At 55.8% G+C, this 57,299-nt stretch carries 54 protein-coding genes (2 of these 54 only partly in view); 23 read left to right on the top strand and 31 right to left on the bottom strand.

Annotated elements, in window-relative coordinates:
- A protein-coding gene (locus PL263_RS07020) for a rhodanese-like domain-containing protein (protein WP_140913278.1) crosses the window boundary here: on the top strand, window positions 1–104 show its 3' end. It extends 205 nt beyond the left edge of the window; the window shows 104 of its 309 coding nt (coding positions 206–309); its start codon lies off the left edge, out of view; its stop codon occupies window positions 102–104.
- A 10-nt stretch (window positions 105–114) separates the two neighbouring features.
- Entirely contained in the window at window positions 115–822 is a 708-nt protein-coding gene (locus PL263_RS07015; RefSeq protein ID WP_140913279.1) for a dinitrogenase iron-molybdenum cofactor biosynthesis protein, read from the top strand.
- 25 nt (window positions 823–847) lie between these two features.
- Here the strand turns inward: PL263_RS07015 and PL263_RS07010 are convergent, their stop codons facing one another.
- The 3 genes from PL263_RS07010 to PL263_RS07000 form a co-directional block, all read right to left on the bottom strand.
- Window positions 848–2,173 carry an ATP-binding protein gene (locus PL263_RS07010; protein ID WP_278212329.1) on the bottom strand — a complete coding sequence of 442 codons (1,326 nt, stop codon included), beginning with the start codon at window positions 2,171–2,173 and terminating at the stop codon, window positions 848–850.
- A 66-nt stretch (window positions 2,174–2,239) separates the two neighbouring features.
- Entirely contained in the window at window positions 2,240–3,463 is a 1,224-nt protein-coding gene (locus PL263_RS07005; RefSeq protein ID WP_278212328.1) for a SpoIIE family protein phosphatase, read from the bottom strand.
- Window positions 3,464–3,472: 9 nt separating this feature from the next.
- Window positions 3,473–4,699, bottom strand: a complete 1,227-nt coding sequence (locus PL263_RS07000) for a response regulator (protein ID WP_278212327.1) — start codon at window positions 4,697–4,699, stop codon at window positions 3,473–3,475.
- Between the two features lie 324 nt (window positions 4,700–5,023).
- On the opposite strand from PL263_RS07000, the gene hrcA reads away from it, so the two are divergent.
- The 5 genes from hrcA to dapB all read left to right on the top strand — a co-directional run bounded on the left by hrcA (window position 5,024) and on the right by dapB (window position 10,836).
- The gene (hrcA, locus tag PL263_RS06995; protein WP_278212859.1) at window positions 5,024–6,064 is read left to right on the top strand and encodes a heat-inducible transcriptional repressor HrcA; all 1,041 of its coding nucleotides are present in this window, start codon (window positions 5,024–5,026) and stop codon (window positions 6,062–6,064) included.
- 49 nt (window positions 6,065–6,113) lie between these two features.
- On the top strand, window positions 6,114–6,752 hold the full coding sequence (gene grpE / locus PL263_RS06990; protein WP_140913283.1) for a nucleotide exchange factor GrpE: 639 nt from the start codon (window positions 6,114–6,116) through the stop codon (window positions 6,750–6,752).
- 71 nt (window positions 6,753–6,823) lie between these two features.
- Window positions 6,824–8,761, top strand: coding sequence for a molecular chaperone DnaK (gene dnaK, locus PL263_RS06985; protein WP_278212326.1), 1,938 nt, complete (start codon window positions 6,824–6,826; stop codon window positions 8,759–8,761).
- 128 nt (window positions 8,762–8,889) lie between these two features.
- Window positions 8,890–10,026: a molecular chaperone DnaJ gene (gene dnaJ / locus PL263_RS06980; RefSeq protein ID WP_140913285.1), complete on the top strand. Its 1,137-nt coding sequence runs from the start codon at window positions 8,890–8,892 to the stop codon at window positions 10,024–10,026.
- Between the two features lie 3 nt (window positions 10,027–10,029).
- A complete protein-coding gene (gene dapB / locus PL263_RS06975) occupies window positions 10,030–10,836 on the top strand; it encodes a 4-hydroxy-tetrahydrodipicolinate reductase (RefSeq protein ID WP_278212325.1) in 807 nt (268 codons plus the stop codon).
- A 60-nt stretch (window positions 10,837–10,896) separates the two neighbouring features.
- Here the strand turns inward: dapB and PL263_RS06970 are convergent, their stop codons facing one another.
- Window positions 10,897–11,334, bottom strand: a complete 438-nt coding sequence (locus PL263_RS06970) for an NUDIX hydrolase (RefSeq protein WP_278212324.1) — start codon at window positions 11,332–11,334, stop codon at window positions 10,897–10,899.
- Window positions 11,335–11,535: 201 nt separating this feature from the next.
- Between PL263_RS06970 and rapA the strand changes: the two genes are divergently transcribed.
- Window positions 11,536–14,301: an RNA polymerase-associated protein RapA gene (gene rapA, locus PL263_RS06965; protein ID WP_278212323.1), complete on the top strand. Its 2,766-nt coding sequence runs from the start codon at window positions 11,536–11,538 to the stop codon at window positions 14,299–14,301.
- 3 nt (window positions 14,302–14,304) lie between these two features.
- Here rapA and PL263_RS06960 read toward each other — a convergent pair whose 3' ends face one another.
- Entirely contained in the window at window positions 14,305–14,661 is a 357-nt protein-coding gene (locus PL263_RS06960) for a PilZ domain-containing protein (protein WP_278212322.1), read from the bottom strand.
- Window positions 14,662–14,810: 149 nt separating this feature from the next.
- On the opposite strand from PL263_RS06960, the gene PL263_RS06955 reads away from it, so the two are divergent.
- Complete coding sequence (locus PL263_RS06955; RefSeq protein WP_278212321.1) at window positions 14,811–16,115, top strand: DEAD/DEAH box helicase; 1,305 nt, start codon at window positions 14,811–14,813, stop codon at window positions 16,113–16,115.
- Here PL263_RS06955 and PL263_RS06950 read toward each other — a convergent pair.
- Window positions 16,102–16,404 carry a cupin domain-containing protein gene (locus PL263_RS06950; RefSeq protein WP_347568942.1) on the bottom strand — a complete coding sequence of 101 codons (303 nt, stop codon included), beginning with the start codon at window positions 16,402–16,404 and terminating at the stop codon, window positions 16,102–16,104. The two genes, PL263_RS06955 and PL263_RS06950, sit on opposite strands and share 14 nt — an antisense overlap.
- Window positions 16,405–16,487: 83 nt before the next feature.
- On the opposite strand from PL263_RS06950, the gene PL263_RS06945 reads away from it, so the two are divergent.
- Window positions 16,488–17,132, top strand: coding sequence for a DoxX family protein (locus PL263_RS06945; protein WP_278212319.1), 645 nt, complete (start codon window positions 16,488–16,490; stop codon window positions 17,130–17,132).
- 57 nt (window positions 17,133–17,189) lie between these two features.
- Here the strand turns inward: PL263_RS06945 and PL263_RS06940 are convergent, their stop codons facing one another.
- Window positions 17,190–17,495 (bottom strand): DUF2288 domain-containing protein, encoded by a 306-nt coding sequence (locus PL263_RS06940; protein WP_140913292.1) that lies wholly within the window; start codon window positions 17,493–17,495, stop codon window positions 17,190–17,192.
- Window positions 17,496–17,581: 86 nt separating this feature from the next.
- Here PL263_RS06940 and PL263_RS06935 point away from each other — a divergent pair, with 86 nt between their 5' ends.
- Window positions 17,582–18,289 carry a hypothetical protein gene (locus PL263_RS06935; RefSeq protein WP_140913293.1) on the top strand — a complete coding sequence of 236 codons (708 nt, stop codon included), beginning with the start codon at window positions 17,582–17,584 and terminating at the stop codon, window positions 18,287–18,289.
- An 83-nt stretch (window positions 18,290–18,372) separates the two neighbouring features.
- On the opposite strand, the gene grxD is transcribed toward PL263_RS06935, so the two are convergent.
- The 3 genes from grxD to PL263_RS06920 form a co-directional block, all read right to left on the bottom strand.
- Window positions 18,373–18,687, bottom strand: a complete 315-nt coding sequence (gene grxD / locus PL263_RS06930) for a Grx4 family monothiol glutaredoxin (RefSeq protein ID WP_278212318.1) — start codon at window positions 18,685–18,687, stop codon at window positions 18,373–18,375.
- Window positions 18,688–18,956: 269 nt separating this feature from the next.
- Window positions 18,957–19,628, bottom strand: a complete 672-nt coding sequence (gene rpe / locus PL263_RS06925) for a ribulose-phosphate 3-epimerase (protein ID WP_140913295.1) — start codon at window positions 19,626–19,628, stop codon at window positions 18,957–18,959.
- A gap of 85 nt (window positions 19,629–19,713) precedes the next feature.
- Window positions 19,714–22,095 carry an EAL domain-containing protein gene (locus tag PL263_RS06920; RefSeq protein ID WP_278212317.1) on the bottom strand — a complete coding sequence of 794 codons (2,382 nt, stop codon included), beginning with the start codon at window positions 22,093–22,095 and terminating at the stop codon, window positions 19,714–19,716.
- Between the two features lie 535 nt (window positions 22,096–22,630).
- On the opposite strand from PL263_RS06920, the gene PL263_RS06915 reads away from it, so the two are divergent.
- From PL263_RS06915 to PL263_RS06900, 4 genes are all read left to right on the top strand, one after another.
- Entirely contained in the window at window positions 22,631–23,197 is a 567-nt protein-coding gene (locus PL263_RS06915) for a thioredoxin family protein (RefSeq protein ID WP_278212316.1), read from the top strand.
- A 111-nt stretch (window positions 23,198–23,308) separates the two neighbouring features.
- Window positions 23,309–24,346, top strand: a complete 1,038-nt coding sequence (locus PL263_RS06910; RefSeq protein WP_278212315.1) for a YjgN family protein — start codon at window positions 23,309–23,311, stop codon at window positions 24,344–24,346.
- Window positions 24,347–25,351 (top strand): M48 family metallopeptidase, encoded by a 1,005-nt coding sequence (locus tag PL263_RS06905; RefSeq protein ID WP_278212314.1) that lies wholly within the window; start codon window positions 24,347–24,349, stop codon window positions 25,349–25,351. It begins immediately after the preceding gene.
- A 35-nt stretch (window positions 25,352–25,386) separates the two neighbouring features.
- Window positions 25,387–25,815: a Dabb family protein gene (locus PL263_RS06900; RefSeq protein WP_278212313.1), complete on the top strand. Its 429-nt coding sequence runs from the start codon at window positions 25,387–25,389 to the stop codon at window positions 25,813–25,815.
- A gap of 62 nt (window positions 25,816–25,877) precedes the next feature.
- Here PL263_RS06900 and PL263_RS06895 read toward each other — a convergent pair whose 3' ends face one another.
- From PL263_RS06895 to amrB, 7 genes are all read right to left on the bottom strand, one after another.
- Window positions 25,878–26,507, bottom strand: coding sequence for a bifunctional 4-hydroxy-2-oxoglutarate aldolase/2-dehydro-3-deoxy-phosphogluconate aldolase (locus PL263_RS06895; protein ID WP_140913302.1), 630 nt, complete (start codon window positions 26,505–26,507; stop codon window positions 25,878–25,880).
- 109 nt (window positions 26,508–26,616) lie between these two features.
- The gene (gene edd / locus PL263_RS06890; protein WP_278212312.1) at window positions 26,617–28,437 is read right to left on the bottom strand and encodes a phosphogluconate dehydratase; all 1,821 of its coding nucleotides are present in this window, start codon (window positions 28,435–28,437) and stop codon (window positions 26,617–26,619) included.
- A gap of 72 nt (window positions 28,438–28,509) precedes the next feature.
- Window positions 28,510–29,439 carry a methyltransferase domain-containing protein gene (locus tag PL263_RS06885; RefSeq protein WP_278212311.1) on the bottom strand — a complete coding sequence of 310 codons (930 nt, stop codon included), beginning with the start codon at window positions 29,437–29,439 and terminating at the stop codon, window positions 28,510–28,512.
- Window positions 29,440–29,484: 45 nt separating this feature from the next.
- Entirely contained in the window at window positions 29,485–30,195 is a 711-nt protein-coding gene (pgl, locus tag PL263_RS06880; protein ID WP_278212310.1) for a 6-phosphogluconolactonase, read from the bottom strand.
- A 30-nt stretch (window positions 30,196–30,225) separates the two neighbouring features.
- Window positions 30,226–31,692 (bottom strand): glucose-6-phosphate dehydrogenase, encoded by a 1,467-nt coding sequence (zwf, locus tag PL263_RS06875; RefSeq protein WP_278212309.1) that lies wholly within the window; start codon window positions 31,690–31,692, stop codon window positions 30,226–30,228.
- A gap of 177 nt (window positions 31,693–31,869) precedes the next feature.
- On the bottom strand, window positions 31,870–32,427 hold the full coding sequence (gene amrA / locus PL263_RS06870) for an AmmeMemoRadiSam system protein A (protein ID WP_278212308.1): 558 nt from the start codon (window positions 32,425–32,427) through the stop codon (window positions 31,870–31,872).
- Window positions 32,414–33,193: an AmmeMemoRadiSam system protein B gene (gene amrB / locus PL263_RS06865; RefSeq protein ID WP_278212307.1), complete on the bottom strand. Its 780-nt coding sequence runs from the start codon at window positions 33,191–33,193 to the stop codon at window positions 32,414–32,416. Before amrB ends, amrA begins: the two co-directional genes overlap by 14 nt.
- A gap of 154 nt (window positions 33,194–33,347) precedes the next feature.
- Here amrB and amrS point away from each other — a divergent pair, with 154 nt between their 5' ends.
- The 5 genes from amrS (at window position 33,348) to PL263_RS06840 (ending at window position 36,906) form a co-directional block, all read left to right on the top strand.
- A complete protein-coding gene (gene amrS / locus PL263_RS06860) occupies window positions 33,348–34,430 on the top strand; it encodes an AmmeMemoRadiSam system radical SAM enzyme (RefSeq protein WP_278212306.1) in 1,083 nt (360 codons plus the stop codon).
- Window positions 34,431–34,744: 314 nt separating this feature from the next.
- A complete protein-coding gene (locus tag PL263_RS06855) occupies window positions 34,745–35,422 on the top strand; it encodes an OmpA family protein (protein WP_278212305.1) in 678 nt (225 codons plus the stop codon).
- Between the two features lie 22 nt (window positions 35,423–35,444).
- Window positions 35,445–35,993 carry a V4R domain-containing protein gene (locus PL263_RS06850; protein WP_082877652.1) on the top strand — a complete coding sequence of 183 codons (549 nt, stop codon included), beginning with the start codon at window positions 35,445–35,447 and terminating at the stop codon, window positions 35,991–35,993.
- A gap of 35 nt (window positions 35,994–36,028) precedes the next feature.
- Window positions 36,029–36,442 carry a roadblock/LC7 domain-containing protein gene (locus PL263_RS06845; RefSeq protein ID WP_140913311.1) on the top strand — a complete coding sequence of 138 codons (414 nt, stop codon included), beginning with the start codon at window positions 36,029–36,031 and terminating at the stop codon, window positions 36,440–36,442.
- Window positions 36,443–36,462: 20 nt separating this feature from the next.
- The gene (locus PL263_RS06840; RefSeq protein WP_278212304.1) at window positions 36,463–36,906 is read left to right on the top strand and encodes a roadblock/LC7 domain-containing protein; all 444 of its coding nucleotides are present in this window, start codon (window positions 36,463–36,465) and stop codon (window positions 36,904–36,906) included.
- A gap of 30 nt (window positions 36,907–36,936) precedes the next feature.
- On the opposite strand, the gene rnt is transcribed toward PL263_RS06840, so the two are convergent.
- Window positions 36,937–37,626 (bottom strand): ribonuclease T, encoded by a 690-nt coding sequence (rnt, locus tag PL263_RS06835; protein ID WP_140913313.1) that lies wholly within the window; start codon window positions 37,624–37,626, stop codon window positions 36,937–36,939.
- Between the two features lie 92 nt (window positions 37,627–37,718).
- On the opposite strand from rnt, the gene PL263_RS06830 reads away from it, so the two are divergent.
- Window positions 37,719–38,501, top strand: coding sequence for a VacJ family lipoprotein (locus PL263_RS06830; protein ID WP_278212303.1), 783 nt, complete (start codon window positions 37,719–37,721; stop codon window positions 38,499–38,501).
- Between the two features lie 52 nt (window positions 38,502–38,553).
- On the opposite strand, the gene mtaB is transcribed toward PL263_RS06830, so the two are convergent.
- The 8 genes from mtaB to PL263_RS06790 form a co-directional block, all read right to left on the bottom strand.
- On the bottom strand, window positions 38,554–39,843 hold the full coding sequence (mtaB, locus tag PL263_RS06825) for a tRNA (N(6)-L-threonylcarbamoyladenosine(37)-C(2))-methylthiotransferase MtaB (protein WP_278212302.1): 1,290 nt from the start codon (window positions 39,841–39,843) through the stop codon (window positions 38,554–38,556).
- 50 nt (window positions 39,844–39,893) lie between these two features.
- The gene (locus PL263_RS06820; protein WP_278212301.1) at window positions 39,894–41,123 is read right to left on the bottom strand and encodes a spore maturation protein; all 1,230 of its coding nucleotides are present in this window, start codon (window positions 41,121–41,123) and stop codon (window positions 39,894–39,896) included.
- A gap of 110 nt (window positions 41,124–41,233) precedes the next feature.
- Entirely contained in the window at window positions 41,234–42,961 is a 1,728-nt protein-coding gene (locus PL263_RS06815) for an NAD-dependent malic enzyme (RefSeq protein ID WP_278212300.1), read from the bottom strand.
- Between the two features lie 418 nt (window positions 42,962–43,379).
- Window positions 43,380–44,735: an adenylosuccinate lyase gene (gene purB / locus PL263_RS06810; RefSeq protein WP_278212299.1), complete on the bottom strand. Its 1,356-nt coding sequence runs from the start codon at window positions 44,733–44,735 to the stop codon at window positions 43,380–43,382.
- A gap of 50 nt (window positions 44,736–44,785) precedes the next feature.
- On the bottom strand, window positions 44,786–45,478 hold the full coding sequence (locus PL263_RS06805; RefSeq protein WP_140913319.1) for an HNH endonuclease: 693 nt from the start codon (window positions 45,476–45,478) through the stop codon (window positions 44,786–44,788).
- 2 nt (window positions 45,479–45,480) lie between these two features.
- The gene (locus tag PL263_RS06800) at window positions 45,481–46,779 is read right to left on the bottom strand and encodes an AAA family ATPase (protein ID WP_278212298.1); all 1,299 of its coding nucleotides are present in this window, start codon (window positions 46,777–46,779) and stop codon (window positions 45,481–45,483) included.
- On the bottom strand, window positions 46,769–47,866 hold the full coding sequence (mnmA, locus tag PL263_RS06795; RefSeq protein WP_278212297.1) for a tRNA 2-thiouridine(34) synthase MnmA: 1,098 nt from the start codon (window positions 47,864–47,866) through the stop codon (window positions 46,769–46,771). The genes PL263_RS06800 and mnmA overlap by 11 nt, the downstream gene beginning before the upstream one ends.
- Complete coding sequence (locus PL263_RS06790) at window positions 47,863–48,318, bottom strand: NUDIX hydrolase (protein ID WP_278212295.1); 456 nt, start codon at window positions 48,316–48,318, stop codon at window positions 47,863–47,865. Before PL263_RS06790 ends, mnmA begins: the two co-directional genes overlap by 4 nt.
- Window positions 48,319–48,444: 126 nt before the next feature.
- Here PL263_RS06790 and clpS point away from each other — a divergent pair, with 126 nt between their 5' ends.
- On the top strand, window positions 48,445–48,768 hold the full coding sequence (gene clpS / locus PL263_RS06785) for an ATP-dependent Clp protease adapter ClpS (protein ID WP_054761148.1): 324 nt from the start codon (window positions 48,445–48,447) through the stop codon (window positions 48,766–48,768).
- Between the two features lie 10 nt (window positions 48,769–48,778).
- Window positions 48,779–51,055, top strand: a complete 2,277-nt coding sequence (gene clpA, locus PL263_RS06780; protein WP_140913323.1) for an ATP-dependent Clp protease ATP-binding subunit ClpA — start codon at window positions 48,779–48,781, stop codon at window positions 51,053–51,055.
- 31 nt (window positions 51,056–51,086) lie between these two features.
- Here the strand turns inward: clpA and infA are convergent, their stop codons facing one another.
- The 5 genes from infA to PL263_RS06755 form a co-directional block, all read right to left on the bottom strand.
- Entirely contained in the window at window positions 51,087–51,305 is a 219-nt protein-coding gene (gene infA, locus PL263_RS06775) for a translation initiation factor IF-1 (protein ID WP_013819653.1), read from the bottom strand.
- Window positions 51,306–51,396: 91 nt separating this feature from the next.
- Window positions 51,397–53,511 (bottom strand): bifunctional (p)ppGpp synthetase/guanosine-3',5'-bis(diphosphate) 3'-pyrophosphohydrolase, encoded by a 2,115-nt coding sequence (locus PL263_RS06770; RefSeq protein ID WP_278212289.1) that lies wholly within the window; start codon window positions 53,509–53,511, stop codon window positions 51,397–51,399.
- Between the two features lie 406 nt (window positions 53,512–53,917).
- The gene (locus tag PL263_RS06765) at window positions 53,918–54,379 is read right to left on the bottom strand and encodes a hypothetical protein (RefSeq protein ID WP_278212287.1); all 462 of its coding nucleotides are present in this window, start codon (window positions 54,377–54,379) and stop codon (window positions 53,918–53,920) included.
- Between the two features lie 110 nt (window positions 54,380–54,489).
- Complete coding sequence (locus PL263_RS06760) at window positions 54,490–56,376, bottom strand: proton-conducting transporter membrane subunit (RefSeq protein WP_278212285.1); 1,887 nt, start codon at window positions 56,374–56,376, stop codon at window positions 54,490–54,492.
- Window positions 56,373–57,299, bottom strand: the 3' portion of a protein-coding gene (locus tag PL263_RS06755) for a DUF2309 domain-containing protein (protein ID WP_278212283.1). It continues 1,704 nt past the right edge of the window; only the last 927 of its 2,631 coding nucleotides appear in the window; its start codon lies beyond the right edge, outside the window; it ends in the stop codon at window positions 56,373–56,375. Before PL263_RS06755 ends, PL263_RS06760 begins: the two co-directional genes overlap by 4 nt.

Genomic DNA, 57,299 nt, shown 5'->3' with positions numbered 1-57,299 from the left:
ACGCCAGCGAACATTTGGCGGAAATGTTCGGCGATTTCGGCTTTCAAGCGGTTTACAGTCTGGCCGGCGGTTACGCCGACTGGAAAGAGCAGCACAAACTATAAAGGTAAGGCTATGGAACAATTATCACGAGATTTGGCGTTGCGGATTGCGTTGGCGTCGCGGGTGCTGCCTGGAGTCGATATCGCAACGCTAATCGGCATCTTGCACGAAAAGGCCGGCTCGCCGCTGTCGGACGAGAAATTGAAGACGATCACCGTCACCAATTTAAAGACCGGAATCGGCAGCCACGATGGCGAGGAGGACGGCGAGGACATCGATATCGGTTTGGCCAATATCAAACTGGCCGTGCGTTATCTTTGGGGCGAAGAAGATGGTGACGAGGGCTTGCCGGAAATTCAACCGTACAAAGACGGTGATTTGCCGGAGTCGATTCGGGTAGCGATTGCTTCCAACAGCGGCGCTTCATTGAACGGCCATTTCGGCTCCTGCATCCGCTTCCTGGTATACCAATTGTCGCGCGACGATATGCGCTTGGTCGATATCCGTTCCACCGTCGATGCCGACGCAGCCGAGGATAAAAACCTGTTTCGCGCCGAACTGATCAAGGATTGCCACGTGCTGTTCGTGCAATCGATCGGTGGTCCGGCAGCGGCTAAAGTGATCCGCGCCGACATTTACCCGATCAAGATTCCGGACGTGATCGAAGCGACCGATCAATTGCGCGAGTTTCAGAAAGTGTTCGACGCGCCGCCGCCTTGGATGGCTAAGGCATTGGGCAAAACTGCCGAAGAACGCAAACGCTTCGTATTGCAGGAATAATCAAGCAAACCGGCCGGCAATCAGCTTACTTGGGCAGTTGCCGGTTCAGTCGGATCAGGAAGGTGGTGCCTTGGCCGGCTGCGCTGACGAAACTCAGCGAGCCGCCGTGCTGCTGATTTATGATGCGGTGAGCGATATACAAACCTTGGCCGCTGCCTTTGCCGACATCTTTGGTCGTAAAAAACGGATCGAATATTCGGTCTTGAAGCGGCTCAGGAATGCCAGGCCCGTTATCCGCGATCCGGATTTCGACGCCATCGGTGACGCTTGCCGTGCTGACCCGAATCCGGCCATCGCCCCTGCCGCCATCCTCGATCGCTTGGGCTGCGTTGATAAGGACGTTTAAAAACACCTGGTTTAGTTCGCCGGGGAAGCATTCTATATTCGGCACCTCGGCAAAATCGGTTTCGATCTCGGCGATATATTTGTAGCTGTTGCGGGCGATCAGCAACGTATTCTCCAGCGCCAGATTGACGTTAATCCAGCCGGCATTACTTTGGCCGCTGTGGGAAAACCCTTTCATCGCTTGGACGATACGGACGATTTGCGATATTCCCTCCAATGATTGTTCGATGGCTAACGGTGCGTCTTCCAGAATAAACGCCAGATCTTCTTTACGCTCCAGGGCATCGATCAGCGGCCTATGGTTTGCCTGGGCCGACAATAGTTTGCGGTACTGTTCCAGCAGACGGGTAATGCTGCCGAAAAAATCGCCGATGGCTTTGATGTTGTCGCCGACGTATTGGGCCGGCGTGTTGATTTCATGCGCAATGCCGGCGGCAAGCTGGCCTACCGCCGCCAATTTTTCGGCTTGCAGCAGGTTTTTGTTGGCTTGCTCGATCGCTTGGGTGCGCAGCTCGATTTGTTGGTCCATGTAGCGCATGATGTGTTGCGATTGCCGGTTCAATTGCCACTTGCGTAACACGGCGTGAACTATCTGGCGCAACTCCAGCGCACTGAACGGTTTTTCCAAGATCAATAACTGGTCGCTTTCGCCGAGTTTGGCGACCACTTGCTGCCAATTCAAGGTTGGTCCGCTGCTACAGAGTACCGCGTGCAAATTGGGATCGATTAGCCACAGACGGCGGATTAACTCGATGCCTTCGCCATCCGGCAATTCGTTTTCGACAAAGATCAATTGGTAAGGCTTGTCCGATTCCAGGCCGAGACAAATATCCGCTTCAGCCGCGGTTCCGCCGGTACGGCCCTGAAAAATGTAGCTCAGGGTTTCGGTAGCGTTCTGCAGCGACGCGGCCGCGTCGCCATTGAACATCAAGTCGAGCCTGTCGCGTAAAGCAGGATCGGGGTCCACGATCAAAATTCTGGAATGGTCTTCGGTTTCGATAAACATACTTACAATCCGAATTGGCTTAGATTCAGTTTAATCCGCAATGCGGCCGGCAGGCGCTATCGGTCGTTAGCGGGCCAGTGCCCGTTGGATGCTTGGCAGATGGATGTCAACCATCGATATGTCATCGGTTTGCGACTGTTGCTGGCGATGTAGGCGCAAGCGTTCGGCTACATGGTCGATCCGGCGCATGCCGGGCGGGGTGGCCGTCAATGCCTGTTGCAGCCTGTCGGCACCGAACAAGCTCAGATCGTTGCCGATTTGGTCGGTGACCCCGTCGCTGTAGGCAAAAATCGATTCGATTCCGTTGATATCGTATTCGGAGATGTTGTCGGTCAAGCCGCTGCCGGAGACAATGCCGAGCGGCAGATTGGCGGAATGCAAGTTTTCTATGAGCTTGCCGTAGCTGTCGAACAGGAAGATATCGGGCATGCCGCCATTCCATACCCGAAACCGGCCGGTTGCCAAATCCAGTTTAATCAGCGATGCCGCGCAGAATAAACCGGTCGGCAATTTGCGGCACATTTTCCGGTTAATGATGCCGACGAGTTCTTCCAATGGCGGATGATCCAAACATTGCTGGTCGAAAATCTCGGTGACCAGCAAACCGCCCAGGGCCGATTGCAGACCGTGGCCGGTCAAATCGCCCAGCATCAGGTAAAAAGCCTGGCCGTCGCGGCTGACGGCGTTCAAGATAAAATCGCCGCCGACCCCGTCTTTGGCCGATAGAAAAAACTCCAATCCGTCCGGTACTTGGTAGCCGTATTTACCGAACTTGCTGCAGACGATTTTGGCTGCTTCCAGTTCGTGTTCCAGCAACGCCTGTTTTTCCGCCAATTCGGCATTTCTTTGCTGCAATTCCTGATTTTTCTGCTCGAGTTGAATGCTTAACTGGCGTCTGGAAATGACCAGATTGTATTGTGCAATTGCGTCGCCGATGACCTTTCTAGTCACTTCCAGCGGGCAGGGTTTCGGTAAGTAGCGAAAGACATGGGTGTCGTTAATCGCTTTGATCGCAATGTCGAGTTCGATATTACCGGTCAGTATAATTTGCACGCTGTCGGGCGACAATTCCCCGGCCTGCTTCAGAAAATCCAAACCGTTGATTCCGGGCATGGCGTAATCCGACATGATCACGGCGATATCGGATTCGCGGCGCAGTATCGCCAAAGCTTCTGTGGCCGAGCTGGCGGTATATAAGTCGAACTGGCGGCCCAAAGTGCGTTTAAACAATTGGAGCATGTTGTTTTCGTCGTCGACGCACAGAATTTTTTCCGGTGTATTGTCCGCCATTGCTCGCTCCTATTTTTTTTCGAAGAACGCGGTTACTTTTTCGGCCAGCGTCTGCCAATCGGCGAGGCGATGCAGTCGGCCGATTCGCTGCAGGTAGCTTTGGTCCAACTGCATCTCGAACAAGCGGTCCTTGCCCGGCCGTTCTGTCGGATTTGCCAGGCAAGCCGCGACATGCACTGCGGTTAACTCATTGACCGTCTGGTATTCGGATTCGCTCGGCGCGTTTTGCCACAGGATCGATTCCACGATCAGGGCAGGAATTTTCCATAAACTTAAGACGTAAGCTGCCGCAGCTGAGCGGGTAAAACCGAAAATCTCAGTTTCCAGTGCGGCCACCGGGGTGTTGCTGCGGGTGGTTTGCTCCCGGAGCATTTTGAACTTGTCCCCGCCGCGCGACATGAAAATAAGCAAACCCATGTTGTGCAATAACCCGCCGACATAGGCCTGATCCGGCTTGTCGCCGGTTTGCTGTTCCGACAGTGAGATCAGCCTTGCCAGTTCTGCAACCCGGCTGGCGTCTTGCCACAGGTATTCCATGTAGCGCTCCATTTCCGGGTCGCTGACGGGGAAGGCGGTCTTGATATGGACCGATAACACCAGACTGTTGAGTTTTTTCAGGCCGATCAGATTAATTGCGTCGGTCAGATTCGAGACGGTGCGTTGCAGACCGAAATACGGCGAATTGACCAGATGCAGCAGCTTGGCGGAAAGCACCATGTCCTTGGCGAAGATTTCGGCGATTTGCAAGTTGGTGACGCGTTCGTCGGCAATAGCGGCGTTCAGGTCGTGGTAGATTTTCGGCAAACTCGGTAAATGGCTGGCTTCGCCGACTTCCGCCGCGATCCGCGGGTTATTGACGTAATCCTGGGTTTTGAAGACTTGGGTGATTGCTTCCCGCAATACTTCGGCACTACAGGGTTTGGTCAAGTACTGGTGAGCCACTTCCAGGCCACGACTCAAGGTTTCTTCGTCGGCGTAGCCGCTAAGGACCATACGTACCGTAGCAGGGTAGATGTCGGCCACCCGTTTCAGCAACACGTCGCCGCGCATTTCCGGCATCATCATGTCGCTGACGATCAAATCGATGGGTTGATGCTGCATGATCTCCAAGGCTTGTTTGCCGCAGGTGGCGAAATACACGCTCCATTGTTCGCGGTAAGGTCGCAGTTGACGTTGAATGCCGCTAATCACATTTTCGTTGTCATCGACAAATAGGATGTGTTTTTTGGCGTCCACGCGTTTTCCTTACGATGGTCCAGTGGTTCCGCTCGCAGCCGGGTGTCGCGGACAGTGCAAGCGATAATCGGTCTGGCGTTTCGGAATGAAAGGCATCGGTCGGGGCGAGTTAGCAGTCAGGAGCGCTAAGTTTAGATAAGAGCGGCCACTTTGTCTGACGCCGATCGGCTGGAAATCGACGCTGCCGCCAAAAATGCGGCCCACCGCCGGTTCTGTCGGGTGTCTGCGAGGATTTAGCGACATTGACAAGGTTTTGGGCAACTGATAGTTTTGCTGCTGGCACTCGGCAATGTGGAGTGCTAACGAATTTTGAAGGTATCGAATGTGGCTGGCGGACAGGATTTAAACGAACGATCGCTTTATTTGCTAAAAACCCTGGTGGAGCGTTATATCCAAGACGGCCAACCGGTCGGCTCGCGCTTGCTCTCCAAGGACCCGAATTTGAAATTGAGTCCGGCCAGCATCCGCAACGTGATGGCGGATTTGGAAGAGATGGGCTTGATCCATTCGCCGCATACCTCCGCCGGGCGGGTGCCGACGGTCAGCGGCTACCGTCTGTTCGTCGACAGTCTGCTGACTGTCAGACCTTTGGCTTCCAACGAACTCGACCAGTTACAGGCCGGGTTGCATAGCGAGACCGAGACGGCCAGCGATCTATTGGGCAAGGCCTCCAAGCTGTTGTCCGACGTCACCAAAATGGCCGGGGTGGTCACTTTGCCGCGCCGCGACAGCGTTTCCTTGCGGCACATCGAATTTTTGCCGATGTCCAGCACCCGGATTCTGGTGATTTTTGTCACCGATACCGAAGAAGTTCATAACAAGATCATCCACACCGAAAAACAATTCTCTGCGGCCGAATTGCAGCAGGCTGCCAATTATTTGAACTCGGTCTTCTCCGGCCGCAGTCTGGCCAAGATTCGGGAATTAGTGGTGAAGGACCTGGAAAAAGATCGGCATTCGGTCAACCAGGGCATGATCGATGCGGTGAATATGGCGCAATTGGCCTTCGCGCAGCAGCCCAACGACGATTATGTGTTGAGCGGCGAAACCAATTTGATGGGTTTTTCCGAGCTGTCAGACATGGAGCGGCTCAAACAGTTATTCGAAGCCTTCAGCCAAAAACACGGCGTAATCCACTTGTTGGACCAATGTCTGCAGGCTGACGGCGTCCAAATTTTTATCGGCGAAGAGTCCGGCTACAGCGTGTTCGAGCGTTGCAGCCTGGTGACCGCGCCGTATTCGGTCAACGACGAAGTGGTCGGCGTGCTCGGCGTGATCGGCCCGACCCGGATGGCTTACGAAAAGGTGATTCCGTTCGTCGACGTAACCGCAAAATTATTGGGCGCGGCCTTGAATCCGAAATAAAAGCCCTTATCGTTAGCCCAACTCAAAAAATTAGAACCATGGAGAAACTATGAGTCACCAGCAATCGAGTCACGAACAGCAACCCGATAGCGAATTGATCGCCGAGGTATTGGAGCAAACCAAGCCTGCCTTCGAAGAAGCGGCGGCAGAAGAAACGGCAGGCGAAGAGACGGTCGGCATCGAGTCCTTACGCCAGCAATTGGAACAAGCTCAACAACAGGCGGCGGCTAATCTGGATAAAGCGTTGCGGACCCAAGCCGAAATGGAGAATTTGAAAAAACGGGTACAGAAGGATTTGGACGACGAACGTAAATACGGCTTGGCCAAATTCGCCAAAGAATTGCTCAGTGTGCTGGACAGTCTGGAATTGGGCATTCAGGCCGCCAGCGGCGACAGCCCGGAAGTGGTCAAGTTGCGCGAGGGCAGCTTGCTGACCGTCAAACAATTCGAATCGGTGTTTGCCAAGTTCAATATCGAAACCATCGATCCGTTGGGCCAGCCGTTCAATCCTGAATTCCATCAGGCCATGGTGATGCAGCCCAGCGAAACGGCCGAACCGAATTCGGTATTGAACGTATTTCAAAAAGGTTACGTTTTAAACGGCCGGTTGCTACGCCCGGCCATGGTGGTGGTGGCCAAGGCCGCCGACAAACCCGCCGATAGTGCAAAAATCGATGAGCAGGCTTGAAAATCCAACGATCAACCGCATATCGCTAACAACTTTTTAACTTACCTCTTATTCAAGTCTGGAGAATTTCAATGGGCAAAATGATCGGTATCGATTTAGGAACCACCAACTCCTGCGTCGCCGTACTGGAAAACGGCACCGCGCGGGTCATCGAAAATAGCGAGGGCGCCCGCACCACGCCTTCCATTATCGCCTTTACCAACGATAACGAAGTCTTGGTCGGCCAATCCGCCAAGCGTCAGGCGGTCACCAATCCGGAAAACACCTTGTTTGCGATCAAACGTTTGATCGGTCGTCGTTTCAAAGAAGACGCAGTGCAAAAAGACATCAAAATGGTGCCTTACAAAATCATGGAAGCCAACAATGGCGACGCTTGGGTCGAATGCCACGGTAAAAAAATGGCGCCGCCGGAAGTGTCTTCCCGGGTGTTGATGAAACTGAAAAAAGACGCCGAAGCCTTTTTGGGTGAAGAAGTCACCGAAGCGGTCATCACCGTACCGGCGTATTTCAACGACTCGCAACGTCAAGCGACTAAAGATGCCGGCCGTATCGCCGGTCTGGACGTCAAACGCATCATCAACGAACCGACCGCGGCGGCGTTGGCGTTTGGTATGGATAAACCGAAAGGCGACACCACCATCGCGGTCTATGACTTGGGCGGCGGTACTTTCGATATTTCCATCATCGAGATCGCCGAAATCGAAGGCGAGCACCAATTTGAAGTATTGGCGACCAACGGCGACACCTTCCTGGGCGGCGAAGACTTCGACTTGCGCATCATCGATTTCCTGGCCGGCGAGTTCAAAAAAGACACCGGCATCGATTTGCACAACGATCCTTTGGCTTTACAACGGCTGAAAGAAGCAGCGGAAAAAGCCAAAATCGAATTGTCTTCGGCTGAACAAACCGACATCAATCTGCCGTACATCACCGCCGATGCCTCCGGTCCGAAACACTTGAACGTCAAGCTGACCCGCGCCAAACTGGAATCGCTGGTCGACGATCTGATCGAGCGCACCAAGGGCCCATGCCTGCAGGCGATTAAAGACGCCGGCATTTCCACAGTAAAAATCAACGACGTGATTCTGGTCGGCGGTCAAACCCGGATGCCGAAAGTGCAAGCTTTCGTTAAGGAATTGTTCGGCAAAGAACCGCGCAAAGACGTCAACCCTGACGAAGCCGTGGCGTTGGGTGCAGCAATTCAGGCCGGCGTATTGGGCGGCGACGTTAAAGACGTGTTGCTGCTGGACGTGACTCCGTTGTCGCTGGGTATCGAAACCCTGGGCGGCGTAATGACCAAATTGATCGAGAAAAACACCACGATCCCGACTAACGCTTCGCAAACCTTCTCGACGGCGGACGACAATCAAACCGCGGTCACCGTGCATGTGTTGCAGGGCGAGCGGGAAATGGCATCCGGCAATAAATCGTTGGGCCGGTTCGACTTGCAGGACATTCCGCCGGCACCGCGCGGCATTCCGCAAATCGAAGTGTCGTTCGACATCGACGCCAACGGTATCTTGAACGTCTCGGCCAAAGACAAAGCCACCGGCAAAAAACAATCCATCGTGATCAAAGCCTCCAGCGGTTTGTCGGACGACGAAGTCGAACGCATGATCAAGGACGCCGAAGCCCACGCCGACGAAGACCGTAAGCTGAAAGAACTGGTCTCGGCCCGCAACTCGGCAGAAGGCATGATTCACGCCACTGAAAAATCGCTGAAAGAATTGGGCGACCAAGTCAGCGGCGATGAAAAATCGGCGATCGAAGCGGCGATCAAAGACCTGCATGCGGTACTGAGAACCGATGACAAAGACGCCATCGAAGCCAAAACCAACGCCTTGACCGAGCTATCGGGTAAACTGGCCGAACGCGTCTACGCCCAAAAAGGCGGCGCCGAAGCGGCTGCCGCCGGTGCTCACGAACACGCTACCGGCGGCGAACAAGCCGAGCCCGACCACAACGTGGTCGATGCTGAGTTTGAGGAAGTTAAGGACGATAAGAAGTAACGTTCGCTCGGTTTCTCTCGCCGCCTGAGAGAGGGTAGGACGGACGCGAACGTGGTTCAGGTCGCTTCGTCTTCTTTCAATTCAATATCTTAATTAACCGCCGGTTTCCGCCGGCGGTTTTCCTCGTTATGGCAAAAGAAGATTTTTACAAACTGCTGGAAGTGGATCGCAACGCCAGCGAAGCCGAAATTAAAAAAAGCTATCGCAAGATGGCGATGAAATACCATCCGGACCGCAACAAGGATAATCCGGACGAGGCCGAGAAAAAATTCAAGCTGATCAAGGAAGCTTACGAGGTTTTGTCGGACTCGAAAAAACGCGCGGCTTACGACCAATTCGGCCATGCCGGTGTCGATCCGTCAATGGGCGGCGGTCGTGGCGGTTTTACCGGGGCCGAGAGTTTCAGCGATATTTTCGGCGATGTCTTCGGCGATATTTTCGGCGGCGGCCGCCAGCAGCGCAGCAGCGTACAGCGCGGTGCCGACTTGCGTTATAACCTGGAATTGACGTTGGAAGAGGCAGTCGGCGGTACCGAAGCCACCGTTAAGGTACCGGTGCTGGTCGCGTGCGGCGAATGTAACGGTAGCGGCGCGAAGAAGGGCAGCAGTCCTGTCACTTGTACTACTTGCCACGGCCACGGCCAGGTGCGGATGCAGCAAGGCTTTTTCTCGGTGCAGCAAACCTGTCCGACCTGCCGCGGCACCGGCAAGCAAATCAAGGACCCGTGCCCGAAATGCTACGGCCAGGGTCGGGTGCAGGAAACCAAAACCCTCAATGTCAAGGTGCCGCCTGGCGTGGATACCGGCGACCGCATCCGTTTGGCGGGCGAGGGCGAGGCCGGCCTGAACGGCGGCCCATCCGGCGATTTGTACGTGCAAGTTCAGGTCAAGGACCATCCGATCTTCACCCGCGACGGCGCCAACTTGTATTGCGAAGTGCCGATCAGTTTCCCGATGGCCTGTCTGGGCGGCGATTTGGAAGTACCGACCCTGGACGGCAAGGTCATGCTGAAAATTCCGCCGGAAACTCAAACCGGCCGCATGTTCCGCTTGCGCGGCAAGGGGGTCAAGCCGGTCAGAGGCGGCGCAGTCGGCGATTTGCTGTGCAAAGTGCAGCTGGAAACCCCGGTGCACTTGACCAAGGACCAGAAAGCCTTGATCGAGAAACTCGGCGAGTCCTTGTCCGGCGGCGGCAAACACCACAGTCCGCAAGAACACAGCTGGATGGACGGTGTGAAAAACTTCTTCGACAAACTGACAGGATAAGCCATGCAAAGAATCGCGGTTGCCGGCGCTTCCGGGCGCATGGGCTTATGTTTGATCAAAGCGGCACTGGCCGCCCAGCAGGCCGAATTGACCGTTGCGGTATCGCGGCCGGGCAGTCTGGCCGTCGGCCGGGATGCCGGCGAATTGGCCGGTCTGGCGCCGGCTGGGGTAAGCGTTACCGACGATTTGGCGGCGGTTGCCGACCGCTTCGACGTCTTGATCGATTTTACCCGGCCCGACGCGTCGATGAATTACATCGATATTTGCCGCCAGGCCGGGAAAAAAGTGGTGATCGGCACCACCGGTTATTCCGACGCGCAGAAAGCGGCCATAGCGGCCGCGGCTGACGACGTGGCGATGGTGATTGCGCCTAACTTCAGTGTCGGCGTCAATCTCTCGCTCAAATTGTTGGAAATGACCGCGAGAGTGATGGGCGATTACACCGATATCGAGGTGATCGAAGCCCACCACCGCCATAAAGTCGATGCGCCGTCCGGTACCGCATTGCGGATGGGCGAAGTCGTCGCGGCCGCGTTGGGGCGCGATCTGAAAGACTGCGCGATTTACGGTCGGGAAGGTGAAACCGGCGCCCGCGACCGCAAAACCATCGGTTTTTCGACCATTCGTGCCGGCGATATCGTCGGCGAGCATACGGTAATGTTTGCCGACGAAGGCGAGCGGGTCGAAATTACCCACAAGGCCAGCAGCCGGATGACGTTTGCCAACGGTGCGGTGCGCGCGGCAATTTGGTTGGCCGACAAACCCAGAGGCCTGTTCGATATGCAGGACGTGCTGGGCTTGAAAACTTGAGCCTGGCACGGTAACGGCCGGGTTCGAGCCCGGCCTCAACGTCTTAAAATCAGCAATATCTTATATTCGCAGCGGCGTTACTGCGCCGGCCAGTTTATAATGCCGGTAGTCGGCGATAACCTGGGCGTGATCGAAAGCCAGAACGGCCGGCAAACTGTCGAATGTAAACAATCCGCAATTTTTCGCATCGTCCGCCGCCAACGGTTCGCCGTGGGCCGTTGCCAAATATACGGCAGTGACGGTGTGGTTACGCGGATCCCGGGCCGGGTTGGAATAAAGCCCGAGCAATGCGGTCAGTTCGACGTCCAATCCGGTTTCCTCCTTCGCTTCCCGAATCGCCGCATGTTCGACGGTCTCGCCGACGTCGACGAAGCCGCCGGGTACCGCCCAACCATAAGGCGGATATTTGCGTTCGATCAATACGAACGGGCGTTGCGGATGGTCGATCAATTCGATCAGGATGTCGGCGGCAAGTAGCGGTGTAATCGGTTTCGGCATAGCGGTCACGAGGCTGAGTTAAACGTTAGAATATCGATTGGCGTTAGTTTATACCGGTTTATACCGGTAGCCGAAATGTGCGTGGCTCAGCAAAACGGCGTTTTCGGTTTGGCATGTCTGCCGGCCGGACTATAGTGCTATCGGGGAACCGACCGATGGCTCGAGTCTGTGCCGACTGGAAATTAAATAAAAAAGAAATACATGAACGAATTTATTCCCGGCCAACGCTGGATCAGTAACACCGAATCGGAACTGGGTTTGGGCATGGTCGTCGAGGCCGAAGCCAATCGCGTCACCGTCTTGTTTTTAGCGACCGGCGACCGGCGGGTCTATGCCAAGGACAATGCGCCGCTGACGCGGGTCCAGTTCAGCGCAGGCGACGTTATCGAATCGGTGGAATACGCCAAGATCACGGTGCAGCAGGTACAGCAACACGCCGGCCTGCTGACCTATATCGGCTTGGATGAAGACGGTCAGTTGCAGCAAGTCGACGAAATGGAATTGAACCACCATATTCAATTCAACAAGCCGCAAGATCGCTTGTTTACCGGCCAATTCGACCCGACCGCCTGGTTTTTGCTGCGTTACGAGACCTGGCGCCGGCAACAGCAACATCAACAATCCGCCGTTAAAGGCTTGCAGGGCGCCCGCGCTGCGCTGATTCCGCACCAGTTGTACATCGCTCACCAGGCCGCAAACCGCTCCGAGCCTCGCATCATGCTGGCCGACGAGGTCGGTTTGGGCAAAACCATTGAAGCCGGTTTGATCATTCAGCACCGCTTGATCAACGGACTGAGCCGGCGGGTCTTGATTCTGGTGCCGGAAAGCCTGATGTACCAATGGCTGGTAGAAATGCTGCGCCGCTTCAATTTGCGTTTCAGCCTGTTTGACGAGTCGCGCTGCATGTCGTTTGCCGACGAAGGCAATCCGTTTCTGCATGAGCAATTGATCCTGTGCAGCCAGCAGTTCTTCGCCGACTTTCCCGAGCGGCGCGAGCAGGCGCTCGATGCCGGCTGGGATTTGGTCGTGGTCGACGAGGCCCACCATCTGGAATGGAGCGCGGAGGCGCCGAGCGAGGAATATCTGTTCGTCGAGCAGCTGGCCGCGGCGGCGCCGGGCTTGGTGTTATTGACCGCTACCCCGGAGCAATTGGGCAAGGAAAGTCATTTCGCCCGCCTGCGCCTGTTGGATCCGGACCGTTTTTACGATTTTCAGCAATTTCTGGCGGAGGAAAGCCAGTTCGAGCCGGTCGCCCGTCTGGCGAATCTGTTGATAGCCGGCGAAAGATTGGATGCCGAGCAGCAAGCGCTGTTGCAAAAGTTGCTGCAGCACGACAATGTCGACAACTGGTTGCAGCAAGTCAACGCAGAAGACGGTGGCGCGCGCGAAGAGTTGATCAAGCTGTTGTTGGATCACCATGGTACCGGGCGGATTTTGTATCGCAATTCGCGGCATACCGTACAGGGCTTTCCCGACCGGCAACGCCACGCCTATCCGTTGCAGGGCGAGGATAGCGCCGATTTGGCCAACAGTCCTTACTTGCATTGGCTGGTTGCTAAGTTAAAAGCGTTGGGTGACGAAAAAGCCTTGCTGATTTGCAAACGGGCCGACACTGCGATCCAATTGGAACAGTTGCTACGGCACCATGTCGGTCATACTGCGGCGGTGTTTCACGAAGGCATGAGCATCGTCGAGCGCGACCGCGCCGCCGCGTTTTTCGCCGACGAAGAGAGCAGGGCGCAGCTGTTGGTGTGTTCGGAAATCGGCAGCGAAGGCCGCAATTTCCAATTCGTGAGGCATTTGATTCTGTTCGACTTGCCGGAAAATCCGGATTTACTGCAACAACGCATCGGCCGCCTGGACCGGATCGGGCAGAAGCACGTGATTCAGATCCATATCCCGTATCTGGTCGGCAGCGCCCAGCATGTGCTCTACCGTTGGTACGAGGAAGGTTTGGATGCGTTCAGGCACAACTGTTCCGGGGCCGCACAAGTGTTGAAATTGCTCGGCAGCGAATTGGACCAGGTATTGCACGGGCGCGAACCGGCCGCCATCGAGACGTTGCTTGCCAAAACCCGCGACTTGAACAGCCGGGTGGAAGAAGAACTGCACAAGGGCCGCGATTTATTGCTGGAACTCAACTCCTGCCGGCCGCAGGAGGCTGCGCATTTGGTGGAAACGATCTATCAGAACGAGCGGGACGGCAGTTTGTGGCCTTACATGGAGGCGATGTTCGATTGTTACGGGGTCGATGTCGAGGACCATTCCCGGGATTGCTACATCTTATGGCCCAGCGAAAACTTGCGCATCGCCCATTTTCCGATGCTGCAGGACGACGGCCTGACCGTCACGGTCGACCGCGACATCGCCTTGGCCCGCGAGGACATGCAGTTTCTGACGGCTGAGCATCCGATGGTGTTGTCGGCGATGGATTTGGTATTGTCCAGCGAGACCGGTAACGCGGCGGTCAGCGTGGTCAAACATCCGCAGTTGAAAGCCGGCCAGTTTTTGTTGGAGCTATTGTTCGTGGCCGAATGCAGCGCACCGGCCGAATTGCAGCTCGGTCGGTTTTTGCCGCACACGCCGATCCGCATCCTGGTCGACCAAAACAAACAAGATCTGACGGCGGCCGTCGGCCACGATAGTCTGACCGAGACCGGAGACAGCTTCGATAAGCTGCAGGTCGCCCAGTTTTTGCACAGCCAGCGCCAGCACATTCAGGACATGATCCTGGTGGCCGAGCGGCTGGCTGCGGCACAGATGCAAAGGTTGGTTACCGAGAGCGGCAACCGGATGATCGCGGCCTTGACCGGCGAGATCAAGCGGCTGGTGCGCTTGAAAAAGATCAATCCGGGTATCAAACCGCAAGAAATCGAACAACTGAAACAGAAAACCATGCTGTCTCACGAATGCATCCAGGATACCCAGTTACGGCTGGATGCGGTGCGGTTCGTGATTACCAGTTAGCGCTCAATGCGTCTTGATAAATACGGTGGAGTTATCCAGTTCGATGCATTCGAACATCACATCGTCGATAGAGCCGTCGATGTGATCCACGTAATGCACGCCGCATTCGGAGTCGTTTTGTTGGTGTTTCAGGATGCCGTGGACGCTGAAGCAGGTGCCGGATTCGGGCAGCGTCATCGTGATTTTGATATGGCCGATGATTTCTGCCGCGATCGGTTGTTTCAGTCTGACGCGAATTCCGCTGTAACTGATGTCCAGAATATCGGCATCCAGTGCGATTTCCTGTTCAGCGGAGTAAAAGCGCAGGCCGGCTTGCAGGCCTTTGGGTTGTAATCTTGGGTGATTACGTTTCTCGGTCATCGGGCGCCTCCTTAGAAAGATTAACTTGCCTGTTAGGGTGGTTATTTTAGATAAAAAAGTCGGGTTTTGCCGATTTTTGGTTGGCAAAGCGGTGCTGGATATTTTGGATTCGCGTCCGGATTGGCGGGCGCCATGTTATAGGTTGATTCATGCTATTTTCAGAGTTGGGCTTATCCGAGCAACTGCTGCGAGCGGTTGCCGAGCAAGGCTATCAGACGCCAACGCCGATTCAGGCGCAGGCGATACCGGTTATTTTGCAAGGGCGCGACGTGTTGGCCGGGGCGCAGACCGGCACCGGCAAGACGGCTGGCTTCACGTTGCCGTTACTGCACATCCTGCAGCAGCAGCCGATTCCGCAAAAGCCGCGGCCGGTCAGAGTGTTGGTGTTGACGCCGACCCGCGAATTGACCATGCAGGTCTACGAAAGCGTCAGAACGTACGGCAAGCATCTGCCCTTGTTTGCCGAAGCGATTTTCGGCGGCGTCAGTATCAATCCGCAGATTCAGAAAATCCGCCGCGGCACCGATATCGTTGTCGCGACGCCGGGACGCTTGCTGGATTTGATTCAGCAGCAGCATTTGGATCTGTCCAGTGTCGAGCATTTCGTGTTGGACGAGGCCGACCGCATGCTGGATATGGGCTTCATCCGCGATATTCGCAAAATCATCGCGCTGTTGCCGGAAAAACGCCAAAACCTGTTGTTTTCGGCGACGTATGCCCCGGAGATCAGCGCACTTGCCGAGCAATTGCTGAACGACCCGGTCGGGATCGCCGTGGCCAAACGCAATGCGGCCGCAGATACTGTTTCGCAATTGGTTTACGGCATTCAGCGCGAGTACAAACGCGAACTGTTGTCGTATTTGATCGGTCACGGCCATTGGCAACAAGTGTTGGTTTTCGTCCGTACCAAACACGGTGCGGACCGCTTATGTAAGCAATTGATCAAAGACGGCATTCGCTGCGCGGCCTTGCACGGCGACAAGAGTCAGGGCGCCCGGGTTCGGGCTTTGGACGATTTCAAGAAAGGCACGATTACCGCGTTGATCGCGACCGACATTGCGGCGCGCGGCCTGGATATCGATCAATTGCCGCATGTGGTCAACTTCGATTTGCCGCAGGTTGCCGAGGATTACGTCCATCGCATCGGCCGTACCGGCCGCGCCGGTGCCGAAGGGCAGGCTATTTCGTTGGTGGATCCGGAAGAGGCGCATCTGTTGGCGGCAATCGAAAAGTTATTGAAACGGCAGATTCCGCGCATCGCCGATACCGGTTATCCGCGAGTGTCGCTGGAGTCTGGCAACGCCAAGCCGCCGGCAAAGCCGGTGGCGGCGCGGTCCAAACCGCAGCAAACCGGGCGCCGCGCCCAATCCGGTACCGAAAAGCCCGAGCTGGGCAAACGCAGCCAGCCGCGCAAACCGCGCCGTGGCAACACTAACGCCGCTAAGCCTCGTTAGCGGCGGCAGCGCCGATGTGGATAGCCAGCCAGACTGTATCCTGGTCCGGGCTGGTCCAATCGACCCGGTGCTGGCAATGAGCCGGGATCATCACATAGTCTCCGGAAGACATCTCTAGCGCTGGCGCCGTTTTAAAACTCAGCCGCGCAGCGCCTTGCAGTACCATGACCCATTCGTCCCAGGCCTGATCGTACCAGGCATCCGTTTCGGTGAAATGCCCGCGTGAGACGATGCGCTCGATGCGCAGATTGGGCGCGGCGAGCAAGGTTTGGCATAATTCATCTGGCAACTGAACTGGAATGCCTGTAAAAATAGACGAACTGCTGATGCGCATAAGGCAGATAAAAATAAAAATTTTGGGGGAGGTTACGAATGAATACTACGCCGTTTAACACACTAATTCAGACTTTCATCGGCAATATACCCGACGCGATGCGGCTGTCCAGCCGCTTATGCGACAAAGCCAGAGCCTTGGATTTTCTGGCACCGCTGCTGATCCGCTTGTATTTGGCCCCGGTGTTCTGGATGGCCGGGACCAAGAAATTCGCCAATTTTTCCGATACGGCCGAATGGTTCGGCAATGGTGACTGGGGCTTAGGTTTGCCCGCGCCTTACGTGCTGGTGTTTTTGGTGGCGCTGTTCGAACTGGTCGGAGCGTTATGTATGTTATTGGGTTTTGCGACCCGGCCGATTTGCCTGCCGTTGATGGTGATCATGGCGGTTGCCGCCGTCACCGCGCATTTGCAAAACGGTTGGCTGGCGATCGCCACCGGCAGCGGAATTTTTGCCACCGACCGGACGGTCGGCGCCATCGAACGCCTGGAGCGGGCCAAGGAAATTTTGCAGGCGCAAGGCGACTACGATTGGATCACCGAACACGGTGCGTTGGTCGTTTTGAATAACGGCATCGAATTTGCCGCAACTTATTTGGTGATGCTGCTGGCTCTATTTTTCTTGGGCGGTGGCCGTTTTGTCAGCGCCGATTACTGGTTGCGCCGCCGGTACGGAATTGACTGATAGTATCGCCACGCCGGCAAACTCTTGCTTGGGTGCAAGGTATCCATCGGTAACGCTTCAGTTGCGATAATTCTGTACCAGCACCCAAGGTTTGACTACCACGGCCCAGACCGAGCTGTCGGCGGCAACCCAATCAGAAGCTTGGGCGTCGGAAACGTGGCCGACTTGTCCGGCATTCAGCCAAGCCTCGACCTGGCTTTTGTTATCCAACGCAAATTGGCTGGCGACCTCGATCAAATCCAATTCGTCGGCAACGGCTATTGCCAGGCCGGCGGCAAAAAAACGCTGCAATTCCGACCAGGGAATAGTCGACGTTTCCAGATTCATCTTGGCTTTTTCCAGATCGGCTAAGGTCTCGCTCATTTACATTTTCCGGTTGTGGCGGGATGTTGTAGTATGCTGCGCTATTTTATCGCAACCCGGTTTTAAAACAGAAATGAGGAATTTTCATGTCGTTGTTGAGTTCATTTAAGAAGCGTTCGACCTTGGATGCCGCCATCAAACAAGTCGCTCAAGCCCGCAAAAGCGAAGGCAGCAAGGCCGAGCAACTGTATAAAGGCGCCTACCAAGGCTTCGCCAGCGTTATCGCCGACCATTTGATTGTATCCGAAGCACTTTATCACTGGGGATTTGGGCTGTTACACGAAGCCAGAAGTCTGGACGCACAACAAGCGATTGAAATCTACGAAGACGCGATTTCCAAATTTTCGTTTTGCTTGCTGACCGCACCGCATTATCTGGGAGCGGCCATCGACGGCGGCGTCGCCTTCATGGAACTGGCTCGCATCAGTCCGGATTCGGCAAAGCCGGAGTTGTACAAATTCGCCGAGGACTTTTTCGAAAAGGCCGGAGCAATTCAAAAAGGCAGTGCGGCTTACAATTTGGCTTGCATTCACGCGTTACGCGGCGACCACGATGCTTGCCTTAAAGCGTTGCAAACCGCTCGCGAATTCGGCAGTTTGCCGGACGAGCAGAACATTTTGCAGGACGCCGACATGGTCGCGGTAATCGATAGTCAGTGGTTCAAGGATTTTCTGGAGGAGCTGCGCAAACAACCGGAGCCGGCAACGGCGGACGAGACCAAAGATCAGCCGGTAGACGTTGAGCCGCGTTTTAAATTGGAAAAGAAGGAAGATTTCGATTACTACTCGAAATAGTCTTTGCTATCCGGCGGCGGTCGCCTGCCGGTTCGGTCAAACCCCGCGAGCGCGCCGCCGGGCGGGGTTTGTTGAGTACGGATTTATTGCTTGGCGCCAGCTAACATGGTCGCCAGTTCGCCTTTGTTGTACAAATCGGTGACGATGTCGCAACCGCCTACCAATTGGCCGTCGATATACAGTTGCGGGTAAGTCGGCCAATTCGAATATTCCTTCAGCGCTTCCCTTAATTCCTGGTCTTCGAAAATATTGAAGTGGTTGTATTCGGCGTTACAGGCTTCCAATATTTGCACCACCCGGCTGGAAAAGCCGCATTGCGGAAATTCAGGCGTGCCTTTCATGTACAACAGTACGCGGTTTTCGGATAACTGATTTTGAATTTTTTCAATAATACTCATGGTTGATCTCGGTTGCTAAACGTTATTCGGATTCTATCGATCGCCATTGCGGATTAGAAGTTCAACTTCAAAACCATGGCTGGAGACTACAAACATACCGGTAAAACCGAGCATGCGGTAATGACTCTGCACAACTCAAGCAATATCGGTGCCAGCAATGCTTTAGTCGAACAGGTTCAGATTCAGCCCGCATCGGCGGCAGGCGAGGGTAGCGAAAAGCTTTCGCTAAAGCCGCTCCTTCAGATTCCAGAGCGGCCTGCCGATCAAGCTTATTTGGCTTTGGCCAATTCCGCGCGCATTTCGTCGATCACGGCTTTGTAGTCCGGTTTGCCGAAGATCGCGGAACCGGCAACGAAAGTATCGGCGCCGGCTTCTTTGATCTCGCGGATGTTGTCCACTTTCACGCCGCCGTCGATCTCCAGGCGGATATCGAAGCCGCTGTCGTCAATGATCTTTCTGACCTGGCGCAGCTTGTCCAGCGCCGACGGAATGAAGGATTGGCCGCCGAAGCCGGGGTTGACCGACATCAACAGGATCATGTCGCATTTATCCAGCACGTGGTCCAGAAAAGACAACGGTGTCGCCGGGTTGAACACCAGACCGGATTTGCAGCCGTGGTCGCGGATCATTTGCAGGCTACGGTCGATGTGGCGCGAGGCTTCCGGATGGAAGGTAATGTAACTGGCGCCGGCTTTGGCGAAATCCGGAATGATGCGGTCGACCGGTTCGACCATCAAATGGACGTCGATCGGTGCGGTGACGCCGTGCTTGCGCAGCGCTTCGCAGACCAATGGACCGATAGTCAAATTAGGCACAAAATGGTTGTCCATCACATCGAAATGCACGATATCCGCACCGGCATTTAAAACATTAACGACTTCTTCGCCCAAGCGCGCGAAGTCTGCGGAAAGAATGGAAGGTGCAATCAGATTGTCAGCCATCTTTTGATCCTTATAGGTCGGGTTAAAAAGCGGCATTATAACTTTTTTCCGCAGTTTGGCTAAAACCGGGATGGGCAGCGGCCGACTAAGATGCCGTTTCCAGCCGTTCCTGGCGGTATGTGGCTAAAAAAGCCGCAAATTCCGCCGCACTCAGTGGGGCGCTGGTCAAAAATCCTTGGTATAAATCGCATTGCCGGCCTTTTAAAAACGCCAGCTGCTCGGCAGTCTCGACGCCCTCGGCGATGACTCGCATGCGCAGGTTTTTGGCCATGGCGATGATTGTCGCGGTGATTTCCATGTCGTCGCTATGGTGCGGAATATCTTCGATAAAACTCCGGTCGATCTTCAACACGTCCAGCGGCAGTGATTTCAGATTGGCCAGCGACGAATAACCGGTACCGAAATCGTCGATCGCCAGGTGCACCCCTAAATCGTGTAAATTGTGCAGAATTTGGATCGCTTCCTTTTCACGCTTCATCAACGCGCTTTCCGTCAATTCCAGTTCCAGCAGATGAGCCGGGAAGCCGGTTTCCTGTAAGGTTTTGGTGACCACACTGCGGATATCGCTGTGCAGGAATTGTTGCGGCGACAGATTGACCGCCAACCGCAACGGAGGCAAGCCGGCGTCCAACCATTCCCGGCCTTGGCGGCAAGTCTCGCGTAACACCCAATTGCCGATCACAGTGATTAATCCGGATTCTTCGGCGATCGGAATGAAGTGAGCCGGCGAAATCAAGTCTCCCGCTACGGTCAGCCAACGCACCAGCGCCTCCGCGGCGAGAATCTCGCCGGATTCGACATCGATTTGCGGTTGGAAAAATACCCGTAATTCGCCGCGCTCTACCGCTTGGCGCAGGCGGATTTCGATATCGATACGTTCGCGGGCGGCGCGGGTCAATGCTTCGGAAAAGTACTTGAACCGGTTGCGGCCTTCGTTTTTGGCTTGGTAGAGTGCGGTGTCGGCGTGCTGGATCAACTCGTCCGGGCTGGTACCGTGCTCCGGAAACAGCGAAATACCGACGCTGACGCCGATGCGCACCTCGTTGCCACCGGGCAAACGCCAAGTTTGGCTCAAGGTCTTGATGATTTGGGTGGCGACGTGGGCCGCGGTTTCCGGATGGCCGATGTCTTCCAGTAAGATCACAAATTCGTCGCCGCCCAGGCGGCATACGGTATCGGAGCTGCGCAGGCGTGCAGTCAATTGCTGGGCGACCATTTGCAGCAAATTGTCGCCGGCCAAATGGCCGAAGCTGTCGTTGACATCCTTGAAACGGTCAAGGTCCAACATTAGCACCGCCATTTGCGCCGATTGGCGCCGAGTTTTTTCGATCGCATGCTGTAGGCGAGACAGAAACAGCATTCGGTTCGGCAGTTTGGTCAGCGGGTCGTGATGGGCCAGAAATTCCAGCTCCTTTTCCGAAGCCTTCAGTTTGGTGATGTCGGCAAACACGCCGACATAGTGGCTGACCGTGCCGTCTCCACTCCGCACGGTACTGATACTCAGTAGCTCCGGATAAATGTCACCGTGTTTCCGGCGATTCCAGATTTCGCCCTGCCAGTGGTCGGTCGTGTCGATGCTACTCCACATCTCCCGGTAAAACTCGCTATCGTGCCGGCCGGAACTGAGCAGGCGCGGACTGTTGCCGATCACTTCTTCCGCGCTGTATCCGGTAATGGTGGTGAACGCCTTGTTCACCATCATGATGCGGCGGTCGGCGTCGGTGACCATAACGCCCTCCCGGGTACTTTCAAAAACCGCTGCGGCCTGGCCGAGCGTTTCTTCGTTGGCTTTGATTTCGGAAATATCGGTAATCGTGCCGACGTAGCCCAGCAAATTTCCGGTCTCGTCCAATTCCGGCTCCGCCCGGCCTATCACCCAGCGGATTTGGCCGTCGAGGTGTTGAAACCGGTATTGCAGGGTAAAGGGCTTGGCCGCGGCTATGCAGGCGGCCCACTCGGCTTTGACGCGCTCCAGATCGTCGATGAAAATAGCGGCAGCCCAGCCGTCGCCGTGCGCCTGATGGTGGCTGAGGCCGGAAATTTCGCACCAGCGCTGGTTCACATAGTCGCAGCTTCCATCGCGATCGGTACGAAAAATACCGACCGGGGCGATCTTCGACAAGGTGTGGAACAACAGTTCGCTTTCCTGTAACGCGATTTCGGCTTGCTTGCGGGCGGTAATGTCGCGCAGAGCAATCACAAAAGCCGGGGCCGCATCCCACTCCAATGGGGTGGAACGCATTTCGGCCCAGGCGATGCCGCTGGGTCGGATCAGATTGATATCGTGGTGAACGGCTTGGTCGATGGTCACCGGGATTGCCAGTGCCTGGCCGGTCAGCGGACCGCGTTCCAGCAGTTGTTCGGCGGCTTGATTGGCGTAGAGAACGATGCCTTGCGGGTCGACCACCATCACGCCGTCGGTGATGGTGTTTAACATCAGCTTCAGTTGTTTGAGAGTCTGCGGCATCGGTTAGAGTCTGGATTAGCTTTTGGCTCTGACGGTCAGGACGCCGGCACCCTGCGTTTGGGGCGTGATTGCCGCGACTATTGGATACATCCGCGACAAGTTGCCGAGCAGTTTCTGATACAAGCCATTATCCAGAATAAAAGAGCTTGTGAAGGTTTTTATATCCGACGTTTTATCCGGAATGTTCTGGGTCGGGCGGGTTTGTTCTAACAGGTGCCGGGCGTCAGGATGCGGCGATGTCCCAAAGCGCGTCAAGCACGAATTGAACGCGCTGGGTTCAGCCGGACTCTCGTTAACCAACAAGATGGTGTTTACCATGAGATAGTTCTTTGAACGTCGAGAATAAGGATCGTGGAAATTTTAACCGGATGCTGTAACCCGGGCCGCGCTAGTCTCCAAAGTCTTAGTTTTGCAAAAACGCCAAGAATACCTCCTCGATTGCGCCAATTGCTCAAGGGGCGATGCCTGTGAAACTTTCCTGGACAAGCACTTGTTCTATAATCGCAAGCTTTTGTCTTTCCGCCAAGGAGAACTTATGGCCGCCACCGCTTCCGCGATGTTGCCGCTCGGTACCGTCGCTCCCGATTTCCGCTTGCCCGACACCGTGACCGGTCGCGAATTCGCGTTGCAGGATTTACGCGGCGAGCGGGCGACGCTGATCATGTTCATCTGCAACCATTGCCCCTACGTTTTGCACGTCAAGCAACAGCTGATCGCGATCGCCCGCGATTATGCCGACGCCGGCGTCGCAACCATCGCCATCAGCGCTAACGATGTCGCCAATTTTCCGGAGGATGCGCCGGACCAGATGAAAGCGATGATGGCCGAGTGGGGTAATCCGTTTGCCGCCTACCTGTACGACGAAACCCAGGCGGTGGCCAAGGCTTATCAGGCTGCCTGCACGCCGGACATCTATCTGTTCGATGCCGATTTGGCCTGCGTTTATCGCGGCCGGCTGGATGCGGCGACGCCAAAGAATGCCGAGCCGGTGACCGGCGCCGATTTGCGCAACGCCCTGGACGATCTGCTTGCCGGCCGGCCGGTCTGTGCCGAGCAGATTCCGAGCATAGGCTGCAATATCAAATGGAAGCCGGCCCAATAGGCCCGGTGAGTTACCCATAGGCCAGGAGCGCGCCGGCTTTTGCTGCCGATATTTTTGCCAGCTTGAGGACATGCACTATGCTTGATCCGATCATTTCACCGGGAGGCACCCATGGCAGAACAACAGGCTCAGCCGCTGCATTTCAGCGGTAGCGGCGGCGAGTATTTTCGACTTTGGATAGTCAACGTTTGTTTGAGTATCGTGACATTCGGAGTTTATTCGGCCTGGGCCAAAGTGCGGCGCAACCAGTACTTCTACCGGCATACTCGTCTGGCCGGAGCCGGTTTTGATTATCACGGCGACCCCAAAGCCATTTTGAAGGGCCGCCTGATTGCCTTTGCCCTGTTCGCCGCGTACACGCTGACTAGCGGTTTCTCGCCCGCGGCCGCGGCGATGATTCTGATGCTGATCATGGCCTTGGCGCCTTGGTTACTGGTGCGGTCGCTGCGTTTCAGATTACACAATACCAGCTACCGCGGCTTGCGCTTTGGGTTTCGCGGCCAGACCGGGCCGGCTTATCTGGCGTTTTTGCTGTGGCCGCTACTGGCCGGTTTCAGCTTGGGTTTGTTATGGCCGTTTGCCCAGCAACGCATGGCTGCCTACACCCGGAACCACAGCGCGTACGGCAGTGCCGAGTTCCGTTTTTCGGCGACGGCCGCCGCGTATTACGGAATTTACCTGATGACGCTGATGTTGGGTGTGGTTCTGTTCGCCGGTTTGACGGTATTGACCAGTGTGCTGGGAAGCAACGGTTGGTTCGCCGTGGAAGAAGGCCAGTTGACGGCAATGAGCTTGTTGCTGGCGGCGTTCGGTACCTATCTGGGGCTGCTGTTATTTGCGTATCCCTACGTCACCGCGCGTTTGCAGAATCTGGTTTGGGCGACGACGACGCTGGGCGAACACCGTTTCGTAGCCAATGTCAGCGCTTACCAGTTGCTCGGTCTGATGTTGAGTAACGTCGTGTTGGTGATACTGACGCTGGGATTGTATAAGCCGTTTGCCGATATCAGGCTGGCGCGTTACCGGATCGAACATCTGCAAGTACTGGTGGCCGGCAGTATCGACGATTTTGTGGCCGGACTGCAGGCCAACGCTTCGGCTGCTGGCGACGAAATGGCCGAGATGTTCGATTTCGATATCGGCTTGTAAATGCGGGTAGCAGCGGTTTATTACGACGGCCGTAGCGCTAAGGCTCATCCGGTCACGTTATGCCTGGAGGGCGATAAACTGCTGTTGCAGGGCAAGGAAGTGGTTCGCCGCGAGGTGTTGACGGGCCTGGAGATTCAGCCGCCGCTCGCGAGCACGCCACGGGTGGTACTGTTTGCTGACGGTGCTCGTTGCGAGGTGGCGGATAGCCGCGGCTTTGCCGAGTTGTTTCCCGGCACCGACAGCCGGGTGGCTGCGTTGGAAAATAGTTGGCGCTGGTCGGGATTGGCATTGCTGCTGGTTCTGGTGGTGGCCGGCGCCGGGTACGTGTGGGGCTTGCCTTATGCCGCGCAACGGCTGGCGGAACGTATTCCGATCGAGCTGGCCCAGAGCCTGGACCGGCAGGTTCTGGCCGATCTGGACCGGCACCTGTTGCAACCCAGCCGGTTAAGCCCTGAGCGCCAGGGGCAAATCAATGCCAAGCTCGGGAATTTGGTTTTAGCCGATGAGGCGGGGCGGCCGGCCGGATTGGAGTTCCGGGCCAGTGCGGAACTAGGTGCCAATGCCTTTGCGTTGCCGGGCGGCAATGTGGTCGTGTTGGACGCTCTGATCGAATTGGCGGATGATGACGACGAACAGATCGTCGCGGTTTTGCTTCACGAGATGGGACACGTAGCCGGTAGGCATGCCTTGCGCCAGTTGTTGCAGGCGTCCGCGCTCGGTTTGGCGCTGGCGTGGTACGTCGGCGATTTCAGCCAAGTGCTGGCCGCGGCGCCGGCCTTATTGCTGGAAGCCCGCTACTCGCGCGAATTCGAACGTGATGCCGATCAATTTGCCGCCGATGCGCTAAAGGCCAACGCCATTCCGCCCGGCCGTCTGGCGGATATGCTGCAGAAATTGGAAGCGGCCCGGCAAAGCAACTACAACCGGAAGTTTGCCGACGGTTTGGATTATCTATCCAGTCACCCGAGTAGCGAAGAGCGCATCAACCGTCTGCGCAGTCAATGAGTCGCTGCCGATTTTTCAATATCAAGAGTGAGCAAATGATTAAATCCTGCTACGGCTTTGTGCTGGTGGCGTGGTTCGCGGCCGGTTGTGCCCAGCCGGTGCAACCGCAGGCCGCACCGGATACGGCTCGATTACACCATTTGGCGATCGTCTGGCTCAAACAGCCGGGCAATGACCAATTGCGTCGGCAATATATAGAGGCCAGCCGGCCGCTGGCCGGCTTGCCTGGAGTAGTGGCCTATGAAGCCGGCACCCCGGTCCCAGTTCAGCGCAGCCGGCCCAACGCGGCGCTGGACGAAAGTTATGATGTGGCGATTTACGGCGTGTTCGAGAGTCGGCAAGCGTACGAACAGTTTCTGAAAAACCCGGAATATTTGCGCGTCGCCCAGCAAGTGTTGCGGCCGTTGGTGGACAAGTACAAGCTTTACGAGTTCGCGGAGCCGGACTGGTCGAAACTGCCTTAACCGTTATCGGTTAAGGTGATTGGAACGGTCTCCGCGATTAATCAGAGCGGGTGGTTGCGGTGTTATTGTTTTAAAGCCGAAGCCACTGCGGCGCGGCGAGTGATTTCGGCCCAATCGCCGGCGTCGACCAGATCGGCCGGCGCCATCCAAGAGCCGCCCACGCAGGCCACGTTATTCAGCGCCAAATACTCCGGCGCGTTTTTCGGATTGACGCCGCCGGTCGGGCAGAATGTGACTTGCGGTAGCGGGCCGCCGAGCGATTTCAGCATAGGAATGCCGCCGGCGGCTTCGGCCGGGAAGAATTTCATCGCGGTGATGCCTTTGTCCAGCAAACGCATCACTTCGCTTGGCGTAATGACGCCCGGCAGCAACGGCACGCTGGTCTCCAATGCCGCATCCAACAGGCTCTCGGTGACGCCGGGGCTGACGATGAACTGGGCGCCGGCGTCGAGAGCATGGTGCAGAGTCTGAACGTTGATGATGGTACCGGCGCCGACGATCGCGCCAGGCACCTCGGCTTTGATCTGGCGGATCGCGTCCAGGGCCACTGGCGTGCGCAAGGTTATTTCCAGCACTTTCAAGCCGCCGTCGACCAGGGCTTTGGCCAGCGGGACGGCGTTTTCCAGATTATTGATCACCATGACCGGCATTACCGGCGAGGTGGTCATGACTTGTTTGATGGTTACGGTCATGGCTAATGTTTCTCTCTGTTGGCGGTGCTGCGCCCGCGGGCGGACGCGGTGGCCCGGCTGAGGGACTCGATCGAGTATTCCCTGTGCCGGGCTTGGGTTGTAGTTATTGTTAATCCACGTAAAACAAGTTGGTGGCTCCGGTTTCCGCCGACGAGGCGTGGGCGCGGAAGCCGCCGAACAATTCCCGGCCCATGCCGAAATGATGGCCTTTAGCGCTATTGGCGGCCACGGTGCGGGCTTCGAATTCGGCCGAATCGACTTGGACGTTGACTTCGCCGGTCTGGGTGTTCAGCGCGATGATGTCGCCGTCGCGAACCTTGGCCAACGGGCCGCCGTCCAGACATTCCGGACACATGTGAATCGCCGACGGCACTTTGCCGGAGGCGCCGGACATGCGGCCGTCGGTAATCAATGCTACTTTGAATCCTCTATCCTGCAATACGCCGAGCGGTGGCGTCAGTTTGTGCAGTTCCGGCATGCCATTCGCTTTCGGGCCCTGAAAGCGGAGCACGACGATGCAGTCCTTTTCCAGCTCGCCGCGCTTGAAGGCGGCAACCACGTCGTCCTGATCGTCGAATACCACCGCCGGAGCAGTGACGACTTGGTGTTGCTCGGCGACCGCGGAAATTTTCGATACGCCGCGGCCCAGGTTGCCGTGCATCACGGTGAGGCCGCCGGTGGGTTGGAACGGTTTGCTTACCGAGCTGATCACCGTTTCGTCTTGGCTGGCGCCAGGGCCCTCCGCCCAATGCAGCCCGCCGTCGGTCAGTTTCGGCTCCCGGCTGTATTGTCCCATGCCGCGTTCGTCGCCGATGGTCAAAATGTCGCCGTGCAGCAGGCCGTTGCGTAGCAATTCGGCTATCAAGACGCCCATGCCGCCGGCCGCTTGGAAGTGGTTGACGTCGGCCGAGCCGTTCGGGTAAATCTTGGCCAGTAGCGGTACGATTTTCGACAATTTGTCGAAGTCGTCCCAGTTGATGATGACGCCGGCGGCGCGGGCGATTGCGATCAGATGGATGGTGTGGTTGGTCGAGCCGCCGGTGGCCAGTAAGCCGATGATGGCGTTGATGATGGCTTTTTCGTCGATGGCATGACCGATAGGACGAAAATCGTCACCCAACGCGGTGAATTTCAAAATTTGCCGAGCGGCCGCTTTGGTCAGTTCGTCGCGTAGCGGCGTATAGGGGTTGATAAAGGAACTGCCGGGCAGATGCAGTCCCATGATTTCGACCATCATCTGGTTGCTGTTGGCCGTGCCGAAGAAAGTGCAGGTGCCTGGGCTGTGGTAAGACTGGGATTCCGACTCCAGCAACTCCTTGCGGCCGACCTTGCCTTCGGCGTACAACTGGCGTATGCGCACCTTTTCTTTGTTAGGCAGGCCGCTCGGCATCGGGCCGGCCGGGACGAATACTGCCGGCAAATGGCCGAAGCTCAAGGCGCCGATCAGCAGGCCAGGTACAATTTTGTCGCAGACGCCCAAATATAAGGCGGCGTCGAACATATTGTGGCTGAGGCCGATCGCAGTCGCCATCGCGATTACGTCGCGGCTGAACAGTGACAACTCCATACCGGGCTGGCCTTGAGTGACGCCGTCGCACATTGCCGGCACGCCGCCAGCGAATTGCGCCACGCCGCCCGCTTCGCGCACGGCTTGTTTGATCAGGGTCGGGAAGTCCTTGTAAGGTTCATGGGCCGACAACATGTCGTTGTAGGCGGAGATGATTGCAATATTGGCTTTTTGGGTGCCGGCCAGATCGTCTTTTTCGTCGCTGGCGCAAGCGGCAAAGCCGTGGGCCAGGTTGCCGCAAGCCAGTTTGGCGCGGTGCGGGCCTTTTTCGACGGCGGCGTCGATGCGGGCAAGATAAGCCGCACGAGTTTCGCGGCTGCGTTTTACCACGTCTGCGGTGACTTTTTCTAAAGAGGGATGCATAAATTATCCTGATGCTTGACTTGGTGGCCTACATGGAAAACAAGGTTCCCCATGCTAGGGTGGTTCGTTTGGCTAATACGTATTCGGCTTTTTTTCCAATATGATCCAAAAGCTCAACCAGCTAAATAAGTCGCGGCTCACAGACCTGAACTCCGACGCCAATTTGGGCATGATGCGATCTATCTGCTCGGCGCCGAGCTGGTCGATCGGCGCCAACTGCGTAATCTCCAGACCCGCTTTGCCCGCGGCTTCGACGTATTTGTTTGCGCGCCAACGGTTCGGGAAGCCTTTGTGGGAGTACATCAATCGGTACAGCGGTCGCGGCCAGGTTAAAAAGTCGAACGCTTGGTAACGGTCCAAGCCGTGGCTTTTCAGATCGACCTTGTGAATCGATTTTCCGTCCGGTTTTAACGCTGCGTCAATATCGGCAAACGTGGCATCGATATCGTCGACATGTTCCAGCACCGCCCGGGAAATAATCAAGTCGTAAGCCAGGCTTTCGCCCGACAATCCGTTTGGGGTGACCGCGTAGTTGACGGTGCCGGCGCTGAATCCGCTTTCGGGATCTCCGCTGCTGTTGAAGGCAGCCATCGCCCTGGATTTCTCGTCGCCGGTCAAGCCTTCGCAGAGGGCTTTATAGATCGCGGCGTTTTTGGCATTGATTTTATTCAGCGGAAATCGGTCGACGCAGCGAACCTGTGCCGCGCCGTAGGCGTATAACAGCAATGCGACCCCGAGCACGTCGCCAGGCCCGTATTCCAAAATAGTCTTGCCGGCCAGAAACGTTTTGAATTCCGCCGGTTCCAGACCCAATTGCCGGCGGTAATCTTCCACGCACTCGAAAAAATAGCCGGCAACCTCTGCAGAGCTGCCTTCATCGCCGCCGCGCCCGGTCTGGCCGGTAAGGCGGACATAAAGGCCAGGCGAGAATCGGGCGATTTGATTGGTGGCAACAGCCTTCGAAAAAAGGAGGATATCTTTGCAAATGTTCTCGGTGTACAAAAGCGGCTCCTTTTCAGCGTTAATTATGATGTTGCCGGCCCGGGATCAGGGAGCCCAATACAACTCGACCGGCGCCTGCTCCTGATTCAACAGGGCCCGGATCGGCATGTCTTCCACCGGACCGGGCTGTTGGGCTTTACCGAATACGGCCAGTTTGTCCTCGCCGGTGAACAGGATCACGATGCGCTCCGATTTCAGCAGGCCGTTGCGGGTCAAGCTCAGGCGTTCGGTATTGGCGCCGGTGACCTCGCTCTGCGCCGCATTGATCGCCGCGGTCAGTTGGGTGTTGTTTTCGCTTAGCGCTTCGGTCAGGCCGGAGGCGTGCGGAAACAACGACGCGGTGTGGCCGTCGATGCCCATGCCGACGATGCTCAATGTAAACGGTTGTGGTAAGGCCTGGTAACGGCCTTCGGTTTCGGCCTGGCCGGCAGCGGCGGTCGCGGCGGCGGTTTTCATGCCGACGAACTCGACGTTTCTGGCGTTGTTGATCAACAGGCTGCGGCGGATCAGGGCTTCGTTGCTGGCACTGTGCTCAGCGTCCACCCAGCGTTCGTCGACCAGCGCGACTTTGATTTTTTTCCAGTTCAGATCGGATTTGGAAAGTGCTTCATACAGCGGCGCCGGTGTGGTGCCGCCGGAAACCAGTAGCACGGCATGGCCGTGCTTGCTGATCGCTTCCGACAACACGTCGTGGCATTCCGCTACCAATGCGGTGAACAAGTGGTTTCGCTGTTCGAAAAAAAATTCTCTAACCATAATCGTTGTACTCGTGATGGATTTAGATGGTTACTCTTCCCACGCGCGGCCGTCGCGGGCCAAAAGCGCTACCGAGGCGATCGGGCCCCAGCTGCCGGCCGGATAGGATTTGGGCGCGCTGTGGCTGTGCGCCCAGGCGTCCTGGATCGAATCGACCCAAGTCCAGGCCTGTTCGATTTCCTCGCGGCTCAAAAACAGCGTCGGATTGCCGCGCAGGGCTTCCAGGATCAGTTTTTCGTAGCCGCCGAAGATGCTGTTTTTCTTGAAGGTTTCCGAGAAACTCAGGTCGAGCTTGGTTTGCTGCAGTTTGATGTTGCCGTCGATGCCGGGCACTTTGTTCAGCATCACCACCTCGACGCCCTCGTTGGGTTGCAGGTGGATCACCAGTTTGTTGGCGGGCAGGTCGCGGAAACTGTCTTTAAAGATGTTGTGCGGCAACTGTTTGAAATTGACCACAATCTCGGTGCGCTTGTTCGGCATGCGTTTGCCGGTGCGCATATAAAACGGCACGCCGGCCCAGCGCCAGTTGTCGATGTCGACCCGGATCGCGACAAAACTTTCGGTGGTGCTTTCCTTGTTGGCGCCTTCCTCTTCCAGATAGCCCGGCACAGCCTGGCCTTTGATGAAGCCGGCGGTGTACTGGCCGCGCACGGTTTTCTCTTCGACGTTGCGCGCCGTGATCGGCCGCAGCGCTTTCAGAACCTTGATTTTTTCCATGTGGATGCTTTCCGCTTCCAGGTCGGCCGGCGGTTCCATCGCGACGAAGGTCAGAATTTGCAACAGGTGGTTTTGCAACATGTCGCGTAACTGGCCGGTCTTGTCGAAATAGTCCCAGCGGCCTTCGATGCCGATGTCTTCGCCGACCGTGATCTGGATGTGGTCTATCGTATTGTGGTTCCAGTTGGTGGTGAAAATCGAATTGGCGAAGCGCAAGGCCAACAGGTTCAACACGGTTTCCTTGCCCAGATAGTGGTCGATCCGGTAGACCTGGTCTTCGTGAAAGGCGTCGGCGACGGCGTCGTTGATTTCTTTTGACGACTTCAAATCGTGGCCGATCGGCTTTTCCATCACCATCCGCGATTCCGGTGTCAACACGCCGCAGCTTTGCAGGCCCTGGCAAATGCTTTTGAACAAAAACGGCGCGACGGCGAAATAATTGACCATGACCCGTTTGTCCGGCTCCACGGCGGTGTTCAGCTGCAGGTATTGCTCAGGCTGAGTCAGGTCTATTTTCAAATAAGACAGGCGCTTGGAAAAACGTTGCCAGATTTCTTCGTTGATGGTGTTGTTCAAAAACGCCTCGAGACTGGCGCGGGCGATTTTGACGAAACCTTCGCTGGTCTCGTCAAGCCGGTCGACGCCGACGATGCGGGTGTCGGGTTCGAGTAATTCGGACTTTTCCAAGCGATATAACGAAATCAACAGTTTGCGCTTGGACAAATCACCCAGCGCGCCGTAAATCACCAAGTCGCAGGGTTTATAAGTGTGGTTTTTCATTCAATGGTACCCAAATACGCTGAAATCCGTTCGGTGCCGGCGGCGGTTCCGGACGGTGGCAAAATCCGGCGGGCCGAAATTAGCCGAAAATGCCGCCATTATACCGTTCCAAGAGCTTTTCGAACAAGAAAAAAGCCTGGAGGCCTTGATTTTACTGGGTTGTGCAGGAGGAACGGCTCAGCCGAAGCTTTCCGTGGTGTAGCGGAAAAATCGCAGGCTGTCCGACCAATAAGCGGCCGGCAGGCCGGCTTTTTGTTTCAGGTGGTTCAGGAAACGGGCCGGTTCGGGCAGGTCGTCCCAAACCGCGGGTAGAAACGTCGCCCGCCGGCCGCCTTCCTGCAGAATCAAGCCATCCACGCCGGGGCGAAGCTGCTGCAGCAAGTCGGCTTCCGACTTGACCGGCAGCGGTTCCGCCGGCGCCAGCACCGAGATATGCAGATCGAGTCCGGCCAGCTCGCTGTCCCGCAGCGGCGGGAAGCGCGGATCGCGGAAGGCGGCGGCGAAGGCGTTTTCGGCCACGTCTTCGGCCAAAGGCCGCCGCGCTTCGAGCATGCCGATACAACCCCGCAATTGGCCGGCGCGTTCCAGCGTGACGAAGGTGGCGCGGCGGGCGGATAATTCGCCGGGATACTGCGCCGGATCGACGCTTAACGGCCGGCCGGTTTCCAGGCCGTGGCTTATCGATTGCCGGGCCAGCGCCAACAGCCGTTGGCGTTGGTCGTCAGTCAACGACATAGGCACCGTAGCCCACCACTTGCTGCTTGTCGCCGGCGGTGTCTCCGGAGTTGCGCAGGTCTATGGTTTTGATCGACAGGCCTTTTTCTTCGAGTAATTTTAATAGGCCGTTCACCGCCACCTTGCCGCAGGCGTCCTCGCCGCCGATGTCCTGGTAGCGCAATTGTTCGATCAGTTGGCTGGTATTGCGGTCCATGCGTTGCGCGGTGGCGTAAGGGTGGTAGTGGCTTAGGTCGGAGCTGACCACCAGCAAGGTTTCCGGGCCGTCCCACAGCAGATCCAGCACTTGGCTGACTTGGTCCGGGCTGGCGTCTCCGGCCACGATCGGCACCAGGCTGAAGTCCCGCAAGACTTCCTGCAGAAACGGCAAATGGACTTCCAGGCTGTGTTCTAGGGTATGGGCCTGTTCGATATATTCGACGAACGGTAGTTGTAACAAGGTTTCCACTGCGGCCCGGTCGACCAGGACGTCGCCGAGCGGCGTGGTGTAGGCGTGGGTTCTGCTGACCGCCAGACCGCGGAACGCCACCCGGTGCGAGGGTCCGATCAATACCACGCGCTTGATCGAGCCGGCTGCCGGCTTCAAGCGTACATAAGCGCTGGCCGCGATCGGCCCCGAATAGAGATAGCCGGCGTGCGGGGCAATAATGGCTTTGGGAACTTGGTCCGCCGGTTCGGCCTGCTGCAGAAAGCCGACGATTTCGGCGTGGAGTTGTTGGGGTTGCGCCGGGTAGAAGCGGCCGGCGACCGCTGGTTTTCTGTTCATGCGCTGATCCTTATTAGAGTTGTAATCGATCAGTAAGCCTGGGCCGGCTGCGGCTGTCGAAATAACTACAGTTCGCGCCTGCTCCGGCGTTATTCTACTGCTAACTGCATCGGTAACGACCGGATTTTTTCGGCGAGGTTCAAGGAGCAACACCATGGCTGCATTACTTAGTTCCGACACTGCTGCCACCCGCTATTGGCACGTCCTGGCCGACGGCAAAGTGCAATGCGATTTGTGCCCGCGCTTTTGCAAACTTCACGCAGGCCAGCGCGGCTTGTGCTTTGTCCGGCAGAATCTGGGGCAGCAAATCGTCATGACCAGCTACGGCCGTTCCAGCGGCTTTGCCGTCGACCCGATCGAAAAGAAACCGCTGAACCATTTTTTGCCCGGTACGCCTATCCTGTCGTTCGGCACCGCCGGTTGCAATCTGGCCTGCAAGTTTTGCCAGAACTGGGATATCAGCAAATCGCGGGAAATGGATACTTTGATGAGTCGCGCCAGCCCGGAAGCGATCGCCAAGGCGGCATTGGAGCAGGGCTGCAGCAGCGTGGCTTATACCTACAACGATCCGGTGGTGTTTCACGAGTATGCTATCGATACTGCCCAGGCCTGCCGCGAACTCGGGTTGAAGTCGGTGGCGGTGACCGCCGGTTACGTTTGCGCCGAACCGCGCGCCGAGTTTTACCGTTACATGGATGCGGCGAACGTCGATTTGAAAGCGTTTTCCGAGGATTTTTACCACAAAATCACCGGCGGCCATTTGCAGCCGGTGTTGGAAACGTTGGTGTATCTGAAGCAGGAAACTCAGGTTTGGTTTGAGCTGACCACCTTGCTGATTCCGGGCGAAAACGATTCCGAAGCCGAATTGCAGGCGATGACGCAGTGGGTGGTCGAAAATTTGGGGCCGGAGGTGCCGATGCATTTCACCGCCTTCCATCCGGACTGGAAAATGACGGATAAACCGCATACGCCGGCCGCGTCGCTACTGATGGCCCGCAAAATTGCGCTGGAAAACGGTGTGCTTTACGCCTACGTCGGCAACGTGCACGACAAGGCAGCGGAGAGTACTTACTGCCACCACTGTGGCGAACTATTGATCGGCAGAGACTGGTACGTGTTATCGGACTGGAACCTGGATGCTGCAGGCAATTGCCGCTTTTGCGGTACGCGTTGCGCCGGCCTGTTTCAAGCCCAACCCGGCGCTTGGGGAGCAAAGCGGCGGGCGGTAAGTTTTTGAAAATTCGGACTATGCTTGATTTTGCGAAGAGGTTCTCAATATTTTGCGGATTGTAAAAAATTAAATATGATGTGCCTTTAACGGAAGCGACCTACTTTAGCCGTGGTTTGCCGATATTTGCGACGGTTCGCCCCGTCGTCCGCACCAATAAATACCGAGTTGTTTTAACAGTCCGGGAGCACGAATGAAAAAAAAAGCGCAATCTCGACCGCGACGGGTTGGACGGTATACTGCCTGATTTAAGGAAGGGCGTGGCCGCACCAGCGTCTGCCTCGTCGCGAGAGGCGACAGCGGCCAAACCGCGCCGGGCGAAGGTGATACCGCTGTTTACCGCACTGGGCGCGTTGGTGGTGGCGGCGTTGTGGTTGGATCGCTATGTGCCGAGCCCGCCTGTGGCAGGAACCGATTCTTTGGCTTCGGCGGCAGGCGGCGGAGCCGGAACCGACTCGAAACAATCAGCGATTTTGGCCCCATCGCCAGCGATAGCCGATGGCGGGAAAGCGCAACCGGTTGCTGCCGCCAGTCCGAATCAAGCCGAGCAGACGATTGACGCCCATCCCCCTGCGGAGGACATTTTGGCGCAATTGCCGACCGAACCCACTGCAGCCGGTATTCCCAAAACAACCGCGGGAAGCGGGACGGATGTCAATGCGCCGGCCGGCCCACGTTTTACCGTTTATTTTAAATTCGACTCCAGCCAGCTGACGTCGCAATCGAGTGCCGCTGTGGGCGAATTGCTGGCGGCGGCGCAAAGCTGTTCCGGGAAAGTCCGCTTGCTCGGACATACTTGCAATTTAGGCACCGACGCCGGCAACCGCTGGCTCGGGCAGATCAGGGCGAATACCGTCAAAAAGATGCTGGTTGCCCGCGGTGTTCCACCGCAAAACATCGTTACCGCCTCGGATGGCATGGCGCAGCCGGCGGCGCCCAACGACACCAAAGCCGGCCAGGCGTTGAACCGCAGGGTGGAACTGCATTGCCTGGACCAATAACCGAACGAGGAGAGTAGAGGCCATGTTACAAAATACTAAATCAGATTATCAGATCGCCCAGCAGCAAATTCTCGACGGCATTATTTCCGGCCAGTTCGAAATCGAAAACCGCAACGATTTGGGGCCGTTGATCCCGATTCGCCTGTTTCAAGCCTTGCGGATGGTGGCGCTGGGGTCGAATGTCGAGGACATCCTGGGCCAGGGCGCGCCTTCTTTGGTTTACCACTCAGGCCAGAGCTTGGGCTTAGCTATGGGCCAGATCGCCGTGGCCAACATCGATAAAGACCTGGAGACTTACGTCGGCAAGATCAAAATGCTGTGTCGGCAATTGAGCATCGGCCTGGTGGTGCCGGATAAAGTCGATTTGTCGGCCGGGGTGCTGGAGTTGCGCGTCGACGAGTGCGTGTCCTGCGCCGGCATTCACAACGTCTCGGCGCCGATCTGCCATTTCGAGGCCGGGATGGTGGGCGGTATCGTCAAGACTTTTTTCAAGCGCAACGTCAAGGCAACCGAGACCAAGTGCAACGCGCTGGGCGACAAGACCTGTCTGATCCGCGTCGATTTGCTGTAGGCTGCCCTATATAAAACGATAATCAGGAGTACGGCATGAGTAGTAACGTCCAATTTCTCGATCCGCGGAAATCTCAAAACAACGAGATCGATTCGATTTTGCGCAACCTGATGAGTATCCAGGGAGTATCGGCGGCGGCGATTGTCGATAGCGACGGTTTTGTCACCCATATTCATCGCGATTTCGAAATCAACACCGACGCCATCGGCGCTTCGGTGCAGGTGGTGTTCGGTGCGGCCGCCAAAGCGGCGCAGCATGTCGGCCACCATTCCACCAACATGGTGATTTGCGAAAATTCCGAGGGCTATATTTTATCGACGCCGATCGAGGCCGGTTTCATGCTGGCTTTGGTGACGCAACGCGAAGCGTTGCTGGGTCGGGTGCGCTTTGAGTTGAAAGAAACCATTCCGGTGTTGAAACGGCTGTTCAGCAGTTATCTGGCTAATTAATACGCATTGAAGTGACAGATATGCATTGGTTTGAATCCCAGTTGGCCGAATTGGATCGGCTCGCTGCAGATTATCTCGCCGCGCAACGCCAATCGGGCGGCGATATCGTCAACGTCAGCGAATCGGCCAGGACCAAGCGCGCGGCTTTTATTGACGCTGTACAGGCGCTGGTGGATAAGGTGATAAAAATCAAAGGGATAGCCGCTTGCGCGGCTTACCACGACGGCCTGATTCTGGCGCAATCGGCGGAGGTGCCGCATATCGACGCTTTCGGCGCGGTGATTCAGGAAACCATTCGTGCCGCTCAACACGGTCAGGTCTCGTTGAGTCTTGGAACTATCGAACAGATCGTCATCGTCGGCGTCGACCATAAACTGGCCATGCTCAGCGTCGGCCCTATCATTTTGTGCATTTACAGCCCGAAACAGGTCAATCTGGCTTCGGTGTTGAGCCGGCAGGCTTAATTTATTGCTTTCGCCGCCGCCGGTGCGGCGTCACAGCTCGGCGAGGTTGTCGGCAGGCGCGTTATTGTGCGCTAAGTCGCTAATCGGCGAGTTTTGTAGCGCTTCCAACTCGCTTAATTTCTTCCAGCGGTTAATAATCAGGCAAAACAATTGCGCGGTCTGCTCGGCATCGTACAACGCCGAATGGGCACGGGAGTTATCCCAGTCCAGTCCGGCCGCTTGCGCAATTTTGGCCAGTACGGTCTGGCCGTAGACCAGGCCGCCCAGGGTAGCGGTATCGAAGCTGCTGAAGGGGTGAAACGGGCTGCGCTTATGGTTGGTGCGGTCGATTGCGGCATTCAGGAAATTGATATCGAATGCCGGGTTGTGGCCGACTAAGATCGCCCGTTTGCAATGGTTGCGTTTAACGGCGGCCTTGATTGGCGTAAACAACTTGTTCAATGCCTCTTTTTCTTCGATTGCCATGCGGAACGGGTGGTAGGGATCGATACCGTTGAACTTCAAGGCGGCTTCGTCGAGTTCGGAATTTTTGAACGGGATGATATTGCAATGGTGTTTTTCGGTAACCCGCAGCAGGCCGTCCGCATCGGGTTCGACGATTACCGCGGCGATTTCCAGCAACGGGTTTTTTTTGGCATTGAAACCGGCGGTTTCGATATCGACAATGACTGGCAAATAGCCTCTGAAACGATCGCCTAACGGGTTGAAAGTGCTTTGCATCGAGCTGCGGATTGGTAAAAAAAATGGGTTGTATGCTATGTTACGTGAGTTTTGGATAGGTATAAACAATATTCAATTTGATGAGGTTTGTTATGCAAAATAGAAATACCACTTGGCTGGTCGCAGGGTTGTTGGTTTTGGCCAATGGTTGCGCGACGGTACACACCGTCGATCCTAAGGATCCCTGGCAGAGTTGGAACCGAAGCGTACAGTCGTTCAACGACGGCGTCGACGACTACGTGATGAAGCCGGTGGCCAAAGGCTACCGCTGGGTGACGCCGGATGTCGTCGACCAGGGCGTGACCAATTTTTTCAGTAACATCGACGATATCGGCGTTTGTGCCAACGACGCGCTGCAAGGCAAATTCGCCCAGTCCGGAGCCGACGGTGCCCGGTTTCTGGTCAATACCACGGCCGGTGTGGCCGGTTTGATCGATGTCGGTAGCATGATAGGCTTGGCCAAACACAATGAAGATTTCGACCAAACTCTGGGTTACTGGGGGGTTCCGACCGGTCCGTATTTGGTGTTGCCGTTCTTCGGACCCAGCTCGCCGCGCGGCGTATTCGGGTTGGTCGGCGACGCAGCGATGAATCCGTTTACTTATGCCGGCATCTACTTGAACCCGGGTTGGGTAGGCGCCGCCGCCTCGATCGGGCCGGGTGCGTTGAAAGTGATCGATGCCCGTGCCGATTTGTTGGGTCTGGAAAAAGTCGCGACCGAAGCGGCCTTGGATAGATACGAGTTTTTCAAGAATGCCTATCTGTCCAGACGCAACTACCTGATCCACGACGGCAACGTGCCGGAAGACGACGTGCTGAAATTCGACGAAATGAAAGACCAGGGTTACGGGCCGTGGGATCCTAACCCGTATTAAGTTTTTTCCGATACTAAACCAAGGCCGCTGGGCATAAGCCTCGCGGCCTTTTTTATTCGGCGAGGCTGGTGTTGACGAAGTCTGCCGTCACCGACTCCAGCCGGGCCGGCACAATCAGGTTTTCCAAGGATCGCCCGGCCGGGACGTCGCAGGCCACCCGCAAATAATTCGGGGTATAGCCGAAATAGCGCAGATCGCCGTTTGCCAACGTTTCGGTCTGGCCTTCCCACAGCACCGGCACCACGCATCCGAGGTTGCTTTCGGTAAATGCCTGTTTCATTGTTTCGGCCAGCGCGTGCAATTCCCGGCTGCGTTGCCGTTTCAGGTCCGGCGAGATTTGATCGGGCAGCCCGGCGGCTTTGGTGCCCTCGCGCGGCGAATAGCTGAAGATGTGGATATGGCCGAAGCCGACGCGCTGGATGTATTCGACGCTTTCCCGCCATTCTGGCTCGGTTTCGCCGGGGAAGCCGACGATGATGTCGGTGGTGACGTTGAAATGCGGAATCGCGCTGCGGGCTTGGTTCACCAATTCGGCGAACTCGGCGGTTTTGCAGCGCCGCGCCATGCGCCGCAACACGCTGTCGCTGCCGCTCTGCAACGGTAGATGCAGATGCGGCATCAGCCGCGGGTTTTTGAATAGCTCGAAGAAACCGTCCGGCAACTCCCAAGGTTCCAAAGAGCCCATGCGCAGACGCGGAATCTCGGTCCGTGCCAAAATGGCCTGTACCAGTTCGGCCAGATTGCTGCCGATATCGCTGCCGTACCCGCCCAGGTGTACACCGGTAATGATGGCTTCGTTGATGCCTTGCCCATGCAGTGCATTGATTTCGGCGACGACCTCGTCGACGCTGCGGCTGCGTTCCTCGCCACGGGCGACGGTGACGATGCAAAACGTGCAGCGGTAACGGCAACCGTCCTGAACTTTGACGAAGGCGCGTTGGCGGCCGCGGCTAAACAACGACACCTCGCCGGGTTCGGTCGACATTGCCGGCATGCTGTCCATGTTCAGTTCGCTCAGCGTGCGCTCGACCAACTGGTTTTTGTCGTTATTGCCGACAATCAGATCGACGCCCATCAATTGTGCCGCTTCGCTTTCGTTCAAGGTGGCATAACACCCGCTGACTACCAGTTTGGCTTGCGGATTGTCGCGGTGCACGCGCCGAATCAATTGTTTGGATTTTTTCACCGCATCCTGTGTCACCGCGCAGGAGTTGATCACGACCAGTTGCGCGTCGTTGACGTTGCGGGTGATGGCATGGCCTTTGGCTTGAAAGGCCTGGGCCCAGGTTTCCAGTTCCGCCTCGTTCAGACGGCAACCCAGGGTTTTTAAATGTATCTGCATTTGTGCTTCGTTTCCAAGTTTTACGGCGAATCGAGCCGCCGGTTCGGCTATTAGCCAAAAAACCAATAAGTCACCAAAATCGCGGCAACGATGCCGCCAATGTCGGCAATGATGCCGCAGGCCGCGGCATGGCGGATGCGTTTGATGTTAACCGCGCCGAAATACACCGCCAGCACGTAGAACGTGGTTTCGGTGCTGCCTTGCACCACCGATGCCAGCCGGCCGGCAAACGAATCGGCGCCGTGGGCCTGCATTGTATCTATCATCATCGCCCGGGCGCCGCTGCCGCTGAACGGCTTCATCAATGCAGTCGGCAGACCGTCGATAAAGCGGTTGTCGATACCGTAATTGTCCACAAGCCAGCGCACGCCGTCGATGACAAACGTCAACGCGCCGCTGGCCCGGAATACACCGAACGCCACCAGCATCGCCACCAAATAGGGAATGATGCCGATCGCGGTTTGAAAGCCTTGCTTGGCGCCGTCGATGAACAATTCGTAGGCGTTGAGGCCTTTGCTTACGGCGGCGGCGATGAATGCGACCACCAAACCGAGCAAAATAACGTGGCTGGCCAGCGACGATTGTGCCAGCATCTCCGCTTGGCCCAAGCCGGAGAAATAGCCCAATATTCCGGCCAGCAATGCGCTGATGCCGCCCAAATAGGCCAATACCACTTTGTCTAACAGGTTGAGCTTTTGCACCCAGGCCACCGCCAGTAAGCCGGTTAAGGTTGACACATAGGTCGCGATCAAAATCGGCAGGAACACGTCGGTCGGATTGGCGGCGCCGAGCTGAGCCCGGTAGGCGAAAATTGTCACCGGAAACAGCGTCACCGACGAAGTGTTGAGCACCAAAAACAGAATTTGCGCGTCGCTGGCTTGCTCCGGCCGCGGGTTCAGCGTTTGCATTTCCTGCATGGCTTTGATGCCCATCGGCGTAGCGGCGTTGTCCAGGCCCAACATATTGGCGGCGATGTTCATCGTGATCGCTCCCAGCGCCGGGTGGCCCTGCGGAATTTCCGGCATCAACCGGCTAAATAGCGGGTTCAGCGCGCGGGTCAGTAATTCGATGAAACCGCTATGTTCGCCGATTTTCATGATGCCCATCCACAACGCCAAGATGCCGCCCAGACCCAACGAAATTTCGAACGCGGCTTTCGCCAGACTGAACATCGCCGCGACCATTTCCGAAAATACTCGAGTGTCGCCCAGCAGCAAGAGCTTGAAACTGGCGACGGCGAACGCCGACAGGAAGAAAAAGACCCAGATCAGGTTGAGCACAAGGAAAGGCGATTTGGATTGGCAACGGCAAAATTAGCGCTATTTTAGCAATTTAGCTTCGTCGGCGGCGCGGAAAATAGTAATTCGTGCAAGCGCTCTGGCGCTGCGGGTCAGCCCACGTAACGAAACGGCAAATAGTGTGGATGCCATTGGTTGGCAGCAATAAAGTCGACCAAATTTGCCGGATCCAGATCGGTTCGGCTAGCCGAGCCGTCGGCGATGGCTTTGGCTAACACCCGTTCCGCGACGTAGCTGCTGATTTTCTGCAAATCGGCAATAGGCGGGTAGATCGCGCCGGCGTCGGGTTCGAATTCGGCGATGTAGTCGGCCAGGGCATAAGCCGATTCCAGCACCATCGCGTCGCTGATACAGCGACACTCGCCGAGCATAGCCGCCAAGCCCAGGCCGGGAAAGATGAAGGCGTTGTTACCTTGGCCGATTTTGTGGCGGGTGCCGCGGTATTCGATATCGGCGAACGGACTGCCGGTGGCGACGATGGCGCGGCCCTCGCTCCAGGCGATGATGTCCGCCGGCGTCGCCTCGCAATTGGCGGTCGGATTGGACAGCGGCATCACGCTCGGGTTTAGGCAGTTGCCGGCCATGGTGCGGATCAGCTCTTCGCCGAACAAGCCGGCGGCGCCGGTCAAACCGATCAGGACGCTGGGTTTGGCGTGGCTGACCACCTCGAATAACGGGGGCTGGCTATGCTCAGGAATGCCCCAGGTTTGGCCGATTGTCGCCGGTTGGGCGATGCCGTGTTTGTAGTGCTCCAGTTCCTGATCTGCGACGACCAAACCGGATATATCGACCACGTACAGTCGTTGCCGGGCTTGGGCTTCGCTCAGTCCGGCGTCCATCAGGCCGGCCTTGATCACGCTGGCGACACCGATACCGGCGGCGCCAGCGCCGGCAATGACAATGGTCTGTTCGGTCAGCGTTTGGCCGAGCCGTCGGCAGGCGGCCAATATTCCGGCCAGTGCCATTGCGCCGGTGCCCTGGATGTCGTCGTTGAAGCAGGGCACTTTGTCCCGGTAGCGGGCCAGCACGTCGAAGGCCACGTCCTTGGTAAAGTCCTCCCACTGAATGATGGCTTTGGGCCAGATCCGATGGGCGGCGGCGACGAATTTATCCACCATCGCAAAATAGGCCTCCCGCCCCAAACGTTTGGCGCGCACGCCCAAATAGTGCGGGTCGTCCAGCAATTCGTCGCGATTGGTGCCGACGTCCAGATTGATCGGCAAGGTTTGGAACGGGCAGACGCCGCCGCCGACGGTATAGAGCGCCAGTTTGCCGATGCAGATCGACAGGCCGCCCATGCCCTGGTCGCCGATGCCCAGAATCGCCGAAGCGTCGGTGACCACGATCATGCGGATGTCGTGCCAGGGGTAGTTTTTTAAAATCGCATCGGCGCGGTCGATGTTGTTCGGCGACAGGGTCAAGCCGCGGGCGGTGCGGTAGAGCGAGCTGAACTTCTGCACCGCGAGGCCAATGGTCGGCGTATAGACGATGGGGACCATCTCTTCCAGATGCCGCTCCAGTATCGCGTAAAACAAGATTTCGGAGCGGTCCTGGATCGCTCGCAGAAATTGGTATTTGGAAATATCGTCGGCCTGCTGCCGGTAACTGAAATACAAGCGCTCGATTTGTTGCTCCAGCGTCGTCACTTGCGGTGGCAATAAGCCGTCCAAACCCAGATCGATGCGCTCCTGCTCGGTGAAAGCGGTGCCTTTATTGCTGGCCGGCAACTTCAGCAGGGTCATGCCGCGGATAGACACCGCCAGGTAAGGCTTGCCGTCCTGGTCTTGGCGGTATTCGAAGTAGTCGCTGAGTCTGGTCATCGGGTGTATGTAGTTATTCCCAAACAGCCGTGCAGTCTATCCGAGCTGGCAGGCGTTTGCTGGTTTGATTATTGGTATCAGCTACAAGCAAATGCGGTGCCAGGGCCAGCGCGATGGCACGACTTGGCCGGCGGATCGGCTTAACTCGGCTGCGATTTCGGTTGGACTTTGGATTTGAGGCGCGATTATGCGGGTATCGGGCCTGTTTTGGAGTTGCCGCTGGCAGAATAATACGGAATGGGTTGCGGTAAAGGTTGTTTGGCCCGATTCGCGAGTGATGCAATCTCGATATCGCGACCCGCGACGAGGAATGGTCGCACCAATAACGGACTCAACCGATCCCGGCGCACTGAAATAGTTCGGTGGTGCCGGTGCTCCCTGGCGAAGCGGCCGGTCGCTTCGCCAGGGAGCAGGGCTATCAGATTTTCTTTGCCAACGCGGTGGCGTAGCCGGTGTAGCTGTGCGGGGTCAAGGCCAACAGTTCGGCTTTGGCGTCGGTCGGAATCTCCAGTTTTTCGACGAAGGCGCGCATGCCGTCGCCGGTGACGCGTTGGCCGCGGGTCAGTTCCTTCAATTTCTCGTAAGGTTTTTCGATGCCGTAACGGCGCATGACGGTCTGGATCGGTTCGGCCAACACTTCCCAGTTCATATCCAAATCTTGATCCAGCGTCGCCGGATTCAGTTCCAGCTTGGAGATGCCTTTCAAGGTCGATTGAATGGCGATGCTGGTGTGGGCGATACCGACGCCGATGTTGCGCAACACGGTCGAATCGGTCAGGTCGCGCTGCCAGCGTGATACCGGTAGTTTGTCGGCCAGAAAGCCGAAAATCGCGTTGGCCAGACCCAGGTTGCCTTCCGAATTCTCGAAGTCGATCGGATTGACTTTGTGCGGCATGGTCGACGAGCCGACTTCGCCGGCCACGGTTTTTTGCTTGAAATACCCCAGCGAGATATAGCCCCAGACGTCGCGGTCGAAATCCAGCAAAATGGTGTTGAAGCGCGACAGGGCGTGGAAAAATTCGGCCATGTAGTCGTGCGGTTCGATCTGGATCGTGTAAGGGTTGAATGTCAGCCCCAGCGACTCGACGAAGTTTTGTGCAAACTGCGGCCAATCCACTTCCGGATAGGCGACGCTGTGGGCGTTGTAATTGCCGACCGCGCCGTTGATTTTGCCGAGCAGTTCGACCTTGGCCAGTTGCTCGCGTTGGCGTTGCATGCGGGCGACGACGTTCGCCATTTCCTTGCCGACCGTGGTGGGCGTGGCCGACTGGCCGTGGGTGCGCGATAGCATCGGTTGCTCGGCACTGGCCAGGGCCAATTGCTTGATCGCTGCTATCGTGGCGTCGATCTCGGCCAGGACCAGACCGCGGCCTTCTTTCAACATCAAGGCATACGACAGGTTGTTGATGTCTTCCGAGGTGCAGGCGAAATGGAAGAACTCGTTGATTGCGTGCAGCTCGGCGTTGCCTTTGACTTTTTCCTTCAAAAAGTACTCGACGGCTTTGACGTCGTGGTTGGTCGTCTTCTCGATGTCCTTGACGGCTTGGGCATCGGCTTGGGAAAAATTGCTGACAATGTTATCCAGCACGCGGTTCGCTTCAGCGGACAAGGCCGGTACTTCGGATATCTTAGCTTCGGCGGCCAGGGCTTGCAGCCAGCGCACTTCGACTTCGACCCGATAACGGATCAAGCCGTATTCGCTGAAAATGGGGCGCAAGGCGTCGACTTTACTGGCGTAGCGGCCGTCGATGGGGGAGATGGCGGTGAGGGTCATGTTATGTGTTTCCTAAAATTTCTAAAACGTAAACGGTTTACTTGCGGCGATTAAATTTGTCCGCCGGGACGTTGGATTGGTTGGGTACTTTCGTCGAAGCAAGTCTTGGCGGTGCCGGGGAAGGCTTCGATCAAGCGGCGGCGCATGTCGGCGTCGTCTTGGAATACCGTCATCCAGACGGACCAGAAGCCTCGTTGTATTGCCATTTCCACAATTCCGGCTCTGCGTTCTTCGTTATCGAAGGCGGCGAGCTGCGATTTTCGCTTTGAGGCATTTTGCCAAGCTTGTTGTCGATGCAGCCAACGTTTGTCTTTACTTGACGGAGTTTGTTGGCCGGCGATCTGGAGATCGGGATGTTTGTTCAGTCCTAATGCCAACCAGGTGGCTTCAATTTTTCGGTTGAGGGGTTCGGCATGAGTCTTATTCGGTAATACTCTGCCTTGTCCATCGTAGTTAAAGGCTAACAAGGTATTGTCGCTGTCGGGCCAAACATAATCGTCAAGGTTTAATTGGCCATGGCCTTTGCCGGAATTGCAATTGCCGCAGGCAAGCAAAAAATTGCTCCATTGAAATTCAGTTTCCGGGTATTCGCTTTTCGGTTTTTTGTGTTCGACATGAATGCCACTGGCGACCCAGCGCTCGCAATACGAACAATATTCTCCTAAGCGTTCGATCAACGGCTGTTGCGCGTCCCCATAAGGTTTTATTTCGCCTAGGTCGTAACCTTTATCAATCGGACGCATACTTATTTATTTTTAGCAGCCAGTACTGAGTCGCGTTCGAATTTTAACTGTGCGGCAAATGCCGGGTCGTCGCTAAAGGGAATACTCAATTCATCCAACCGGCTACGTAACTGCAGCAATTCTTGATCGGATTCGTCATTAACTTGATGGAGTCGTCGATAATAGGCTTCCGCCGCAGCCATCATATCCAAGTAACGTTTACTTTTTTGCGGCATATCGACGTGCTGTTGATCTTCGGCAATATCTTCAATGCTTTCGCTTTCAATATTGATTGGACAGGCTTTTTCCAAATCCCACAATAAACAATCATCACGTCCATACAACGACTGAATTATGAACGGTGAGTGGCTACTGGCAACGAATTGAACTTTAGGAAAAGTACTTAACAAACGTCCGACTACTTCCCGCTGCCATTTCGGGTGCAAATGCAGATCGATTTCGTCGATCAAGACGATGCCTTCGGTTTGCTTGATGACGTCGGCTTCCAGTTGCGGATTTAGCGTCGCCATACGATAGGCAATGTCCGCAACCATGCCGATCATGTTGCGGTAGCCGTCGCTGAGCAGGTGGAAGGGGATGGGTTGAGTCTTACCCTGAACTTCTGTTTCAATCAGAATTTCGTCCCAATCGAAATCCCATTTAGCACCCTTGGCTTCAGGGATCATTTCGATTATGGCATTACGAACGGCTTCCAATACATGGCGTGTTTCATTTTTTTGTAGTGCTGCCAATTCCTGAGTTTTAAACCAGCGGAATAACTGTTCAATATTGGAAGCGGGATTTAAACAGTCGCGATAGCCAACTAAACGAGAATCTGGGCTTAGCGTTTGGATTTCCGAGTCGTCTAATTCTTTCCAAAGGCGGCCAGTCCCATAGTAGGCAAGTATCGGTAGCAAGGTTTGGAGCTCAGTTACTTTTTCAGAGATTCTTTTTGCAAGTTCGGTAATAGTTCTGGAATAACGCGGTCCATAACGGTCAAATAAAACGCAAGTGAATGTTTCTTGATTAATTTCAACCTGAGGCTTTAATGATAAAAAATGGTGGCGTTCTCGGAGTGGGGTTTGCCCGAATGCTAAGAAGTCAAAGTGACAGTCATCGTCATAAAATTTACGTAAATCCTTTGAGCTGATGACTCTGGGAAAACCTTCTATAAATTCACTCAATATAATGGCTAACGCATCTAAAATGGCAGTTTTTCCTTTGCCATTGTTGCCAATTAGCAATGTAAATCGGTCTGACAGTTCAAGTTGATATTCTTTAAAGCAACGAAAATAAAGAAGCTCCAGCTTGTTAATTTTCATTGTACTTAGCCTCAATTATCCCGCCACCCAAACAAACCTCCCCCTGATAAAACACCACCGACTGCCCCGGCGTGATCGCTCGTTGCGGCTGGTCGAAGCGGACTTTGACGCGGCTGCCGCCATCAATCGGCTCGACGATGCAATCTTGGTCCGGCTGGCGATAGCGAGTTTTGGCGGCGCAGCGGATGGTTTCTGTAAGGGGTTGGCTGCCGCACCAATCCAGTTGGCCGGCTTCCAGCGTATTGTGCAGCATCATTGGGTGGTCGTGGCCTTGGCCGACGATTAGCACATTGTTATCCAGGTCTTTGTCCAGCACGAACCACGGTTCGTCCGGCGCGTCTTTGACGCCGCCGATACCCAGGCCTTGGCGTTGGCCCAGGGTGTAATACATCAGGCCGTGGTGTTTGCCGATATATTTGCCTTCCGGGGTGCGCATTTCGCCGGGTTGGTGGGGCAGGTAGCGTTCCAGGAATTCCCTGAACTTGCGTTCGCCGATGAAGCAGATCCCGGTGCTGTCTTTCTTGCGGCTGTTGGCGAAGCCGGCTTTAACGGCTAGCGCCCGAATTTCGGTTTTGTGCAAATGGCCGATCGGGAACAGCGTTTTCGACAGCGCTTTCTGGCCCATCGCATACAAAAAATAGCTTTGTTCCTTGGCCGGGTCCAGACCTTTCAAAAGTTCGAATTCGCCGTCCCGTTCCCGGACGCGGGCGTAGTGGCCGGTGGCGATGAATTCGGCGCCGAGGTCTTCGATGGCGTAGTTCAGAAACGCGTTGAATTTGACGTGTTTGTTACACAAAATGTCGGGATTGGGGGTGCGGCCGGCCTTGAATTCCGACAAAAACACCTCGAACACCTCGTCCCAGTATTCGGCGGCGAAGTTGACGGTCTTCAATTCGATACCCAATTTGTCTGCGACTTGCTGGGCGTCGGCCAAATCCTGCATCGCGGTGCAGTATTCGGTGCCGTCGTCTTCTTCCCAGTTTTTCATGAACAAACCGGTAACTTTGTGGCCTTGTTCTTGCAGCGCTAATGCGGTGACGGAAGAATCGACGCCGCCGGACATGCCGACGATGATGTGTTTGCTCATGCGTGGTCTAAAAAAGTTTGTAACAGGCTGAGCGGGTAACGCTGGCCTTTCAGGTATTCGTCGATGGTGGTCAGTACCAACGGGCTGCGCAATTGGTCGCGGCGGGCGCAAATCTCGTTGCGGCTGAGCCAATGAGTGCCGATAATGCCGTCGTCGAGCGCTTGCGCCGGATTGTGATTGTCGACGATGCCGGCGAAGCAGAAGCGCAAAAAACTGGGCATTTCCGGGTTTCTCCGCCATAGTTGAGTCGTGATCAGGGCTTCGGGCTGAAACTCCCAGGCGGTTTCTTCCCGCACTTCCCGGATGACGGCGGCGATTAAGTCTTCGCCTTCTTCCAAATGTCCGGCCGGTTGATTGAACGCAATGCCATGTGCCGTTGTCTCTTCGACCACTAGAAAACGCCCGTTTTTTTCGATTACAGCGGCGACGGTAACGTGGGGTTTCCAGACCATATTGTCGACATAAAACGTTAAAAGGCGCGCATTTTACTAGAAATGTTTTTTATATGGGTAAAGATTGAAATTTAATGTCTAAGGCGCTATTTTTAAGAACACAGCGATTTTGCACCACAGAAGTTTATGTCCGATTTTGAACCCTTTAAAGACGTTGACGGCACCACTGCGCTGCAAGAAGCCAAGCCGCAGTTGAAACGGCCACCGTTGTATAAAGTCATTTTGCTCAACGACGATTTCACACCCATGGATTTTGTCGTGGAGATCTTGACCGACTTTTTCAACATGAGCCAAGAGCGGGCTACGCAGGTGATGTTGCAAGTGCATACCCAGGGTGTTGGGGTATGCGGCACCTACACCAAGGACGTTGCCGAAACCAAAGTACACATCGTTAACGAATACTCCCGTGAACATCATCACCCGCTGATGTGCACGATGGAAGAGGCGTGAGAGGTAAGCCATGCTAAGTAAAGAACTGGAAGTGACATTGAACGCAGCTTTTACCGGGGCTCATGCCAAGCGCCACGAGTTCATCACCGTCGAGCATTTGCTGTTGGCTTTGCTGGATAACGTGACGACGATCCCGATCCTGATCGCCTGCGGCTGCAACGTCAATGCGTTGCGCGCCGAACTCACCCGCTTCATCGACGAGACCATTTCGCTGATCCCGGAAGGCATCCAGCGCGAAACCCAACCGACTTTGGGCTTTCAGCGCGTGTTGCAGCGGGCGGTATTTCACGTCCAGGCGTCCGACAAAAAAGAAGTGACTGGTGCCAACCTGTTTGTCGCGCTGTTCAGTGAGCAGGATTCGCATGCAGTTTATCTGTTGAACAAACAAGACATCACGCGGTTGGATGTGGTGAATTATCTGGCGCACGGAGTTTCCAAAATCGAACAGTTCAGAAAAGAGAGCAGCGAGGAACCGGAAGGCGAGCGCGGCAACAACGAGAATTTGACCAGCCCGCTGGAAAAATATGCCACCAACCTGAATGAAGAGGCTCTAAAAGGTAATATCGATCCGTTGATCGGCCGCGAATTGGAAGTGGAACGCACCATTCAGGTGTTGTGTCGGCGGCGTAAAAACAACCCGCTGCTGGTTGGCGAAGCCGGGGTCGGCAAAACGGCAATCGCCGAGGGTCTGGCGAAGCGGATTGTCGAAGAACAGGTACCCGATATTTTGATGAACAGCACAATTTATTCGTTAGATATGGGGGCCTTGGTTGCGGGTACCAAATACCGCGGCGATTTCGAAAAACGTTTAAAAGCCTTGATCAACCAATTGAAAAAAGAGCCGGATTCGATTCTGTTCATCGACGAAATTCATACCATCATCGGCGCCGGTTCGGCGTCCGGCGGGGTAATGGACGCGTCCAATTTGATCAAACCGGTGTTGGCCTCCGGTCAATTGCGCTGCATCGGTTCGACGACTTATCAGGAGTACCGCGGCATCTTCGAAAAAGACCACGCTTTGGCGCGGCGCTTCCAAAAAATCGACGTGGTAGAACCGTCCATCGAAGATACGGTATTGATTCTGAAAGGTTTGAAATCGCGCTTTGAGGAGCATCATGGCCTGAAATACACCCAGGAAGCTTTGCGGATGGCGGTGGAATTATCGGCGCGCTATATCACCGATCGGCATTTGCCGGACAAGGCCATCGACGTGATCGACGAAGCCGGCGCCAGACAGCGCTTGTTCACGGCCGGGGAGCGTAAAGAGACCATCGACACCGCCGAGATCGAGGAGATCGTGGCCAAGATCGCCCGGGTGCCGGCGCAATCGGTGTCGTCCAACGATATCGACAAGCTTTCCAACCTGGAAAAGAACCTGAAAATGCTGGTGTTCGGTCAGGATGAAGCGATTTCTGAACTGGCTGCCGCGATCAAATTATCGCGGGCCGGTCTACGCGACACTACCAAAACCATCGGTTCCTTCTTGTTCGCCGGCCCGACCGGCGTCGGCAAAACCGAAGTGACCCGCCAGTTGGCCAAGGTGCTGGGTATCGAGTTGATCCGCTTCGACATGTCCGAATATATGGAACGGCATACCGTCTCGCGTCTGATCGGCGCTCCTCCGGGTTACGTCGGTTTCGATCAGGGAGGTCTATTGACCGAAGCAGTGACCAAACATCCGCATGCGGTGTTATTGCTCGACGAGTTGGAGAAAGCCCATCCGGATGTGTTCAATTTGTTGCTGCAGGTCATGGACCACGGCACCTTGACCGACAACAACGGCCGCAAAGCCGATTTCAGAAACATCATTCTGATCATGACCACCAATGCCGGTGCCGAGGAAAGCAGCCGGGCCTCCATCGGTTTTACCTTGCAAAATCATGCGTCGGACAGCATGAAAGTGATCGAACGCGGTTTCTCGCCCGAATTCAGAAACCGTCTGGATGCGATTGTTCAGTTCAAGCCGCTGGATTTAGCGGTGGTTGGCAGCGTCGTCGACAAGTTTATCTTCGAGTTGGAAGCGGTATTGGCCGACAAGAATGTGACGTTGACCTTGGAGCCTGACGCACGGGCATGGCTGGCCGAGCACGGCTGCGATCCGAAAATGGGGGCAAGGCCGATGGCGCGTTTGATCCAGGAAAAAATCAAGAAGCCGTTAGCGGAAGACTTGTTGTTCGGGCGCTTGGCGAATGGAGGTCATGTAAGGATACATGTCGAGAACGATGAATTGGCATTTGCCATTGAAGGCAAACAGCTAGTCGTTTCCGAATTGAATCAAGTGATGTAGAGCGGAGAGGGAAGCGCTAGCCCGGAGCGGGTTAGCGGTTCCGGAACGTGATGCGGCCTTTGGTCAGGTCGTAAGGTGTCATTTCTACGCGAACTTTGTCTCCGGTCAGGATGCGGATGTAATGTTTGCGCATTTTGCCGGAGATATGCGCGGTCACGATGTGGCCGTTTTCCAATTCGACGCGAAACATCGTGTTCGGTAGGGTGTCGATGACCTTGCCGTCCATTTCAATTTGATCTTCTTTTGCCATAGTAAAAGCCCATAAAGTTAAAACGGCTATGTTAGCATGAATCCTCCGCCGGGCTTCTAAAAATGTCGGCAACAGCCATGCGCCGACGCCGTTAAACTTTTCGCTTCACTTCGATGATATTGGGCAAGTGACTGATCCGGGTCAATACCGAGCTGAGTTGCGCCGTATTCTCGATCTGTATCGTCATGTGCAAAATCGCCGACAAATCCTCGTGCGTTTTTAGCGACGCATTGCTGATATGGATTTTCGCGGTCGCTAAAACTTGCGATACATCGTTCAACAGGTTTTGGGCATTGAACGCATGGATCACGATCGGTACGCTGTGGTGTACCGACTTTTGGCCGCTCCATTCTGCTTTGACTAACTGCAATTGCTGTTCCGCCGACAAATGGCGAACGTTCTCGCAATCCTTGCGGTGTATCGTGATACCGCGTTTATGCGAGATAAAGCCGATGATATCGTCGCCCTTCACCGGCGAGCAGCAATGCGCCAGCGTGGTGACGACATTGTCGATATCGTCGATGGTCACCACCGATTGCGCTGTGGATTGGCTTGGCACCAACTTGACCGGGGTCGGTTCCAATTCCGGAATTTTCAGCGCATTCGCCAATTGCCGATTATTGATGCCGCCGTGCCCCAAAGCTTCGTATAGATGCTCGGCGTCCGCTATTTTGAAGTATTTCAACAACTCGGCGATATCGACGTTTTTCAAACCCAGGCGTTTGCTTTCCTTGTCCAGGATTTGCTTGCCTGCAGCAATGTTTTCGGCTTGCTGCTGTTGTTTGAACCAGCTTTTGACCTTGCTGATCGCCCGCGGTGTTTTCAGGTAACCCAGATTCGGATTCAGCCAATTGTGATTCGGGTGGCCGTTTTTGACGGTAATAATTTCGACTTGTTCGCCGGAGCTGAGTTTGTAAGTCAGCGGCTTGATCTGACCGTTGACCTTGGCGCCGCGGCAACTGTGGCCGATTTCGGTATGAATCGCATAGGCAAAGTCCAATGGTGTGGCGCCTTTGACCAAATCGATCAGTTTACCGGCAGGTGTCAACACGAATACCCGGTCGGAAAACAATTCGGTATGAAAATTTTCCAATAGATTGTCGCTAGTGTCCTTGTCTTCCAACAATTGTCGGAGCGAGGCAATATTTTTCTCGGTCGCAGCATTGAATTTGCTGCCTTCCTTGTAACGCCAATGTGCGGCGACACCCAGTTCGGCGAATTCGTGCATGGCTTTGGTGCGGATCTGGATTTCGATCCGGTTGCCGAGAGGGTCCAGCACGACGGTGTGTAGCGATTGATAACCGTTTTCCTTCGGATTGGCGATGTAATCGTCGAATTCGCGCGGAATATGCTGCCATTGGGCGTGCGCCAAACCCAGCACCATGTAACAGCTGGGAAGCGATTCGACCACCACTCGCACCGCCAGTAGATCGTAAAGATCGGAAAGCGCCAATTGTTTTCTGCGCATCTTGTTCCAGATGCTGTAAATATGTTTGGGCCGGCCGTAAACCTTAGCCGCCACGCCGTGTTCTGCCAGCAGCGCTTTCAGCTCTTGCAGGAACCGGTCGATACTGGCTTGGCGCTGTTCGCGGTTTTCCGCCAGCGAGGCGCTGATGAAACGGTAATTGTCCGGATCCAGATAGCGGAAGGCCAAATCCTCCAATTCCCATTTGAACTGGCTGATCCCGAGCCGATTGGCTAACGGCGCATAGATATCCAGCGTTTCGCGGGCGATGAAATGACGGATTTGCTCCTGTTCCAGATGCAAGCCGCGCAAACGCTGTATTCTCAGCGCCAGTTTGATCAGCACCGCCCGCACGTCGTGGGTCATTGCCAATAGCATGCGGCGCAGGATCTCGGCCTGATTGGGTTGGTTGGCCATTTCCGGCGTGTAAATACTGACCTTGTTCAGCCAGTCCACGTCTTTAAACAAATCGGCCACCGTCGCGCCGAATCGCTCGCGCACCTGGTTTTCGTCGATCCGATCGGCGATGCGGGAATCGCTCAGCAAAGTCGCCAGAATGGTTTCCAGATCGATATGCACACCCATCAGGATGGCCGCAACATCAATGCCCTTTGGCCGCTGCGACTCGATCCGGTTGGCGCCCAATTCGTCGATCCAGGCCAGGGCTGCGTCGATTGTGGCGCGATCGGTTGCTGAGAAACTGGGAAATAGCGCGCTGGCGCGGGACTCGTGATTTGTCATGCGGATATTCTAAACGCGGTTCTGTACGGCAAAATAAAAAACACGTCGAAAAAGTTGGCAAGCAGCCCAGTGCAGAAAAAAATGTAAATTGATCTGGGCGTACTGTGGATGGGGGGCGGGGCCCGGTTAGAAGACGGTAGAAGCCGTTTTTCAGCTGAAAATCCCACTACCGTACTAGTTTCGGATTTGACCGGCAGGCATTGACTAACCATCGGCCAAGCTGGTGGTATTCAGATGGTAATGCTGTCTCGATAGCTAGCGCCAACTCGGTTTGGGCTACCCCAATTGCCGGCTGGATCGCTGAGCCACAGCGGCTGTCCGGCAATTGCAGAGTAGTGTTAACCTGGATTCATCAAGGCTTGGCTGCAAGCGTCTTCATCTGAACCCGAACCTGGCGAAAATCCGACTAATGGCGTTCTTTGGATGTGATCGCGCCTTTGTCGTTGACCGCTACCCGCCATTTGCCGCTAGGGGCGCTAACGATCAATTCATACTCTTCACCGACACCGTTCGGGTTTACCACCAACTCGGCTTTTTCGATGCGGGCGTCCGGGAAATTGGCTTTAACGGCATCGGTCACCATCGGCGGCACTTGCTGCGGATTTTCCAATACCAGTTCGCCGGTAAACAATGCGCCGTTGGCACGGAACAATTCGTGCAGAACTTGGCCTTCAGCGTCCTTGAAACTGACTTCCAGCAACTGTTGGCCGAAGTGGGTTTCCATGGTGCCAACCATATCGGTTGCCTGCGGATGACGTTTCAAAACGCTGGTTCTGACTTTGTCCGAAACGGCGGCTTCTTCGGCGAAAGCCTGACCCAAGGCGGCGCTTAAGGCAACTGTCAGCATTACAATTGGAAATTTACGCATGTATCCTCCTGTCGAATTATTATTGTGCGGGCCAAAAACGGCCAATATTTCCGAGCGCGAAAAAGTCGCGCCTAGCGCAACATTAATGCCATGATTGACGGATAAAGTCACTAGGCGGATTCGTGAGTTTGGCTGTTAACCTCGCTGGGGCGGCCCATGCACAATCTGACGAAGACGCGGGCGGCGGCGATGCCGTTGACGACAAAGGCCAGTGTGATGGGCAGGGCAAACCAAGGATGCAGCCCGGTGGCGTCGGCCAATAGCAGGTCTTCGCCCAGAAATGCCGGCGTGATCGGGAATCCTACCAAACCCAGAAAGCTCAGAAACAACAGCAGCGAAGCTCGCGGCCGGGTTTCGGCCATGGCCCGGTAGCGGAACGGCTCGTCGGCGAAGTTTTCCTGCGCCAGCATTCGGCGTAGCACGCCTATACCCAATAGCCAGGAGGGCAGCACGCCGCTCAAAAACAGCAGCACGTCCGCATAAGCCGCGGGATCCATCATCCACACCGCAACGCCGGCCAAACCGCAACTGGTTGCGATCGCGTTCCAGACTTTGAACGGACTGTGTTTTTGGCTGAACGCGCTCAGCGAGGCTACCACCATTGCCAGGGAGATCGGGATCGATAAATAACCGCGATCGAACCAGGTTTCGTTTTCGCCGAGGATGATCAGACCGATCAGACCGACGCTGCTGAAATACCGGATCGCAGGCCTGACCTGGTTCATGCGGGCGCCGATTTGCTTCAGCGGGTCCCACAAGGTCGAACGTACCAAGCGTTCCAAATTACCTTCCTGCAACGCGAACACGTATAGCGTGTTTTGCAGTACTGCCGGCAAGGTATCGCGGATGGAATTGGGCAGAAATTCGCGCATCGCGCTGGGTTTGATGACGAAGTCGGTATCGACCGAGCCTTCCACCCGCAGCAAATGGGCGACGATAGACGGCGAGACCAGCAACTGGTAGCAACGCAGGAAGGCGTTGCCGAGAAAATGTACTAAGACCAGAGTCTCCAGACCCAGCGACAATTCCATAAACATGAAGCCAACCTGGGTGATCGAGGCATAAGCGATCTGGCCCTTGATATTGGATTGGGTTTTTTCCGACAGATTGGCGATGACGACGGTCAGCAAGCCGATCACCAACACCATGGTGCGCGGCAAGTAATGGTAGGTCCAGATCGGCATGGTGCGTAACAACAGAAACACGCCCAGATGGATCGATAGCGCACCGTAAAAAATGGCGCTGGACGGCGTCGGTCCCTCCATCGCCCGCGGTAACCAGAAGCAGAACGGGAACTGCGCCGATTTGCCGGAGGCGGCGATGACGATCAGCCAGGACAATATCAGCAGCGACGCATAACCGGCCGGCGGCATTGCCGCGTGCTGGAACAAATTGGCCAGTTGGCTGAAATGCTGGCTGTCGTGAAACAGCAAATGGCTCATCCAGGCCCCGAGCAGCAAGCCGACGTCGCAGAAGCGGTAAATGCTGTAAGCGCGCAAGGCATTGCGGATAGGCTGCGGCCGGTGTCGGTAAAAGGCGATCAACAAAAACGACGAGACGCCCACTATTTCCCAGCCGGCGAATAGCATATCGATCGAACCGGACAGAATCACCAGATTCAAACCGAATGCAAAGCCGAAGATTGTCAGGAAGAAACGCTGGTAGCCGGTTTCGCGGTGCAGATAGACCCGGCAATAACGCACGATGATCGAGAAAATCACCCAGGCGCAGAATAAATAGACCGCGCTGATCCGGTCCAAATAAAACAAAATCGGAAAGCGGTATTCGCCTTGTGCGTAAAGATCGAACCACGCGAATTCGTGAGCCGGAAAACCGGCAACGGCCCAGACCGCTAACAAACCTAGTACGCTGGCGCCTTTCGCGCGGCTGATCCATAGACTAATGCACGATATGCGTTGCTCGCTGCTGCCGAAAAGCAATATCGATAGCATGCCGAGCAGCGGAAATGCCAAACAGGCCAACATCAAGCCGTTCATGCCCGTCTCCCTGATAACTGATGTACCGGTATCGTTGCGGTCTTGCCGAGGATGATTTTTTCCGAGTGGGGCGCTGCCGGAGTTTGCAAGGTATCCGGCAGTTCGATGTTTTCCCAGCCGTGTTTGGCGTATAGCTGCAATTCGTGGCTGGCGGGGTCGCAGCTGACCAATCTGATCCATTCGCCGTCCAGCCATTCCTGCAAACCGCCGATGCCGGCCAAGGCTTTATCCATAATAGCGGTGGTTTGTTCCACCACCATCAGCAGTCGGGCCGGTTCGTGAACTTCGATCATTTGCGAGGGCAAACCGGTACGCAGATCGCCTTCGACGCCGTTGGCGACGCCCAGCAAGCCGATTACGTTGTGCGGTAGCTTGGTGCCGGCGCCGTAAACCGAGTTGTCGATCCGAGAGAACAAATATTCCAGGTTGATACCGCCGCAGACCGGAATGATCGCAGACAGAATCTTGGCCATGATCTCGCCGTTGGGATCGCTGGCCGGATCGTAGGAATGCAGAAACGAGCGCCGGTCCAGAAATAATTGCCGGCTCAATTGGCGGCGGCCGACCAGGCAATACAGGTTGTTGGAATGGTTGTATTCCGGGCGCGGTTCGAAAATCGACGAGGCGCGGGCGACGACGTGTTGATGCGCTGCTTTATTGGAATGCGATTGCGGGCCCAATTCGAACCAGCGGCAACGTTCGCGCGCGTTGCGTAACAGGGCGTGGTGCATGTCGTGCTTGAAGGCGTGCAGCACTTTATGGTCGCGGTGCAAATAGGAATTCGGATCGAAATAAGTGATTTCGTCGCGGCTGGTGTTATGCAGCGCCGGTACGAAATAAGTGGCGGCCGGAATGTCGATACCGCGTTCACGCAGGATGTCCCGTACCGCGTCCTGATTCGCCATCCAGGCGAAGGCGCGGGC

It is taken from the genome of Methylomonas sp. EFPC3 (assembly GCF_029643245.1).
Classification (GTDB): domain Bacteria; phylum Pseudomonadota; class Gammaproteobacteria; order Methylococcales; family Methylomonadaceae; genus Methylomonas; species Methylomonas koyamae_B.
This window is presented reverse-complemented; position numbering and strand designations above follow the sequence as displayed.

Excerpts from the sequence above, each read along its gene's own strand:
- PL263_RS06895 (WP_140913302.1), bottom strand. The coding sequence starts at position 26,507 with ATGACCGTAACCATCAAACAAGTCATGACCACCTCGCCGGTAATGCCG.
- dnaJ (WP_140913285.1), top strand. The coding sequence starts at position 8,890 with ATGGCAAAAGAAGATTTTTACAAACTGCTGGAAGTGGATCGCAACGCC.
- PL263_RS06900 (WP_278212313.1), top strand. The coding sequence starts at position 25,387 with ATGATTAAATCCTGCTACGGCTTTGTGCTGGTGGCGTGGTTCGCGGCC.
- PL263_RS06850 (WP_082877652.1), top strand. The coding sequence starts at position 35,445 with ATGTTACAAAATACTAAATCAGATTATCAGATCGCCCAGCAGCAAATT.
- mnmA (WP_278212297.1), bottom strand. The coding sequence starts at position 47,866 with ATGAGCAAACACATCATCGTCGGCATGTCCGGCGGCGTCGATTCTTCC.
- grxD (WP_278212318.1), bottom strand. The coding sequence starts at position 18,687 with ATGAGTATTATTGAAAAAATTCAAAATCAGTTATCCGAAAACCGCGTA.
- amrB (WP_278212307.1), bottom strand. The coding sequence starts at position 33,193 with ATGAACAGAAAACCAGCGGTCGCCGGCCGCTTCTACCCGGCGCAACCC.
- PL263_RS06945 (WP_278212319.1), top strand. The coding sequence starts at position 16,488 with ATGAATACTACGCCGTTTAACACACTAATTCAGACTTTCATCGGCAAT.
- zwf (WP_278212309.1), bottom strand. The coding sequence starts at position 31,692 with ATGAAAAACCACACTTATAAACCCTGCGACTTGGTGATTTACGGCGCG.
- PL263_RS06790 (WP_278212295.1), bottom strand. The coding sequence starts at position 48,318 with ATGGTCTGGAAACCCCACGTTACCGTCGCCGCTGTAATCGAAAAAAAC.
- PL263_RS06760 (WP_278212285.1), bottom strand. The coding sequence starts at position 56,376 with ATGAACGGCTTGATGTTGGCCTGTTTGGCATTTCCGCTGCTCGGCATG.
- edd (WP_278212312.1), bottom strand. The coding sequence starts at position 28,437 with ATGCATCCCTCTTTAGAAAAAGTCACCGCAGACGTGGTAAAACGCAGC.
- rnt (WP_140913313.1), bottom strand. The coding sequence starts at position 37,626 with ATGCAAAGCACTTTCAACCCGTTAGGCGATCGTTTCAGAGGCTATTTG.
- dnaK (WP_278212326.1), top strand. The coding sequence starts at position 6,824 with ATGGGCAAAATGATCGGTATCGATTTAGGAACCACCAACTCCTGCGTC.
- clpA (WP_140913323.1), top strand. The coding sequence starts at position 48,779 with ATGCTAAGTAAAGAACTGGAAGTGACATTGAACGCAGCTTTTACCGGG.
- pgl (WP_278212310.1), bottom strand. The coding sequence starts at position 30,195 with ATGGTTAGAGAATTTTTTTTCGAACAGCGAAACCACTTGTTCACCGCA.
- PL263_RS06955 (WP_278212321.1), top strand. The coding sequence starts at position 14,811 with ATGCTATTTTCAGAGTTGGGCTTATCCGAGCAACTGCTGCGAGCGGTT.
- PL263_RS06800 (WP_278212298.1), bottom strand. The coding sequence starts at position 46,779 with ATGAAAATTAACAAGCTGGAGCTTCTTTATTTTCGTTGCTTTAAAGAA.
- amrA (WP_278212308.1), bottom strand. The coding sequence starts at position 32,427 with ATGTCGTTGACTGACGACCAACGCCAACGGCTGTTGGCGCTGGCCCGG.
- PL263_RS06960 (WP_278212322.1), bottom strand. The coding sequence starts at position 14,661 with ATGACCGAGAAACGTAATCACCCAAGATTACAACCCAAAGGCCTGCAA.
- PL263_RS07015 (WP_140913279.1), top strand. The coding sequence starts at position 115 with ATGGAACAATTATCACGAGATTTGGCGTTGCGGATTGCGTTGGCGTCG.
- rapA (WP_278212323.1), top strand. The coding sequence starts at position 11,536 with ATGAACGAATTTATTCCCGGCCAACGCTGGATCAGTAACACCGAATCG.
- PL263_RS06905 (WP_278212314.1), top strand. The coding sequence starts at position 24,347 with ATGCGGGTAGCAGCGGTTTATTACGACGGCCGTAGCGCTAAGGCTCAT.
- PL263_RS06830 (WP_278212303.1), top strand. The coding sequence starts at position 37,719 with ATGCAAAATAGAAATACCACTTGGCTGGTCGCAGGGTTGTTGGTTTTG.
- PL263_RS06970 (WP_278212324.1), bottom strand. The coding sequence starts at position 11,334 with ATGCCGAAACCGATTACACCGCTACTTGCCGCCGACATCCTGATCGAA.
- rpe (WP_140913295.1), bottom strand. The coding sequence starts at position 19,628 with ATGGCTGACAATCTGATTGCACCTTCCATTCTTTCCGCAGACTTCGCG.
- clpS (WP_054761148.1), top strand. The coding sequence starts at position 48,445 with ATGTCCGATTTTGAACCCTTTAAAGACGTTGACGGCACCACTGCGCTG.
- PL263_RS06935 (WP_140913293.1), top strand. The coding sequence starts at position 17,582 with ATGTCGTTGTTGAGTTCATTTAAGAAGCGTTCGACCTTGGATGCCGCC.
- PL263_RS07010 (WP_278212329.1), bottom strand. The coding sequence starts at position 2,173 with ATGTTTATCGAAACCGAAGACCATTCCAGAATTTTGATCGTGGACCCC.
- PL263_RS06920 (WP_278212317.1), bottom strand. The coding sequence starts at position 22,095 with ATGCCGCAGACTCTCAAACAACTGAAGCTGATGTTAAACACCATCACC.
- PL263_RS06845 (WP_140913311.1), top strand. The coding sequence starts at position 36,029 with ATGAGTAGTAACGTCCAATTTCTCGATCCGCGGAAATCTCAAAACAAC.
- grpE (WP_140913283.1), top strand. The coding sequence starts at position 6,114 with ATGAGTCACCAGCAATCGAGTCACGAACAGCAACCCGATAGCGAATTG.
- mtaB (WP_278212302.1), bottom strand. The coding sequence starts at position 39,843 with ATGCAGATACATTTAAAAACCCTGGGTTGCCGTCTGAACGAGGCGGAA.
- PL263_RS06805 (WP_140913319.1), bottom strand. The coding sequence starts at position 45,478 with ATGCGTCCGATTGATAAAGGTTACGACCTAGGCGAAATAAAACCTTAT.
- PL263_RS06765 (WP_278212287.1), bottom strand. The coding sequence starts at position 54,379 with ATGCGTAAATTTCCAATTGTAATGCTGACAGTTGCCTTAAGCGCCGCC.
- PL263_RS06770 (WP_278212289.1), bottom strand. The coding sequence starts at position 53,511 with ATGACAAATCACGAGTCCCGCGCCAGCGCGCTATTTCCCAGTTTCTCA.
- PL263_RS06940 (WP_140913292.1), bottom strand. The coding sequence starts at position 17,495 with ATGAGCGAGACCTTAGCCGATCTGGAAAAAGCCAAGATGAATCTGGAA.
- infA (WP_013819653.1), bottom strand. The coding sequence starts at position 51,305 with ATGGCAAAAGAAGATCAAATTGAAATGGACGGCAAGGTCATCGACACC.
- PL263_RS06815 (WP_278212300.1), bottom strand. The coding sequence starts at position 42,961 with ATGACCAGACTCAGCGACTACTTCGAATACCGCCAAGACCAGGACGGC.
- purB (WP_278212299.1), bottom strand. The coding sequence starts at position 44,735 with ATGACCCTCACCGCCATCTCCCCCATCGACGGCCGCTACGCCAGTAAA.
- dapB (WP_278212325.1), top strand. The coding sequence starts at position 10,030 with ATGCAAAGAATCGCGGTTGCCGGCGCTTCCGGGCGCATGGGCTTATGT.
- amrS (WP_278212306.1), top strand. The coding sequence starts at position 33,348 with ATGGCTGCATTACTTAGTTCCGACACTGCTGCCACCCGCTATTGGCAC.
- PL263_RS07005 (WP_278212328.1), bottom strand. The coding sequence starts at position 3,463 with ATGGCGGACAATACACCGGAAAAAATTCTGTGCGTCGACGACGAAAAC.
- PL263_RS06915 (WP_278212316.1), top strand. The coding sequence starts at position 22,631 with ATGGCCGCCACCGCTTCCGCGATGTTGCCGCTCGGTACCGTCGCTCCC.
- PL263_RS06910 (WP_278212315.1), top strand. The coding sequence starts at position 23,309 with ATGGCAGAACAACAGGCTCAGCCGCTGCATTTCAGCGGTAGCGGCGGC.
- PL263_RS06840 (WP_278212304.1), top strand. The coding sequence starts at position 36,463 with ATGCATTGGTTTGAATCCCAGTTGGCCGAATTGGATCGGCTCGCTGCA.